The sequence below is a fragment of the Pseudomonas sp. A125 genome (genome assembly GCF_055409485.1).
This window is the reverse complement of record NZ_JBUZVP010000031.1, coordinates 1-57,671: the sequence shown is the minus strand read 5'-3', so window position 1 is coordinate 57,671 and position 57,671 is coordinate 1. Positions and strand designations below refer to the sequence as shown.

45 protein-coding genes, 1 tRNA gene and 1 pseudogene (1 of these 47 running past the window's edge) are annotated in these 57,671 nt (G+C 60.4%); 24 read left to right on the top strand and 23 right to left on the bottom strand.

Annotated elements, in window-relative coordinates:
- Both ACZRN6_RS30090 and ACZRN6_RS30085 read right to left on the bottom strand, forming a co-directional pair.
- Positions 1 to 502, bottom strand: the 5' portion of a protein-coding gene (locus tag ACZRN6_RS30090; protein ID WP_464009545.1) for a prepilin peptidase. The gene continues 377 nt to the left of window position 1, outside the view; the window shows 502 of its 879 coding nt (coding positions 1–502); the start codon lies at positions 500 to 502; its stop codon lies off the left edge, out of view.
- Positions 499 to 1,707: a type II secretion system F family protein gene (locus ACZRN6_RS30085; protein ID WP_464009544.1), complete on the bottom strand. Its 1,209-nt coding sequence runs from the start codon at positions 1,705 to 1,707 to the stop codon at positions 499 to 501. The genes ACZRN6_RS30090 and ACZRN6_RS30085 overlap by 4 nt, the downstream gene beginning before the upstream one ends.
- A gap of 197 nt (positions 1,708 to 1,904) precedes the next feature.
- Between ACZRN6_RS30085 and ACZRN6_RS30080 the strand changes: the two genes are divergently transcribed.
- From ACZRN6_RS30080 to ACZRN6_RS30065, 4 genes are all read left to right on the top strand, one after another.
- The gene (locus ACZRN6_RS30080) at positions 1,905 to 2,318 is read left to right on the top strand and encodes a pilin (protein ID WP_322148755.1); all 414 of its coding nucleotides are present in this window, start codon (positions 1,905 to 1,907) and stop codon (positions 2,316 to 2,318) included.
- An 86-nt stretch (positions 2,319 to 2,404) separates the two neighbouring features.
- Entirely contained in the window at positions 2,405 to 3,814 is a 1,410-nt protein-coding gene (locus ACZRN6_RS30075) for an O-antigen ligase family protein (RefSeq protein WP_464009543.1), read from the top strand.
- Positions 3,815 to 3,853: 39 nt separating this feature from the next.
- A tRNA-Thr gene (locus tag ACZRN6_RS30070) sits at positions 3,854 to 3,926 on the top strand.
- Positions 3,927 to 4,064: 138 nt separating this feature from the next.
- Positions 4,065 to 4,370, top strand: a complete 306-nt coding sequence (locus ACZRN6_RS30065) for a DUF6388 family protein (RefSeq protein WP_177084328.1) — start codon at positions 4,065 to 4,067, stop codon at positions 4,368 to 4,370.
- Between the two features lie 134 nt (positions 4,371 to 4,504).
- On the opposite strand, the gene nadC is transcribed toward ACZRN6_RS30065, so the two are convergent.
- Positions 4,505 to 5,353, bottom strand: coding sequence for a carboxylating nicotinate-nucleotide diphosphorylase (gene nadC, locus ACZRN6_RS30060; protein WP_322147564.1), 849 nt, complete (start codon positions 5,351 to 5,353; stop codon positions 4,505 to 4,507).
- Between the two features lie 281 nt (positions 5,354 to 5,634).
- Here nadC and ACZRN6_RS30055 point away from each other — a divergent pair, with 281 nt between their 5' ends.
- The 6 genes and pseudogenes from ACZRN6_RS30055 to ACZRN6_RS30030 all read left to right on the top strand — a co-directional run bounded on the left by ACZRN6_RS30055 (position 5,635) and on the right by ACZRN6_RS30030 (position 11,926).
- Complete coding sequence (locus ACZRN6_RS30055) at positions 5,635 to 7,794, top strand: DUF1631 domain-containing protein (RefSeq protein ID WP_464009542.1); 2,160 nt, start codon at positions 5,635 to 5,637, stop codon at positions 7,792 to 7,794.
- 61 nt (positions 7,795 to 7,855) lie between these two features.
- Positions 7,856 to 8,419 carry a 1,6-anhydro-N-acetylmuramyl-L-alanine amidase AmpD gene (gene ampD / locus ACZRN6_RS30050; protein ID WP_322147562.1) on the top strand — a complete coding sequence of 188 codons (564 nt, stop codon included), beginning with the start codon at positions 7,856 to 7,858 and terminating at the stop codon, positions 8,417 to 8,419.
- Positions 8,416 to 9,252 carry a regulatory signaling modulator protein AmpE gene (ampE, locus tag ACZRN6_RS30045; protein WP_464009541.1) on the top strand — a complete coding sequence of 279 codons (837 nt, stop codon included), beginning with the start codon at positions 8,416 to 8,418 and terminating at the stop codon, positions 9,250 to 9,252. The genes ampD and ampE overlap by 4 nt, the downstream gene beginning before the upstream one ends.
- 187 nt (positions 9,253 to 9,439) lie before the next feature.
- Positions 9,440 to 10,531 (top strand): annotated as a pseudogene (locus ACZRN6_RS30040) (methyl-accepting chemotaxis protein); the annotation flags it as partial.
- Complete coding sequence (locus tag ACZRN6_RS30035) at positions 10,508 to 11,437, top strand: methyl-accepting chemotaxis protein (RefSeq protein WP_464009559.1); 930 nt, start codon at positions 10,508 to 10,510, stop codon at positions 11,435 to 11,437. The pseudogene ACZRN6_RS30040 and the gene ACZRN6_RS30035, both read left to right, overlap by 24 nt.
- A 120-nt stretch (positions 11,438 to 11,557) precedes the next feature.
- On the top strand, positions 11,558 to 11,926 hold the full coding sequence (locus ACZRN6_RS30030) for a hypothetical protein (RefSeq protein WP_416152093.1): 369 nt from the start codon (positions 11,558 to 11,560) through the stop codon (positions 11,924 to 11,926).
- Between the two features lie 7 nt (positions 11,927 to 11,933).
- On the opposite strand, the gene ACZRN6_RS30025 is transcribed toward ACZRN6_RS30030, so the two are convergent.
- Positions 11,934 to 12,710 (bottom strand): TatD family hydrolase, encoded by a 777-nt coding sequence (locus ACZRN6_RS30025; protein ID WP_322147557.1) that lies wholly within the window; start codon positions 12,708 to 12,710, stop codon positions 11,934 to 11,936.
- 5 nt (positions 12,711 to 12,715) lie between these two features.
- Positions 12,716 to 13,711, bottom strand: coding sequence for a catabolite repressor/activator (cra, locus tag ACZRN6_RS30020; protein WP_464009540.1), 996 nt, complete (start codon positions 13,709 to 13,711; stop codon positions 12,716 to 12,718).
- Between the two features lie 293 nt (positions 13,712 to 14,004).
- On the opposite strand from cra, the gene ptsP reads away from it, so the two are divergent.
- From ptsP to ACZRN6_RS30000, 4 genes are all read left to right on the top strand, one after another.
- Entirely contained in the window at positions 14,005 to 16,863 is a 2,859-nt protein-coding gene (ptsP, locus tag ACZRN6_RS30015) for a phosphoenolpyruvate--protein phosphotransferase (RefSeq protein WP_322147554.1), read from the top strand.
- Positions 16,864 to 17,805 carry a 1-phosphofructokinase gene (gene pfkB, locus ACZRN6_RS30010; protein ID WP_322147552.1) on the top strand — a complete coding sequence of 314 codons (942 nt, stop codon included), beginning with the start codon at positions 16,864 to 16,866 and terminating at the stop codon, positions 17,803 to 17,805.
- An 11-nt stretch (positions 17,806 to 17,816) separates the two neighbouring features.
- A complete protein-coding gene (locus ACZRN6_RS30005) occupies positions 17,817 to 19,529 on the top strand; it encodes a PTS fructose-like transporter subunit IIB (protein WP_322147551.1) in 1,713 nt (570 codons plus the stop codon).
- Positions 19,530 to 19,715: 186 nt separating this feature from the next.
- Entirely contained in the window at positions 19,716 to 21,257 is a 1,542-nt protein-coding gene (locus ACZRN6_RS30000; protein WP_464009539.1) for an alkaline phosphatase D family protein, read from the top strand.
- A 133-nt stretch (positions 21,258 to 21,390) separates the two neighbouring features.
- Here the strand turns inward: ACZRN6_RS30000 and ACZRN6_RS29995 are convergent, their stop codons facing one another.
- Entirely contained in the window at positions 21,391 to 23,916 is a 2,526-nt protein-coding gene (locus ACZRN6_RS29995; protein ID WP_464009538.1) for a PepSY domain-containing protein, read from the bottom strand.
- 135 nt (positions 23,917 to 24,051) lie between these two features.
- The gene (locus ACZRN6_RS29990) at positions 24,052 to 26,346 is read right to left on the bottom strand and encodes a TonB-dependent receptor (protein WP_464009537.1); all 2,295 of its coding nucleotides are present in this window, start codon (positions 26,344 to 26,346) and stop codon (positions 24,052 to 24,054) included.
- Positions 26,347 to 26,565: 219 nt separating this feature from the next.
- Between ACZRN6_RS29990 and ACZRN6_RS29985 the strand changes: the two genes are divergently transcribed.
- From ACZRN6_RS29985 to ACZRN6_RS29970, 4 genes are all read left to right on the top strand, one after another.
- Entirely contained in the window at positions 26,566 to 27,246 is a 681-nt protein-coding gene (locus ACZRN6_RS29985; RefSeq protein ID WP_464009536.1) for a Fe2+-dependent dioxygenase, read from the top strand.
- A 2-nt stretch (positions 27,247 to 27,248) separates the two neighbouring features.
- Positions 27,249 to 28,034 (top strand): tetratricopeptide repeat protein, encoded by a 786-nt coding sequence (locus ACZRN6_RS29980; protein ID WP_322147545.1) that lies wholly within the window; start codon positions 27,249 to 27,251, stop codon positions 28,032 to 28,034.
- 65 nt (positions 28,035 to 28,099) lie between these two features.
- Positions 28,100 to 28,366: a CopG family ribbon-helix-helix protein gene (locus tag ACZRN6_RS29975; protein ID WP_088422685.1), complete on the top strand. Its 267-nt coding sequence runs from the start codon at positions 28,100 to 28,102 to the stop codon at positions 28,364 to 28,366.
- A complete protein-coding gene (locus tag ACZRN6_RS29970) occupies positions 28,366 to 28,641 on the top strand; it encodes a type II toxin-antitoxin system RelE/ParE family toxin (RefSeq protein ID WP_322147544.1) in 276 nt (91 codons plus the stop codon). The genes ACZRN6_RS29975 and ACZRN6_RS29970 overlap by 1 nt, the downstream gene beginning before the upstream one ends.
- Before the next feature lie 58 nt (positions 28,642 to 28,699).
- On the opposite strand, the gene ACZRN6_RS29965 is transcribed toward ACZRN6_RS29970, so the two are convergent.
- The 5 genes from ACZRN6_RS29965 to ACZRN6_RS29945 all read right to left on the bottom strand — a co-directional run bounded on the left by ACZRN6_RS29965 (position 28,700) and on the right by ACZRN6_RS29945 (position 33,813).
- The gene (locus ACZRN6_RS29965) at positions 28,700 to 29,863 is read right to left on the bottom strand and encodes a type III PLP-dependent enzyme (RefSeq protein ID WP_464009535.1); all 1,164 of its coding nucleotides are present in this window, start codon (positions 29,861 to 29,863) and stop codon (positions 28,700 to 28,702) included.
- A gap of 447 nt (positions 29,864 to 30,310) precedes the next feature.
- The gene (locus ACZRN6_RS29960; protein ID WP_177068778.1) at positions 30,311 to 31,468 is read right to left on the bottom strand and encodes an osmoprotectant ABC transporter ATP-binding protein OsmV; all 1,158 of its coding nucleotides are present in this window, start codon (positions 31,466 to 31,468) and stop codon (positions 30,311 to 30,313) included.
- Positions 31,465 to 32,118 carry an ABC transporter permease gene (locus ACZRN6_RS29955; RefSeq protein ID WP_464009534.1) on the bottom strand — a complete coding sequence of 218 codons (654 nt, stop codon included), beginning with the start codon at positions 32,116 to 32,118 and terminating at the stop codon, positions 31,465 to 31,467. Before ACZRN6_RS29955 ends, ACZRN6_RS29960 begins: the two co-directional genes overlap by 4 nt.
- Positions 32,119 to 32,129: 11 nt before the next feature.
- On the bottom strand, positions 32,130 to 33,023 hold the full coding sequence (locus tag ACZRN6_RS29950) for a glycine betaine ABC transporter substrate-binding protein (protein WP_322147541.1): 894 nt from the start codon (positions 33,021 to 33,023) through the stop codon (positions 32,130 to 32,132).
- Between the two features lie 37 nt (positions 33,024 to 33,060).
- Positions 33,061 to 33,813 (bottom strand): ABC transporter permease, encoded by a 753-nt coding sequence (locus tag ACZRN6_RS29945; RefSeq protein WP_464009533.1) that lies wholly within the window; start codon positions 33,811 to 33,813, stop codon positions 33,061 to 33,063.
- Positions 33,814 to 34,108: 295 nt separating this feature from the next.
- Between ACZRN6_RS29945 and ACZRN6_RS29940 the strand changes: the two genes are divergently transcribed.
- The 3 genes from ACZRN6_RS29940 to ACZRN6_RS29930 all read left to right on the top strand — a co-directional run bounded on the left by ACZRN6_RS29940 (position 34,109) and on the right by ACZRN6_RS29930 (position 36,584).
- Complete coding sequence (locus ACZRN6_RS29940) at positions 34,109 to 35,692, top strand: peptide chain release factor 3 (protein WP_088422690.1); 1,584 nt, start codon at positions 34,109 to 34,111, stop codon at positions 35,690 to 35,692.
- Between the two features lie 234 nt (positions 35,693 to 35,926).
- A complete protein-coding gene (locus ACZRN6_RS29935; protein WP_322147540.1) occupies positions 35,927 to 36,202 on the top strand; it encodes a hypothetical protein in 276 nt (91 codons plus the stop codon).
- A gap of 112 nt (positions 36,203 to 36,314) precedes the next feature.
- Entirely contained in the window at positions 36,315 to 36,584 is a 270-nt protein-coding gene (locus ACZRN6_RS29930; RefSeq protein WP_322147539.1) for a hypothetical protein, read from the top strand.
- A gap of 109 nt (positions 36,585 to 36,693) precedes the next feature.
- Here ACZRN6_RS29930 and ACZRN6_RS29925 read toward each other — a convergent pair whose 3' ends face one another.
- From ACZRN6_RS29925 to ACZRN6_RS29875, 11 genes are all read right to left on the bottom strand, one after another.
- Positions 36,694 to 37,665 (bottom strand): peptide ABC transporter ATP-binding protein, encoded by a 972-nt coding sequence (locus tag ACZRN6_RS29925; RefSeq protein WP_322147538.1) that lies wholly within the window; start codon positions 37,663 to 37,665, stop codon positions 36,694 to 36,696.
- Positions 37,665 to 38,633: an ABC transporter ATP-binding protein gene (locus ACZRN6_RS29920; RefSeq protein WP_322147537.1), complete on the bottom strand. Its 969-nt coding sequence runs from the start codon at positions 38,631 to 38,633 to the stop codon at positions 37,665 to 37,667. Before ACZRN6_RS29920 ends, ACZRN6_RS29925 begins: the two co-directional genes overlap by 1 nt.
- Before the next feature lie 10 nt (positions 38,634 to 38,643).
- Complete coding sequence (locus ACZRN6_RS29915; protein ID WP_076016508.1) at positions 38,644 to 39,555, bottom strand: ABC transporter permease subunit; 912 nt, start codon at positions 39,553 to 39,555, stop codon at positions 38,644 to 38,646.
- Between the two features lie 10 nt (positions 39,556 to 39,565).
- The gene (locus ACZRN6_RS29910) at positions 39,566 to 40,576 is read right to left on the bottom strand and encodes an ABC transporter permease subunit (protein WP_056859204.1); all 1,011 of its coding nucleotides are present in this window, start codon (positions 40,574 to 40,576) and stop codon (positions 39,566 to 39,568) included.
- A gap of 76 nt (positions 40,577 to 40,652) precedes the next feature.
- Positions 40,653 to 42,251 (bottom strand): ABC transporter substrate-binding protein, encoded by a 1,599-nt coding sequence (locus ACZRN6_RS29905; protein ID WP_322147535.1) that lies wholly within the window; start codon positions 42,249 to 42,251, stop codon positions 40,653 to 40,655.
- 81 nt (positions 42,252 to 42,332) lie between these two features.
- A complete protein-coding gene (locus tag ACZRN6_RS29900) occupies positions 42,333 to 43,730 on the bottom strand; it encodes an OprD family porin (RefSeq protein ID WP_322147534.1) in 1,398 nt (465 codons plus the stop codon).
- A gap of 171 nt (positions 43,731 to 43,901) precedes the next feature.
- A complete protein-coding gene (locus ACZRN6_RS29895; protein ID WP_416152141.1) occupies positions 43,902 to 45,446 on the bottom strand; it encodes an ABC transporter substrate-binding protein in 1,545 nt (514 codons plus the stop codon).
- Positions 45,447 to 45,806: 360 nt separating this feature from the next.
- Positions 45,807 to 47,435 carry an ABC transporter substrate-binding protein gene (locus tag ACZRN6_RS29890; RefSeq protein WP_464009532.1) on the bottom strand — a complete coding sequence of 543 codons (1,629 nt, stop codon included), beginning with the start codon at positions 47,433 to 47,435 and terminating at the stop codon, positions 45,807 to 45,809.
- A 258-nt stretch (positions 47,436 to 47,693) separates the two neighbouring features.
- Complete coding sequence (locus ACZRN6_RS29885) at positions 47,694 to 49,295, bottom strand: ABC transporter substrate-binding protein (protein WP_464009531.1); 1,602 nt, start codon at positions 49,293 to 49,295, stop codon at positions 47,694 to 47,696.
- A gap of 138 nt (positions 49,296 to 49,433) precedes the next feature.
- On the bottom strand, positions 49,434 to 52,688 hold the full coding sequence (locus ACZRN6_RS29880) for a dermonecrotic toxin domain-containing protein (RefSeq protein WP_464009530.1): 3,255 nt from the start codon (positions 52,686 to 52,688) through the stop codon (positions 49,434 to 49,436).
- A gap of 314 nt (positions 52,689 to 53,002) precedes the next feature.
- Positions 53,003 to 53,716 carry an SIMPL domain-containing protein gene (locus tag ACZRN6_RS29875; protein WP_322147529.1) on the bottom strand — a complete coding sequence of 238 codons (714 nt, stop codon included), beginning with the start codon at positions 53,714 to 53,716 and terminating at the stop codon, positions 53,003 to 53,005.
- A 206-nt stretch (positions 53,717 to 53,922) separates the two neighbouring features.
- Between ACZRN6_RS29875 and ACZRN6_RS29870 the strand changes: the two genes are divergently transcribed.
- The 3 genes from ACZRN6_RS29870 (at position 53,923) to ACZRN6_RS29860 (ending at position 57,562) form a co-directional block, all read left to right on the top strand.
- Complete coding sequence (locus ACZRN6_RS29870) at positions 53,923 to 55,185, top strand: ATP-binding protein (protein ID WP_322147528.1); 1,263 nt, start codon at positions 53,923 to 53,925, stop codon at positions 55,183 to 55,185.
- Entirely contained in the window at positions 55,178 to 55,738 is a 561-nt protein-coding gene (locus ACZRN6_RS29865) for a response regulator transcription factor (protein WP_003216016.1), read from the top strand. The genes ACZRN6_RS29870 and ACZRN6_RS29865 overlap by 8 nt, the downstream gene beginning before the upstream one ends.
- A 99-nt stretch (positions 55,739 to 55,837) precedes the next feature.
- Complete coding sequence (locus ACZRN6_RS29860; protein ID WP_464009529.1) at positions 55,838 to 57,562, top strand: ABC transporter ATP-binding protein/permease; 1,725 nt, start codon at positions 55,838 to 55,840, stop codon at positions 57,560 to 57,562.
- Positions 57,563 to 57,671: the final 109 nt, after the last annotated feature.

Here is a 57,671-nt window from a genome sequence, read left to right as displayed (position 1 = left end):
GCCACAGTAACGGCAGCACCAGCGCGTCCGGCAGCAGTTGGTGATCGATATCGATCAGGCTCATCGCCAGCAAGCCCCAGCTCAACAGCATCGCTGCGCCGGCTGCCCAGCCGAAGCCGAAGTGCCAGGCGACATACGCCGAGATCAGCCCGCATGCCAGCTCAGTGGCGGGATAGCGCACGCCGATCGGTTGGTGGCAACTGGAGCAGCGGCCGTTGAGCAGCCAGTAGCTGAACAGCGGGATGTTCTCCCAGGTGCGAATCGGATGGTTGCAGTGCGGGCAGCAGGAGTTGGGCCGTATCAGGTTATAGGCTGCGGCCACGGGCTCGGCCGGAAGGCCAAGCACTTCGTGGGCCTGGGCTCGCCATTCGCGCTCCAGCATCTTCGGCAGGCGCCATGCCAGTACATTGAGAAAGCTGCCGACAATCAGGCCCAATACCAGCGAGACGGATACAAACCCCCAGGGCTGATGAACAAAGAGTTCAATCAAGGGCGTGCTCAAAAGGCTGTACCAAGCTGGAAAATCGGCAGGTACATGGCGAGCACCAATGCCCCGACGATGCCCCCAAGTACCACCATGATCAGAGGCTCCATCAGGCTGGTGAGGTTGTCTACCAGGTTATCGACGTCCGCCTCGTAGTGGCTGGCGACTTTTTCCAGCATGTTGTCGAGGGTGCCCGATTCCTCGCCGATAGCGGTCATCTGGACCGCCATACCGGGAAACAGACCGCTCACGGCCATGGATTCATTCAGTTGGATTCCGGTGGATACGTCATGCCGCATACGATTGATTGCCTGTTTGAACAGCCCGTTGCCGGTGGCGCCTGCTACTGAGTCCAATGCTTGCACCAACGGTACGCCCGCCGCAAAGGTGGTCGAAAGCGTACGGGCATAGCGGGCGACCGCCGACTTTTTCAGCAGTGTGCCTGCCACCGGGGTTTTCAACAAACTGGCATCGAGCCAGTGGCGAAAGCCTGTGGATGAGCGATAGGCTTTGCGCAGTCCTGCAAAACCGGCCCCTGCGGCCAGCACCAGTACCCACCAATTTTGCTGCATGAACCCCGACAGGCTGATGACCCCCAGGGTAAAGCCCGGCAACTGCGCATCGACACCGGCAAACAGGCCCTGGAACTGCGGCACCACGTGAATCAGCAAGATCGCGCTGACGACGGTGGCGACTGCCAGCACCGTCAGGGGATAGGTCATGGCTTTCCTGATTCGGGCTTTGAGCTGTTCGCTTTTTTCGAGGTGCGTGGCGACCCGTTCCAGTAACGCTTCAAGTGCACCTGCCTGTTCTCCCGCAGCAATCAGGTTGCAGTACAGCTCATCGAAATAGCGTGGCTGTTTCTGCAGCGCGCCGGACAGGCTGCTGCCGGCGGTGATTTCCTGTTTAACGCCTTGTACCAGCGCACGCATAGGCCGGTTGTCGAAGCCTTCGGCGATGATATCGAGCGCCTGTAAAAGCGCGATGCCGGCCTTTGATAACGTCGCCAGTTGGCGGGTAAAAAGGGCGATTTGCGCCGGTTTGACTGGTTGGGCGAAGCTCGGCCAACCGGTGAGTTTTTTCCTTACGCGCCCGGGGCTGATCCCTTGCTGGCGCAACAGTGCCTTGATCAGGGCGCGATTGTGACCGCTGGTTTCTCCCGATACTTTGCGCCCTTTGCGGTTGACGCCTTCCCAGGCATAGATCGCTGAAACCTCATTCATTTCGTAGTTCCGCACACAGTCGAAGATTTATAGCGTAGTCAGGCGACGGCTTCAGGCCGGGGGAGCTTGAACGAAAAAATGTCAGTTTGTGCGTCTTGTACAGGATTGGCTGCGTGGGGATGAGTACACTGGCGCGGTTACCGAGACGGGGTGCAGGATGCGCCTTGCGACAGGTTTTATTCTGGAGAGTGAATGTGATGCGTCAAAAAGGTTTTACCTTGATCGAATTGCTGATCGTCGTGGCGATCATCGGCATTTTGGCCACCATCGGCCTGCCCATGTACACCAAGCACCAGGCCAAGGCCAAGTTCACCGCCGGGCTGGCTGAAGTTTCCGCGTTGAAGGCCGGCTTTGAAGACACGCTTAACCAGGGTACGCCGCCGACCCTGGCGTTGATTGGCGGAACCAGCCCGACGGCCAACTGCAAGATTGACGTGACCGGTGATGTCGCCACGGGCGCGGGCACGATTGCCTGCGAGATTCTTGATGCGCCCGCGCCCGTCCTTGGCAAGATCATCACCTTGACCCGTGGGGCCACGACCGGCTGGAAATGCAGCACCACCGCAGAAGACCAATACGCCGCCAAAGGTTGTGCCTCCGGCGGCGCTTGAGCCTAGGGTCGTCTACTGTCTATGCAACAGTGGAGAGCGTCTGCATCAATGGCGCCATACCCGTCACAAGGAAGTAGAGGTTGCCGATGACGTTGTCCGTTCAGCAGCGGGGGAGCACCTTCCTCATCGTGGCTATGTGTTTGTTGACGCTGGCTATCTGTGCGCCATTCAGTAGCCACGACTGGCAGCGCGTGGTGCAGATATCGGTGGCGGTGTGTGCAGTGGTATATGGGCTGTGCCTGCCTCAGGCAGGCCAATGTGTCGACCGGCCGACCGCGCTCGGTGTGGCGCTGATCGGCGGGGCAGGCCTGGTTTCTGCCGTGTTGGCGCATCAGCCACTCTGGGCCTTGGCCGAGTTGGCGCTGGCTATCAGTTGCGCCGCCATTGCCGTTACTTTCAGCCGAGTCAGGCGCGAGGGTGGTGAGCCCCTGGATCGCGTGTTGATCCTGTTCGTAGTGCTGTTGTGCCTGATTAAAAGTGTTCAATACCTGTACGCCGGCATCCTCGCGCTGACCAGCGGCAACCCGGTATTGAATACCGACTTGTTGCTGTCCGGGTTCTCCAACAAGCGCTTCTATGGTCAGTTCCAAACCTTCACCCTGCCGCTGCTGGCGCTTCCCCTCCTGCTTGCAAATGTCTCGCGAACCGCGCGGGCATTGCTGTTTGCGCTGCTGTGTGTCTGGTGGCTGATCGCAATCAGTGGCGGCACTCGCGGCACCTGGCTGGGCATGGGCGTCACCGGTTTGGCTCTGGTGTTCATGGGGGCTACAGGTCGGCGCTGGCTGGGTTGGCAGTTGGCAGCGCTGGCCTGCGGGTTGCTGCTGTATTGGTTGGTGTTCACCGTGCTGGCAGGGAACTTGGGCATTAGTATCTCCAACGGTGCGGCAGACCGCCTGACGACCAACCTGTCGGCGCGCGGCCCTATCTGGTGGCAGGCCTGGGGCATGATTGTCGAGCGGCCTTGGCTGGGCTTCGGGCCGATGCATTTCGCCGACATCCCCAACCACATTGCCGCTCACCCTCACCAGGCGATTCTGCAGTGGGCCAGCGAGTGGGGCGTGCCGTCGACGTTGTGTGTGATCGCGCTGGCTACGCGGGCGGGTTGGGCAACCGTGGGTGTGCTGCGTGAGCGTGCAGTGTCGTTGGCGCCCGTGGACGTGCTGCGCCTGTGCCTGTTTGCCTCGCTGGTCGGCGCAATGACCCAGGCCATGGTGGATGGCGTGATCGTAATGCCGGTTTCGCAACTCTGGTTGGCGCTGGTGGTCGGGTGGCTGATGGCGTTGCATGTGTGGCGAACGCCATCGAGCAGTCCGGTGCCAGCGTTGTACACAGTGCGGATGATGGCGAGTGTCGTGGCCGTCGCCTTGTTGGTGTTCGTCGCGGTTCGTGATGTACCGGGCCTCACGGAACGTATCCAGCACTATATGGACTCCGGCAACGATCACCTGCAGCCGCGGTTCTGGGCGCAGGGTGTGATTGCCCTCCCAAAGCAGTGAGTTGCCGGACGCCCAAGGCAGTGCTAGCTTTAGCCCACCGCCCGTGTAGCTCAGTCGGTAGAGCAGCGCACTCGTAACGCGAAGGTCGCAGGTTCGATTCCTGTCTCGGGCACAAAGGCAACACAGTTTTCAGATGATCCCAGAATGGTTCTGAAGGCCAGACGAACCGGTATTCATGCCTGTTCTTTTGTATCTGCGCGACCTTGATGACCCAGATGCATCCCCATTCCTCGATCTAAGAGAACGACAAATGACCACACAAGAAATGACCCAGGAAGCGCGGCACGAAGCAGCCCTCAAAAAGTACGTCGCGGAGTCGCCGGAACTGCTGGATGAGATCAAGGACCTGAGCGCCGATGATCAAAGGGACCAGATCCAATGGTCATTTGAGGATGAGGCCGAGGCCCAGGGCCTGCAGCCATGGGAACTGACCCTCAAGTACACCTCCACCCCCGAAGCGTTCGAAGCGGCGCGCTTGGCTTTGCACAAGGAGGCCGCCGAGGTGCTGGGTGTGGACTGGAACGAGTATTGCGGGATGAATAATCTCGCGATCTGACACAAGTTTAATGTGGCGAGGGAGCTTGCTCCCGCTGGGTTGCGAAGCGACCCCAAAAACCTTGGGAGCGCTGCGCACTCCAGCGGGAGCAAGCTCCCTCGCCACAAAAGCAGGCGCTTACATTCAAGGGTGTTTCAGAGACTAAGCCGCATCGACAAATCCACCGCCTTCACATCCTTGGTCATCGCCCCAATGGAGATGTAGTCCACGCCGGTTTCAGCGATGGGCAGCAAGGTGCTTTCGTTGATCCCGCCACTGGCTTCCAGCTTGGCTTTGCCGCCGTTCAGGCGCACCGCTTCGCGCATGTCATCCAGGCTCAACTCATCCAGCATGATGATGTCGGCGCCCGCCGCCAGTGCTTCGCGCAGTTCATCCAGGCTTTCCACTTCGATTTCCACCGGCTTGCCCGGGGCTATCTTGTGGGCAGCACTGATGGCCTGGGCAATGCCGCCGCAGGCCGCGATATGGTTTTCCTTGATCAGAAACGCGTCATACAGGCCGATGCGATGGTTGTGGCAGCCGCCGCAGGTCACGGCATATTTTTGCGCCAGCCGCAGGCCGGGCAGGGTCTTGCGGGTATCCAGCAGCTTGACCTGGGTGGCCGCCACAAAGTCCGCCAAATATTGCGCACGGGTGGCTACGCCTGACAGCAGTTGCAGAAAATTCAGCGCGCAGCGCTCGCCACTGAGCAGCGAACGGGCCGGACCTTCGAGATGAAACAATGCCTGGTTCGGGCTGACACGTTCGCCGTCGCGCACCTGCCAATGCACCGCGACACGTGGGTCCAACTGGCGAAACACCGCCTCCACCCAGGCCGTACCGCTGATCACGGCGGCATCCCGAGTGATGATCGTAGCCTTGGCCAGGCGCTCGGCCGGGATCAACTGCGCGGTGATGTCACCGCTGCCGATGTCTTCCAGTAGTGCGCGACGCACATTGGCTTCGATTTCGGCGGTCAGGTCGGCTAGACGAAGATTGGGCATAACAGGCTCCACAAACAAAGTGCCTCGATTATAGGGGCAGGTCGGGCTTGAACCCAAGGCAACCGGTGCCACCGGCACGGCTCGCGGCGCTCATTTACACAGCAATCTCAGAGTTTGCTGGCGCAACAACCCCCGTTTGCAAGATAATCTCGCGCCTTGCAATTGGCGTCATAGCTTTGACGTCGCAGTGATAGCCCGATTTAGCAGTGCCCTGGGGTACGTTTCCCTGTTGCTGCACCGATCTTTCACACAATCGAATACCGCCGTTTCAGGAGGCCAGGATGCACAATGACGGGAAGGTGGTGCCGATCAATACGGCACGGGCGATGCCATCGCCGCTCGCCCGCCTGCCGGTGGTGTTGCTTCAGGTCCGTGACAAGGCGGCGCAGCAACTCAGGCAAGGACTGCAGGAGTTGTTTGATAACGCCGACGACACCCTGTTCGAAATGGCCGACAAGTCCCGCAGCAACGTCGACCACGGTATTTTCTTTGAAGCCATGCGCGACTTGCGCCTCAAGCGCAAGAATTTCGAGCGCGGCTTCATGGAACAACTCTTTGAGGCGTTTGCCAATCTTGGCAACGTGGAGCACGGTGAGCTGCAACTGATTCCGGTGGTGTCCTACGCGGCGGTGCCCGGTGCCTCCAGTGACGAGCTCGAAAAAGCCGTCGCCCTTGAAGCCATGCTGGGCAAGGTGCTGCGCCGTGATGGCCTGGCCCTCGGGCAGTTGACGGCCCGCCTGAACGCGTTGCTCGACAAGCGCCTGGATGATCGCGACAACCCTTTGGGGCCGGCGATGCTGTGCGCGTTCTTTCTGCAGGCGGGGCGTAGCCTGGGCGTGGAAATACGAGTCAAGCTGATCGTTCTGAAGCTGTTTGAGAAATACGTCCTCAGTGACGCCGACCTGTTATACGGCGAAGCCAATCAATTGCTGATTGCCACCGGTGTGTTGCCCGAACTCAAGGCCGTTCCTTCCCGTCGTGCTGTCGCTGCTGCCGATTTGCCCGAAGACATCCCGCCCATCGCCGGCCATCCCGCGGATGACAGTGGCCAGGAAGTTTTCGCGGCCCTGCAGGAATTGCTGTCTGCGGTGCGCGGCAGTGTTGCGCCAACCCTTGAGGCCAGTGCCGAGACCCAACCCATCTCCACCCGCGACCTGCTGCGCCTGCTCTCTCATTTGCAGCAATACGTGCCTGCACCCGAGGTCGAAGATGATTTTGACCTGCGCAGCCAGCTGGAACAACTGCTGACCCGGGTCAGCGTCAAGAGCGGCAAGTCGCGGGTGGTGGAGGATGCAGACGAGGATGTGATCAACCTGATTGCCATGCTCTTTGAATTCATCCTCGATGACAGCACGGTGCCAGAGTCGCTCAAGGCATTGATCGCGGGCTTGCAGATCCCGATGCTGAAAGTGGCGGTGCTGGACAAGAGCTTTTTCAGCCGCGGCAACCACCCGGCGCGACGCCTGCTCAATGAAATCGCCGCGGCGTCCATGGGCTGGGGCCGGCGCGACGATTATCAGCGTGACAGCCTGTACCTGCACATCGAGCAGGTGGTGCAGCGATTGCTGAATGACTTCGTCGATGACCCGGCGATTTTTTCCCAGTTGCTGACGGAATTTACCGCGTTTACCCATGACGAACGGCGTCGCAGCGAATTGCTGGAACAGCGCACCCGTGATGCGGAAGAAGGCCGTGCCCGCACTGAAATTGCCCGTCAGCGGGTGGCCGAGGCGCTCAATTCGCGGCTGCTGGGCAAAGTGCTGCCCGAGGTCGTGGTGCAGTTCCTGCAACAGGCCTGGAGCCAGGTGCTGTTGCTGGCTTGCCTCAAGCATGGCGAGCGCTCGCTGCAATGGGCGGCAGGGTTGCGCACCATGGACGAATTGATCTGGAGTGTCGGCCTGAGCGAAGACACCGAGGCAGGCCGGCACCTGCTGGAGCAGTTGCCCGACCTGCTCAAGGCCCTGCGCGACGGGTTGAGCGGTGCCGCGTTTGACCCATTCCTCACTCGGGAATTTTTCAGCCAACTGCAAACCCTGCATGTCCTGTCTTTGCGGGGCAACGCTGATGGACCGGCTTCGCTGTCCCGGGTCGAGGTCTGCGAAGCTTTCGTCCTCAGCCACACCGCACCGGCCATTTCGGTGAGCCTGCCGGAAGATGACGCCGACCTGCTCAAGGTCCGCCAACTGCGGATCGGTTGCTGGGTCGAGTTCCAGGAAGACACCGAAAATACCCTGCGCTGCAAGCTGACAGCGATTGTGGCGCCGGGCAATACCTGTATTTTTGTCAATCGAACCGGCCTCAAGGTCCTGGAAAAAAGCCCGGTTGAACTGGCGCTGCAGTTCAAGCGTGGCGCGGTGCGAACCCTCGATGACGCGCTGTTGTTCGACCGTGCCCTGGCCTCGGTGATTGGCAACCTGCGCCAACTTCATCGCGCCAAGTGATCGCAACCAGACAGCGGAACGCGGCATACTGAGCCACCCCAGCCTCGTTCAAGGAACCTGTATGCAGTTGGACCCCGCCAGCGGTTGGTGCCAAGGCATTCGCCATTGCCCCTCGCCCAACTTCAACGAGCGCCCCGGTGGCGAGATATCCCTGTTGGTGGTGCATAACATCAGCCTGCCACCGGCGCAATTCGCCACCGGCAAGGTGCATGAGTTTTTCCAGAATCGCCTGGATGTCACGGAACACCCCTACTTTGAAGGTATCGCCGACCTACGGGTCTCTGCGCATTTTCTGATTGAGCGTGACGGCGCGGTGACGCAGTTTGTCTCCTGCCAGGACCGGGCGTGGCATGCCGGGGTATCGAGCTTTGAGGGCCGTGAGACGTGCAACGACTTTTCCCTGGGGATCGAGCTGGAAGGTACCGACGACTTGCCTTTCACCGATGCCCAGTATCAATCCCTGATCGCCCTGACGCGCCAGTTGCTGGCGGCGTACACGGGCATTACTCGCCAGCGCATTTGTGGCCATAGTGATATCGCCCCGGGACGCAAGACCGATCCCGGACCCGCTTTTGATTGGGCGCGCTTTCGCAGCGCCTTGCAGGATGGAGGACACGCACGATGAGTTTCCTGGTGTTGGTGTTGGCAGTATGGATCGAGAAGTTCTCGGCCCTGCGCCACCGTATACAACGTGATGGCGGTTGGTTGCGGGAGCTGGCCAAGCTGGAATCGAGCGCCAGTATGGACAAGCAGCCGTGGCTGATCCTCGCACTGCTGGTGCTGCTGCCGGTGGCCTTGCTTGCGCTGTTGCTGCTGGTGCTGGAGCCAGTGGCTTATGGCCTGTTGGCGCTGCCGGTGCATTTACTGGTGGTGATCTACAGCCTGGGCCGTGGCGATCTATTGGCCGGACTGGGACCGTTTCGTGATGCCTGGCGCCGGGGTGACCTGCAAGCCGCCGAGCATGTGGCCGAACGCGACCTGGGCCTCAGCGCCGACAGTGGTGAACAGTTGCTGGAGCGGGTCCAGGGCCATCTGCTGTGGCAGGCCTACCAAAGTTTCTTTGCGGTGATTTTCTGGTACTTCCTCCTCGGACCAGTGGCTGCCCTGGCCTACCGCCTGCTGGCGCTGGCGACCGAGAACAGCAAGAACCCGCTGGTGGCCGAGCGTGCCGGGCAGTTGCGCCATGCCTTCGACTGGTTGCCGGTGCGCTTGCTGGCGGCCAGTTTTGCCTTGGTGGGCAACTTTGTGGCGGTCGGCCGTGTGATGCTTCACGAACTGTTGAGCTGGGATATCAGCGCGGCGCAGTTGGTGGACAAGGTTGGCCTGGTGGCTGCTGAAATCCCGCCCCCGGTGGTGGGCGCCGAGGGTATCAACAGCCTGGATCGAATCTGGGAATTGCTACTGCGCGCCGCCGTGCTGTGGTATGCCGGCTTCGCTATCTGGACCGTGCTGCCCTGATCTGCACCGGCAGGCGCGAGCAACTCGCGCCTGCCGTTAACCTTAAGTTACAAACCTCCTTTTCGAATTGAGCTATACAGACAGAGCGCCAAATAGTGGCTATCTGCCGCCGCCCTGCGCCCTCAATAAAAATAAAAGAAAAGGGAGTTCACCTGTGAAGCGCTTGCTCTATCCCGCCGTCGCGTTCATGAACCGCCTGACCTTCGGCATGAAGTTCAGCCTCATCAGCGTGCTGTTCCTGCTGCCCATGCTGGCCACCAACTACTACCTGGTGCGCGACTCCTGGCGCGAATTCCAGGGCACCCGCATCGAGCTGCAAAGCCTCGACCTGCTGGGCGCAAGCCTGGCCCTGCGCCGCGACCTGGAAACCCTCAACAACCAGGTGCAGATCAACGCCACCCTTGGCCAATCCGGCAAGGCCGGTGATATCGAAAGCCAGATCACCGCCCTCGAACAAAGCCTGCTACAGCGCCTGCAGAGCTTTCAGGCCCTCACCACCGACCCCGAACAAACCGCCGCATTCGAAGCCAAGCGCGACGAGATGATCGCTGCCTTCAAGGCCCAACAGCAGGAAACCTCGCTGTTGAGCAAAAGCGCACTGATCGGAAAACTGTTGAACAAGGCACACATCCTCAGCCAGATCATCGCCAGCCAATCAGGCTTGAGCCGCGACCCCCAAGGCGACCTGCGCCAACTCAGCGAACTGATCACCAGCGTCACCCCGCAAGTCACCCAGACCTTGGGCGAAGGCCGTGCAATGGGCGCGTATTCGTTGGGCCAGGGCTTCCTCAATTCCTCTTCCAGCACCCGCTTTGATGAGTTGCTGCAGCAACTGGAAAAGCTCCAGGCCGAATATGGCCTGAAACTGCAAGACGCCCTCGGCTCCAGTAAACCTGCCCACGCAGCGCTGGCGAGCCTTGCCGACGCGAGTAAGGCCAGCCTCAAGCAAGGCAGTGAGTTGTTCGAAGAGCAGGTGGTAATGGCCCAAACCCTCGACGCCCCGTGGCAAGTTTTCTACGACGAAGTCAGCACATTGATGGCCAGGACCTACCAGCTCAACGAAGCCACCCTGACCTTTCTCGAACAGCAGTTGGAGCAGCGCCTGTCGGAGAACCGCACGCACATGATCGGACTGGTGGCGGCCCTGGTGTCGGTGTTTTTGCTGATCTTCTATCTGTACGCCGGTTTCTACGCCTCCACCCGCACCACCTTGCGCCGCCTCGGGGCAATGATGGACAAGGTGGCTGCGGGCGACATGACCGTCACCTTCGTCGCGCACAGCCGCGATGAGTTGGGGGATTTGGGCCAGGTGTTCAACGGTACCGTGGCAAAAATCCATGACCTGATCGAGCGGGTAGGGCACACGGTCAACCAGGTCGAACGCCAGGCCGGGCAAGTGGAGTCGGTCTCGGCCAGCAGCAACCAGGCCGTATCCGGCCAGCGCAGCCAGATCGAGCAAGTGGCGACCGCCATGAACCAGATGTCATCCACCGCCCAGGAAGTGGCGCGCAGTGCGGCGGCGGCGGTCAGCAGTGCCCACAGTGTCAACGATGAAACCGTCAGCGGTCGTGGCCTGGTGCAGTCCCAGCAAGGCAGCATCGCGGCATTGGCCTTGGAGATCGATCAGTCGGTGCGGGTGATCAACCAGTTGGCCATCGACAGCCAATCCATCAGCCGCGTGCTGGAAGTGATCAAGAGCATCGCCGAACAAACCAATCTGCTGGCGCTGAACGCCGCCATCGAGGCTGCGCGAGCCGGTGAGCAAGGACGCGGTTTCGCCGTGGTGGCGGATGAGGTTCGCACCCTGGCCCGGCGTACCCAACACTCCACCGAGGAAATCGAGCAGATGATCGCCAAGCTTCACAGCGGTGTCGGCGCGGCGGTGAAGGCCATGGGCACCAGCCACGAGATGGCTAATGGTACGGTGGGGCAGTCGGAAAAGGTCCAGCAGGCCCTGGAAAATATTCTTGGCGCCGTAGGCATGATCGTCGACCAGAACCAGCAGATTGCCGCCGCCGTCGAGCAGCAGACCGCCGTGGCCCATGACATCGACCAGAACATCGTGGAAATCAACCGGGCCGGTGAGCACGCGGCGCAGGGTGCGCACCAGACCGAGGAAGCCAGCCGGCAGTTGTCGTTGCAAGTGGTCGAGCTGAAGCAGTTGATCGGAGCCTTTCGTGTGTGAGTTTGGGTTGTAGGATTATTTCGCGCGGTACGTAGTGTGTGTCCTGTTTTTGGCGCTGATCTTTTTCTGATGCCAAAATGGGTGAGAATTTGTTTCATCCATTTTCGCGCAGGTTCTGTCATGACCGCTGCAATTGTTGGCGTACGAGGCCATTGTGCCCATTGCGCCATTTCATTTGAGCTCAAGCCTTGGCAGCTCAACGCTATTTCCATTGGCGTACCGTTCGATTGCCCGTATTGCCATAAGGGCGTGCGGCCGACTTGTGCCAAACAGTTAAAGCAGTTCAAGTCCCTGGACAATCTGGGCTTGCTGCGACCGAGCATGATCTTGCTCACCAGCGCGGCGTTGCTGGTGGCGTTGGTAGCGGAGTGGATAGGGCTGATCAGTGTGGCTGGGCAGCTCAATGTTTCGCTGATGGCGGTACTGATTTACTTCGCGACCTTGCGCTACGCCCGCCACCGGCAGCGGATGACGCTGACATTGCGTTAGGTAAAAACTACCAGTTGAACAGCTCGCAGGTATTGCGAGTGCTCGCCTCGGCCAACGCTGAAGGGCTGATACCCATGCGCTCGGCCAGGGCTGCACAGATGTCTGGCAGGTGTTCGGGGCTGTTGCGCTGGCCGGGGAACATCACCGGTGCCATGTCTGGCGAATCGGTTTCCAGGACCACGGATTCCAGCGGCAGCCGGGCAATTACCTTGTGCATGCGCAAGGCTTGCGGCCACGTGGCCGCGCCGCCCAGGCCCAGTTTGAACCCAAGCTTGATGTACTCGCGGGCTTCTTCCTGGCTGCCGGCGAACGCGTGAATGATGCCGCCCCGTGGCAGGCGGATACGCTTGAGGGTGGCGATCACGGCGGCATGGCTGCGTCGCACATGCAGCAGCGCTGGCAGCTGGAAATCCACCGCCAGTTTCAGTTGGGCTTCAAACAGGCTTTGCTGGCGCTCGCGGTCCAGCTGTTCGAGGAAGTAATCCAGGCCGATTTCGCCCACTGCACACAGTTGCCGGTGGCCGTTCAGGCGGGTCAGCCAGTCAGCCAGTTCCGTGAGGTCGGCGGGGCGGTGCTCATCGAGGTACACCGGGTGCAAGCCGAAGGCCGCGAATAAACCTGCGTCCTTTTGCACCAGGTCCCACAGCCGTTGCCAATTTTGCTGATAGACGCCCAGCAGCACCATCCTGCGCACGCCCAAATGGCGGCTGCGGTCCAGGACTTCTGCGCGGTCGGCATCGAAGTCCGGAAAATCCAGATGGGTGTGGCTGTCGATCAGCTCCACACCGCTTACTCCGAATGAATCCGCTGCTTGAACGTGCGGCCGATGGCATGCACGCCGGGCGCGTAATGCTGGTCTTCAATCGCCGCCAGCGCCAAACGCAGCGCGGTGTCGGCGATCAATTGATGCTGTTGGGCCATGGCATTCACCGGCAGCGGCAGGAAATCCAGCAACTGCGTGTCACCAAAAGTCCCCAGGCGCAGCGGGCGGGATTTGAGCGGGAAGTCATGCAGCGCATCAAACACCCCTTGCAGCAGGACGTAGGACGTCGTCACCAGCGCGTCAGGCAAATGCCCCAGGCTTTGCAGCAACTGCTCCATCAGTTGTCGGCCACAGTCGCGGCTGAACGACTCGCCCTGTTCGATCAGCACTTCGCCGTTGAACTCTTTCAGCGCTTCCCTGAAACCCGCAGTACGTTCCTGGCTGATGCTCAACTCGGGCCGTGCGCCGATCAACACGATCTGCTTGGGCAGCGGTTGCAACAGGCTGCTGGTTAATTGCTGGCAGGCCTGGCGATCATCACTGACCACCGAGCAAAACTGCGTAGACTCCATCACCCGGTCGATGGCAATCACCGGCAGGCCCTTGGCTTGCAGTTCGCGGTAGCTGTCGTCGCTGGCCGGCAGGCAACTGGCAACAAACAGTGCATCGCAACGGCGGGCGCGGAACAGTTGCAGCAATTGCCGCTCGCTGTTGGCGTCGTCGTCGGAGCTGGCGATCAGCAGTTGATAGCCACGGGCCCGTGCACCTTGTTCCAGCAGCTTGGCGATGCGGGCGTAACTGGGGTTTTCCAGGTCCGGCAGGATAAAACCCAGGGTACGGGTATGCCGGCTGCGCAGCCCGGCGGCCTGAGGGTTTGGTGTAAAGCCATGTTCTTCAACCACGGCGCGCACCCGTTCGACGGTTGCGCTACTGATCCGTTGCTGTTCGGCCTTGCCATTGATGACGTAGCTGGCGGTGGTCACAGACACACCGGCAATGCGCGCAATATCACTGAGTTTCAAACCGGGATTTCCTTGTTTTTTAGAGCTTGCCCCGACACTTTGTCCAATCGTAACCGATTACTGCAGGCGACCAGCGTCGCAACTCAACAGCCGAGTGGCGCTTCAATCATGCTTAATTAACGCGTAATCTGCCATAAATTCTAGATTAAACGTTTCAGCAAGCGTATTTTTACGATTATCGCGACGAACGTGGTCCTGCCAACTGACCACTCAGTCAATTTTTTCGAACGCCTTTGCATTGATTTATTCAAAATAATACCTAGTGCGCCTGCCGCACTAACTAGGAGAACGGCATGCTTGAGCTCACCCACGAGCAGATATCCATGGGCCAGACGGCGGTGGATAAGTCTGCTGCCTTGCAACTGCTGGCTGAAAAACTGGTGGCCGATGGCCTGGTCGCCGAGGGTTACCTCAGTGGCTTGCAAGCGCGTGAAGCCCAAGGCTCGACCTTTCTCGGCCAGGGCATAGCAATTCCCCACGGCACGCCCGAAACCCGCGACCAGGTGTTTGCCACCGGCGTGCGCCTGCTGCAATTCCCCGAAGGGGTGGATTGGGGCGATGGCCAGATCGTCTACCTGGCGATTGGTATTGCCGCCAAATCCGACGAACACCTTCGCCTGTTGCAACTGCTGACCCGCGCCCTCGGCGAAACCGACCTGGGCCAGGCCCTGCGCCGCGCCAGCTCCGCCGATGCCTTGTTGAAACTGCTGCAAGGCGCGCCGCAGGAGCTGGCGCTGGACGCACAGATGATCGGCCTGGGCGTGTCCGCTGACGATTTCGAAGAGTTGGTGTGGCGCGGCGCCCGCCTGCTGCGCCAGGCCGATTGCGTAAGCAATGGCTTTGCTGCGGTGCTGCAACAAGTCGATGCGCTGCCCCTGGGCGACGGCCTGTGGTGGCTGCACAGCGAGCAGACGGTGAAGCGTCCCGGCCTGGCCTTTGTCACGCCGGACAAACCGATGCGTTACCTGGGCCAGCCATTGAGCGGCCTGTTCTGCCTGGCCAGCCTCGGCGAGGCGCACCAAACCTTGCTTGAGCGCCTGTGTGCCTTGCTGATCGAAGGTCGCGGCCAGGAACTTGGCCGCGCCACCAGCAGCCGTGCGGTACTGGAAGTACTCGGCGGTGAACTGCCGGCCGATTGGCCCAGCGTACGCATCGCCCTGGCCAACGCCCACGGCCTGCACGCCCGCCCGGCGAAGATCCTCGCGCAACTGGCCAAAAGTTTTGACGGTGAAATACGGGTGCGTATCGTGGACGGCGACGTCAGCGCGGTATCGGCAAAAAGCCTGAGCAAATTGCTGGGCCTGGGTGCGCGTCGTGGCCAGGTGCTGGAGTTTGTCGCTGAACCTGGCATTGCCGGTGACGCCTTGCCCGCCATGTTGGCGGCGGTGGAGGCAGGCCTTGGCGAAGAAATCGAGCCGTTGCCGGCGGTAAGCACCCAACAGCCGGTGGTCGATATCGAGCCGGTGTTCAGCGCACCGGCATCCGGCAGCCTGATCCAGGCCATCGCCGCCGCCCCCGGCATCGCGATTGGCCCGGCGCATATCCAGGTGCTGCAACCTTTCGACTACCCGCTGCGCGGCGAATCGCCGGTGATTGAGCGCCAGCGCCTGCACACGGCATTGACCGACGTGCGCCAGGATATTCAGGGCCTGATCGAGCGCAGCAAGTCCAAGGCCATCCGCGAGATCTTCATCACCCACCAGGAGATGCTCGACGACCCGGAACTGACCGACGAAGTAGAAACGCGCCTCAAGCAAGGCGAAAGCGCGCAAGCGGCCTGGATGAGCGTGATCGAAGCCGCCGCCAAACAGCAGGAATCGCTGCAGGACGCTTTGCTTGCCGAACGCGCCGCCGACCTGCGTGACATCGGCCGCCGCGTGCTGGCCCAACTGTGCGGCGTCGAAACCGCCCAGGAGCCCGACGAACCCTACATCCTGGTGATGGACGAAGTCGGCCCTTCGGACGTTGCGCGCCTGGACCCGGTGCGCGTCGCCGGCATCCTTACCGCCCGTGGTGGCGCCACCGCCCACAGCGCCATCGTCGCCCGCGCCCTGGGCATTCCCGCCCTGGTGGGCGCAGGCCCAGCGGTGTTGCTGCTGGCTTCGGGCACGCCGTTATTGCTCGATGGCCAGCGCGGCCGCCTGCACGTAAATGCCGACGCCGCGACCTTGCAGCGCGCCACCGTCGAGCGCGACACTCGCGAACAACGCCTGCAAGCCGCTGCCGCGCAACGCCATCAACCGGCCCTGACCCGCGATGGCCATGGCGTCGAAGTGTTCGCCAATATCGGCGAGAGCGCCGGTGTTGCCAGCGCAGTAGAGCAGGGCGCCGAAGGCATCGGCCTGCTGCGCACCGAATTGATTTTCATGGCCCATAAACAGGCGCCCGATGAGGCCACCCAGGAAGCCGAATACCGCCGCGTGCTTGACGGCCTCGGCGGTCGGCCACTGGTGGTGCGTACCCTTGATGTGGGCGGCGACAAACCGCTGCCTTACTGGCCGATCGCCAAGGAAGAAAACCCCTTCCTCGGCGTGCGCGGTATTCGCCTGACCCTGCAACGCCCGCAGATCATGGAAGCGCAATTGCGCGCACTGCTGCGCTCGGCAGACAACCGCCCGCTGCGCATCATGTTCCCCATGGTCGGCAGCGTGGACGAGTGGCGCCAGGCCCGGGACATGACCGAGCGCCTGCGCCTGGAAATCCCGGTGGCCGACCTGCAACTGGGGATCATGATCGAAGTGCCATCGGCCGCCTTGCTGGCGCCGGTGCTGGCCAAGGAAGTCGACTTCTTCAGCGTCGGTACCAACGACCTGACCCAATACACCCTGGCCATCGACCGTGGCCACCCGACGCTGTCGGCCCAGGCTGACGGCCTGCACCCCGCGGTGTTGCAACTGATCGACATCACCGTGCGCGCGGCCCATGCCCATGGCAAATGGGTCGGCGTGTGTGGCGAGTTGGCGGCCGACCCGTTGGCCGTTCCGGTGCTGATCGGCCTGGGTGTGGATGAGTTGAGCGTGTCGGCGCGCAGCATCCCCGAGGTCAAGGCGCGGGTGCGTGAATTCAGTCTGGCCGAGGCTCAAGGCCTGGCCCAAAAAGCCCTGGCGGTGGGTTCTCCCGCCGAAGTGCGTGCACTTGTGGAGGCCGTGTAAATGGCAAGGATTTTAAGCCTGACGCTGAACCCGGCGTTGGACCTCACGGTGCGTCTGGCGCGCCTGGAACCGGGTGAGGTCAACCGCAGCGAAGCGATGATCACCCATGCTGCCGGCAAGGGCGTGAACGTTGCCCAGGTGCTGGCAGACCTTGGCCATCAGGTGACCGTGGGCGGCTTTCTTGGCGAGGACAATCCCCAGGCATTCGAGATGCTGATTGCCCGTCGTGGTTTTACCGATGCGTTTATTCGCGTGCCGGGAGAAACCCGCAGCAATATCAAGATCGCCGAGCAGGGCGGGCGGGTGACGGACGTCAACGCACCGGGCCCGGTGGTCAGCGAGCAGGCGCAACAAGCCTTGCTTGAGCAACTGGCAAGGATTGCTCCGGGATATGACGCCGTGGTCGTGGCCGGCAGCCTGCCACGTGGCATCACCCCGCAGTGGTTCCAGGGATTGCTGCAGCAACTGAAAAACCTCGGCTTGAAAGTCGCCCTCGACACCAGCGGCGAAGCCTTGCGCGCCGGGCTGAACGCCGGCCCGTGGCTGATCAAGCCCAACACCGAAGAGCTGGCTGATGCCTTGGACTGCCCGACAGACTCTGTCGCCCAGCAGGCACAAGCGGCGGCCCGTTTGCACCACCAGGGCGTCGAACACGTGGTGATTTCCCACGGCGCCGATGGCGTCAACTGGTTCAGCCCCGGCACTGCGCTGCACGCCACGCCGCCCAAGGTCAGCGTCGCCAGCACCGTGGGTGCCGGGGATTCGCTATTGGCCGGGATGCTCCACGGTTTGCTGACTTTCGATGTGCCCGAAACCACCTTGCGCCGAGCCACCGCGATTGCCGCGATGGCGGTTACGCAGATCGGCTTTGGCATCACCGACAACGCACAGCTTGAGTCTTTGCAGAGCGGCGTCCACGTGCGCCCGCTGACAGAACAATAAGAGGGTTGGTCATGAAGTTAGCCATTGTTACTGCCTGCCCGAATGGCATGGTCACCAGCGTACTGTGCGCCCGTTTGCTGGATGCCGCCGCGCAGCGCCAGGGCTGGAGCACCAGCGTCGAAGTGGTCGATGTGCAACACCCGGAGCGCCAGTTGTCGGCGGCCACCCTTGAAGCCGCCGAGTGGGTGTTGCTGGTCAGCAGCACCCCGGTGGACATGCAGCGGTTTGTCGGCAAGCGCGTGTTCCGCAGCACACCGGCCCAGGCGTTGCAGGATGTTGACGCGGTGTTGCGTCGCGGCACCGAAGAGGCGCAGGTGCAATTGGCTGATACCGGGCCGGCGAAAAGCACGCCGCGCATCGTTGCGATCACCGCATGCCCCACCGGTGTTGCTCATACCTTCATGGCCGCCGAAGCGTTGCAGCAAACCGCCAAGCGCCTGGGGTATGACCTGCAGGTGGAAACCCAGGGTTCGGTGGGCGCTCGCACGCCGTTGAGCCCGGAGGCGATTCGTGACGCCGACGTGGTGCTGCTGGCGGCAGATATCGAAGTCGCCACCGAGCGGTTCGCCGGCAAGAAGATCTACCGTTGTGGCACCGGCATCGCGCTCAAGCAATCGGAGGCGACCCTCAATAAAGCCCTGGCCGAAGGCAAGCAGGAATCCGCCGCCAGCGGTGCCGCTGCCAAGTCGGAAAAAACCGGTGTCTACAAACACCTGCTTACCGGCGTGTCGTTCATGCTGCCGATGGTGGTGGCGGGCGGCCTGCTGATCGCCCTGTCGTTCGTGTTCGGCATTCATGCCTTTGAAGAAAAAGGCACCCTGGCCGCCGCGCTGAAAACTGTCGGCGACCAGGCCTTTATGCTGATGGTGCCGCTGTTGGCCGGCTACATTGCCTACTCGATTGCCGACCGCCCGGGCCTGGCTCCCGGCATGATCGGCGGCCTGCTGGCCAGTACCCTGGGCGCGGGTTTTATCGGCGGGATCTTCGCCGGTTTCCTGGCGGGCTACTGCGTCAAGTTCATCAGCCGCGCGATCCGTTTGCCACAGAGCCTGGAAGCCCTCAAGCCGATCCTGATCATCCCGTTGCTGGCGAGCCTGTTCACCGGCCTTGCGATGATTTACCTGGTGGGGCCGCCGGTGGCGAAGATGCTCACCGGCCTCACGGATTTCCTCAGCACCATGGGCACCACCAACGCCGTGCTGCTGGGCATCTTGCTGGGCGGCATGATGTGCGTCGACTTGGGCGGGCCGATCAACAAGGCGGCCTACGCGTTTTCCGTCGGCCTGCTGGCGGCGCAAAGTGGCGCACCGATGGCCGCGACCATGGCCGCCGGGATGGTGCCGCCGATTGGCATGGGCATCGCCACTTTCCTGGCGCGGCGCAAGTTCGCCCAGACCGAGCGCGAAGCCGGCAAGGCGGCGCTTATCCTCGGTATGTGCTTTATCTCCGAAGGCGCGATTCCGTTTGCCGCCAAGGACCCGCTGCGGGTGATCCCGGCAAGCATCGCCGGCGGCGCGTTGACCGGCGCGCTGTCGATGTATTTCGGCTGCAAACTGATGGCGCCCCATGGCGGGTTGTTTGTGATGCTGATCCCGAATGCGATCAACCATGCGCTGTTGTATCTGTTTGCGATTGTGGCGGGGAGTTTGTTGACCGCTGTGGTGTATGCATTCCTCAAGCGGCCGGAGGCGGTGGAACTCTCTGTCGCACCCGCCCAGGCCTGACGCGGTTCATGTAGGAGCTGGCTTGCCTGCGATGCAGGCACCTCGGTGTATCAGCGCAACCGAGTTGAGGCTATCGCAGGCAAGCCAGCTCCCACATTTGACCTCCGTGAGCGATAAGGCCGGTGTCATAACCCGTTCATCCCGGCGTGTTTAAGTTTCCCTTTTGCTGCTCAAGAGGGAATCTGCATGAGCCATTTCAACCTCGGCCGCCGCCGCGTGATGCAAGCCGTCGGCGCCGGCCTGTTGCTGCCGGGCCTCGCGCCGGCGGTGATCGCCTCGGTTAAAGACCGCCCGCAACTCACCGACGGCGTGCAGTCCGGCGACCTGCTGGGCGACCGCGCGATGATCTGGAGCCGCAGCGATCGCCCGGCGCGGATGGTGGTGGAGTGGGACACCCGCAGCGTGTTCAGCAACCCGCGCAAATTCGTCTCGCCCCTGGCCGACAGCCGCACCGACTTCACCGCCCGTGTAGAACTCACCGGCCTGCCTGCCGACCAGGCGATTTTCTATCGTGTGCACTTCGAAGACGCCCAGACCGGCGTGGCCAGCGAACCCTGGTTCGGCCACCTGCGCAGCGCGCCGCAACAACGTCGCGATATTCGCTTCGTGTGGAGCGGCGACACCGTCGGCCAGGGCTTTGGCATCAACCCCGACATCGGCGGCATGCGCATCTACGAAGCGATGCGCCTGCGCCTGCCGGACTTCTTTATCCACAGCGGCGACACCATCTACGCCGACGGCCCGGTGCCCGCGCAATTGCCCACCGAAGACGGGCGCATCTGGCGCAATGTCACCACCGAAGCCAAAAGCAAAGTCGCCGAAACCCTGAATGAATATCGCGGCAACTACCGCTACAACCTGATGGACGAAAACGTGCGCCGCTTCAACGCCGAAGTGCCGCAGATCTGGCAGTGGGACGACCACGAGGTGATCAACAACTGGTCGCCGAGCAAGCAACTGGATGAGCGCTACACGACCCGCGACATCAACACCCTGGTAGGCCGTGCGCGCCAGGCCTGGCTGGAGTACTCGCCGATGCGCCGGCAAAGCGCCGACCAGGGCGGGCGCATCTACCGCAAGCTTAACTACGGCCCGCTGCTGGATGTGTTTGTGCTGGACATGCGCAGTTATCGCGGGCCGAACGATGACAACCTTGGCGGCGAAAAACCGTTTCTTGGGCGTGAGCAACTGGACTGGCTCAAGCGCGAACTGAAGGCTTCCCCGGCGCAGTGGAAAGTCATCGCCGCCGACATGCCCATTGGCCTCGGCGTGCCCGACGGTGAAGTCAGCCCCGGCGTGCCGCGCTGGGAAGCGATCGCCAACGGAGACCCGGGCCCGGCCCAGGGACGCGAGTTGGAAATCGCCGAATTGCTCGCGTTTCTGCGGGCACAGCAGGTGCGTAATCACGTGTGGCTGACAGCGGATGTGCATTACTGCGCGGCCCATCACTATCATCCGGACCGGGCGGCGTTCCAGGATTTTGAGCCGTTCTGGGAGTTTGTTGCCGGGCCGCTGAATGCCGGGAGTTTCGGGCCTAACCCGCTGGATAAGACCTTTGGTCCCCAGGTGGTGTTCGAAAAGGCACCGACGGTGCAGAACAGCTCACCGTTTGCCGGGTTCCAGTTTTTTGGCGAGGTACAGATTGACGGGCAGACGGCGGAGTTGACCGTGATTTTGCGGGACCTGGACGGGGTTTCAGTGTTCGAACAAAAACTGCAGCCCAGTTGACTCAGGCGGTGATCAAAACCTGTAGGAGCTGGCTTGCCGGCGATAGCGCGGTATCAGTCAATGATTTATCAACTGATCCACCGCTATCGCCGGCAAGCCGGCTCCTACAGTTGTTTTTTATAGCCTGGGGGCATCAGTAAACGTCCCGGCGATAGCGGCCCTGCTCAATCAACCGCTCGACCGCCGCGCTGCCCAACACATCGTGCAGCACCTGATCCACGCCCGTCGCCATCCCCTGCAAACTGCCGCAGACATAAATCGCCGCCCCATCCGCCACCCACTTACGCAGCACATCAGCTGACTCGCGCAGGCGATCCTGAACGTAGATTTTCTCGGCCTGGTCCCGCGAAAACGCCAGGTCCAACAGCGCAAGATCACCGCTGGCCAACCAGCCATGCAGCTCGTCCTGGCAGTGATAGTCGTGGGCGATATTGCGCTCACCGAACAGCAGCCAGTTACGCTGTTGGCCGTCGGCGATGCGCGCCTTGAGCAAGCTGCGCAACCCGGCAAGACCAGTGCCGTTGCCCAGCAGAATCATCGGCACCGGTTCGCTCGGCAGATGGAAACCACTGTTGCGCCGCAGGCGCAGGCTGACGGTCGAACCCAACGGGGCATGCTCGGTCAGCCAGCCGGAACCTACGCCTACGCTGCCATCCGGGTGACGTTCCTGGCGCACGATCAGCTCCAGCACACCATCGCTGGCAATCGAGGCGATGGAGTATTCGCGCATGCTCAACGGCACCAGCGCATTGACCAAAGCCTGGGCATGCAGGCCCACCAGGTGCGCGCGATTGTCCGGCAGTTGGCGACTGGCCAAGGCTTGATCGAGGGTGTGCGCCAGGCCATCGATGACGACGGCTTCGCTGCCAGCCAGTCCCAGGCCTTCAAGGAAATGTTCGATGGCCCACGGGCAATGGCGCGGCAGCACTTCCACCAGGTCGCCGGCCAGCCAATCCGTGGGCGCAGGCGGGGTGAGCCCGAGCAAATAGACGCCGGAGCCACTGCTGTCCGGGTTGAGCAGGGCGCGTTGCTTCAGGGTCCAGTTTTCATAGGCTGCGCTGGCCCATGCGGCAGCGGGTGCATGGCCGGTCAGTTGGCCCAGTTGCTGTTGCCAGTGCAGCAAGGCGTCGGTGTCGCCGCTGTCGACTTCCACCGGGGCGAACAGCGGGTTGCCGCCCTGGTGGGTCAGCCAGAAATGCAAACGCCGGGCGAAGCCGCAGAAATGTTGGTACTGGCGATCACCCAGGGCCAACACCGAGTAGTTCAGGCCCTTGAGGGACAGGTCCTGGCCGAGCACGCTGCGCTCGAAACCCCGGGCGCTGTCCGGCGCTTCGCCATCGCCGAAGGTGCTGACCACGAACAGCGCATGGCTTGATTGGCGCAAATCCTCTTGGCTGACGCTGGCTAGCGACCGCACGTTTACCGGCAGGCCGGCGGCCTGCAATTGCCCGGCGGTCTGCCAGGCCAGTTGCTCGGCAAAGCCGCTTTGGCTGGCAAAACCGATCAGCCAGGCCGACGCGTCGTCGGGGTTGTCGGCCAGGCCTTTGCGCGCGTCGCGTACCTGGCGTTTTTTACGCCGACGGTCCAGGTACAGCAGCCAGCCGGTGATAAAGAACAGCGGCATAAGCAACGCGCTGAAGGTCAGGATGACCCGGCCCGCCAGGCCGAAGTAGCTGCCGGTGTGCAACGCGTAGATGCTGGTCAGGATCTGCGCCTTGAAGCTCTTGCCGGCGTAGGTGTCGTGGGACTTGACCTCGCCGGTGGCCGGGTCGAGGTTGATCTGATTCAGCGCGCGGTTATGCGGCGATGTTTTCAGCAAGTAGTAGACAGTCGCGGGTTGCCCGGCGACCGCCGGCATACGGATGTTGTAGCCGCTCAAACCGGGCCCGGCGTTGCTGTAGATGCTGCTCCAGATCGCGTCGTAGTTGGCCACCGGCACAGGACCTTCCGGCGCCGGGCCGCGCTTGCGCACGCGTTCGTTTTGCGGGGCGTCGGACAGCAGTTTGGTCATGCCGTCGCTGTACCATTCGTAGGACCAGAACAGCCCGGTCAGCGCCGACAATAGATAGAACAGCAGGCACCAGGTGCCGAACACCGAGTGCAGGTCCCAGTTGAAACTGCGGCCTTTTTTGCGCCAGTCCACGGCCAACCACGCGCGCCAGCTTGCCACCTGGCGCGGCCAGCGCAGGTACAGGCCCGAGAGGCAGAAGAACACCAGGATCAAGGTGCAGGCGCCGGTGATTTGCCGGCCGGTGTCACCGATGGCCAGGAAGCGGTGCAGTTGCAGCACGAAGCCGAAGACGTCCTGGCCGACGGCGTCGCCCAGGTAATCGCCGGTGTAGGGGTCGAAGTAACGCATCTGGCCGCGACGTTCACCGGGCGGCGGGGTGAACCAGACCTTGGCGGCGTCGGTGCTGTCGGGTTGCACCGTGAGCATCGACACGACTTTGCCTTCCCGGGCTTCCAACAGGCGCACCAGTTCAGCGGGCGGCAGGACACCGGCCGGGCGCTTTTCTACCGTCAACACCGTTGGGTTCAGTGCCTCGATGATTTCATCCTGGAACGACACCGTCGCGCCGGTGATCCCCATCAAGGCCAACACCAGCCCGGCGGTAATGCCGAAGAACCAATGCAACTGGAACAGGGTTTTCTTCAACACGTCGTGCGGCCTCGTCATCAGGTTAGGTATTTCACGGCGCGCATTATGCCGCGAGTTGTCGAGAAAGATTCTTTTTTACACGCAAAAACCCCACGCATCCGATGCGTGGGGTTTTGGGCGGGACTTTGTATCGGTTTAGAAATGGAAGCTGGTGGTCAACATGGCTGTGCGACCTGCCGCCTGGTTGGCGAAGTGGGCCGCGTAGGCCTTGTCGTAGTAGGTCTTGTCGGTGAGGTTTTGCACGTTCAACTGCAGGTCGACGTTCTTGGTCAGCTTGTAGCTGGCCATGGCGTCGTAGCGGGTGTAGGACGGCACGTAAACGGTGTTGCCCGCATCGCCGTAGACCTCGTCGACATAGAACGCGCCGCCGCCGATGGTGAGCTTCGGTGTCACGTCATAGGTTGTCCACAGGCTGAAGGTGTTCTTCGGCGTGTTGGGCATCTGGTTGCCTTTGTTGGAGCCGGCACTGACGACGCCGTTACGGCCGTTCAAGCCTGGGTCCACCAGTTCGCTTTTCAGGTAGCTGTAGCCGGCGAACACTTGCCATTGATCGGTGAGCTTGCCGCTGGCGGACAACTCCAGACCATCAACGCGGGATTCGCCGCCGTTTTCATAGGTCAGCGCGTCCACCAGGATGCGTGTGTTTTTCTTCTCGGTGCGGAACACCGCGGCGGTCAGGGACAGGCGATCGTGGAACATGTCCCACTTGGTGCCCAGCTCGTAGTTGACGGTTTCTTCGGGTTTCAGGTCGCTGGTTGCGGCACCGGCAGACAGCGGGTTGCCGTCGGCGCCTTCACCCACCAGGCCGCCGGCAGGCGAGGCCGAAGTGGCGTAGGAGGCATAGATGCTGCCGTTTTCAACGGGCTTCCAGACCAGGCCGGCTTGCCAGTTGAAGAACTGGCTGTCGTTCTTGATTTTGCTGCGGGCCGGGACGGTAGCGGTCGGCACCGCGTTGGTATTGGCCACGGTGTCGAAGGTGTCGTAGCGCAGGCCAACGTTCAGCAACCATTTCGGGTCCAGCTCGATGGTGTCGAACACGTAGGCGGCGCGGCTGGTGGCCTTGGTATTGGTGCCGTTGTAGTTGCGCGCAATGCTGCCGGTCCAGGCATCGTCCGGGTTCGGGTTGCCCAGTGAGGTGCACTGGCCGCCTTTGCCGGGCACCGGGCAACCGGGGTTGCTGTTCGGGCTGACGGTGTAGCCGCTGTAGCGGGTTTCTTCGCCGGTGAACTCAAGCCCGGTGGAGTAAGTGTTCTTGAAGCCCAGCGCCTGGAAGCTGCCAAACAGATCGGTCTGGTTGGTGGTGGTCTCGGTGGTGGACACGCGAGTGTTCGCGCGGCGCCATACGGTGCCGAACTGGTTGACGTTGTGCTGGCTGTCGTCGGGTTGAGTGACGATGTAGTCCTGGCCGGTGTTGCCATGGCGCAGGGTATTTTTCAGCGTCATGTTGTCGTTCAGATCGTGTTCGATGGAGAACGTACTGATATCGGCGCGGGTCTTGCGGAAGTCGCGATCCTTGAGACCGTAGAAGTTGTTGCTGTCGCCACCGTCGGTAGGCTTGTCGTGCACGTGGGCAGCTTTTGCGCCGCTGTTACTGTACCCATACGGAATGCCCGAATCCGGCAGGTCGTTGCTTTCCATGTGGTAGTAGCTGAGGTTGACCCGGGTCGGGGTGCCCAGGCCGAAGGTCAGCGACGGCGCCACCCCCCAACGGTCGTAGTTGACTGCATCACGCCCGGCGACGTTCTGTTCGTGGCTCATCAGGTTCAGGCGAAACGCCGCGCTGTCGAGGAACTGCCGGTTGACGTCGAGCACATAGCGGCGCGTCTGGTCGGAGCCGTAGGTGAAGCCACCGTTGGTGAAGTCCCGCGCCTGTGGCGTCTTGCTCACCAGGTTGAGGCTGCCGCCGGCCGAGCCACGCCCGCCAAAGGACGAGTTGGGGCCTTTGCTGACTTCGATCGACTCGATGTCGAAGATCTCGCGGCTCTGGCCGCCGGTGTCGCGCACGCCGTCGAGGTAGGTGTCGCCCTGAGCGTCAAAACCGCGAATGAATGGACGGTCGCCCTGTGGGTTGCCGCCTTCACCGGCGCCGAAGGTAATCCCCGGCACGGTGCGCAAGGCATCCTGCAACGAGGTGGCGGCGGTGTCCTTGAGGACTTGCTGTGGCACCACGGTGACCGAGCGCGGGGTGTCTACCAGCGGCGCGGTGTATTTTTGCGAAGAGGCTTTTTCGACCTGGTAGGACGTGCCGTCCTGTTCCTGGCCGGTGATGCTGGTGGCCCCCAGGGAAATGCTGTTGCGCTCGCCTTTCTGCCCGGTTTCTTCGGCTGCTTGCGTCATTTGGGCGGCAGCGCTGGCACTGATGGCAACGCCAATGGCCGAAGCCAGCAAACGCGGTGAACTGGCAGGTGTTTTTATCGAAGTGCGCGACATGGCAGTGTCCTTTCCCCAAGGAGGTGAGGCCGCGGAATATAGGGAGAACAAGACTCCATATCAATTGCGATACATTACTATTCGCACTGAATTTACGTTCTTTACACTTTTGGCTTACGGTTTTTACATTCTCATTCGTCCTTTGGGCGGGAGTAGGGTTGTACACAGTCAATAAGAATCACTACCATTGGCATCTCACTGTCTCCAGGTAACCCTTCCATGTTGCTGCACGTTCCCAGCCTGTTCTCTCGCGAGGAAGTGCTGCGCATCCGCGAAGCCCTGGCGCACACCGATTGGGCCGACGGCAAAATCACCGCCGGGCATCAGTCGGCCAAGGCCAAACACAACCTGCAACTGCCGGAAGGCCACCCGCTGGCAAAGGAAATCGGCGCGGCGATCCTTGATCGCCTGTGGAAAAACCCGCTGTTCATGTCGGCGGCGTTACCGCACAAGGTCTTCCCTCCGTTGCTCAACTGCTACACTGCCGGTGGCAGTTTCGATTTTCATATCGACAACGCCGTGCGCCAGTCCAGGGGCAGCCCCGAGCGGGTACGCACCGACCTCTCCTCCACGGTTTTTTTCAGCGACCCTGAGGATTACGACGGCGGCGAGCTGGAGATCCAGGACACTTTCGGCTTGCAACGGGTCAAGTTGCCGGCGGGCGACATGGTGCTGTACCCCGGCTCCAGCCTGCACAAGGTCAACGCCGTGACCCGTGGCGCGCGGTATGCCTCGTTTTTCTGGACCCAAAGCCTGGTGCGCGAAGACAGCCAGCGCACCTTGCTGTTCGAGATGGACGGCGCGATCCAGCAGTTGAGCTGCGACGTGCCCGACCACCCGGCGCTGATCCAGCTCACCGGCACTTATCACAACCTGCTGCGCCGCTGGGTCGAGGTTTGAGCGTGGGCTTTTTACTGCGTCGTGAAGAAGTCCTCAACGTTGAGCAACTGCAGAGCATGCTCGACGACTCCCCGGTGCGCGCCGCCCAGGCGATTCTGATCGCGGCGAAAGAGGGCGTTGTGGATGCTCAGGCGCTGCTCGGGCAAATCCTGCTGGAAGGGCGCGGCATAGAGCGCGATGAAGCGCTGGCGCTGCGCTGGTTCCGGATCGCCGCCCAGGGCGGTCATCTGATGGCGCGCAATATGCTCGGGCGTTGCCTGGAGCATGGCTGGGGTTGCGAGGCGGATGCCGTGGCGGCGGCGCGGGAATATCGGCTGGCGGCAGAGGGCGGGTTGGATTGGGGGTTGTACAACTACGCCAACCTGCTGGCGACCGGGCGCGGGGTGGCCGAGGATCAACCACAAGCGCTGGCGTGTTATCGACAGGCGGCGCAACTGGGCCATGCCAAATCAATGAACCTGTTGGGGCGCTACCTGGAAGAAGGGCAGTTTTGCCCCCGGAACCTGGAGGCTGCGGTGGAGTGGTATCGCCGGTCGGCGCAAGGCGGGGATTTTCGCGGGCAGTTCAGTTACGCGGCAGTCCTGGCGGACCGGGGCGAGATAGAAACGGCACTGGAGTGGTTGCGCAAGGCACTGGCAGGCGGGAATTTGAAGTTCCTGCGGGTGGCTTACAGCGCGTTGGTAAACGCAGCACAGCCTGAAATCAGGCTTCTGGCTCGGGACTATCAACTGCGTACGATTCAACTAAGCGATGGGCGGCAGGATACTGAGGTTGCTGCACAAGTTTAAATCACTATGATTGGCTCTGATTCACTCTTAATCGGCTGTGTGTTACGCACCTGCGAGGAGATTTTATGGGCGCCGATACTAAAGTCCTGACAGCTCACGTTCCAGCGGCGCTGGCTCAAAAAGTTGATCAGATGGCAGCGCGAATGGACCGCTCACGCGGTTGGATCGTCAAGCAGGCGCTTGCTGACTGGGTTGATCAGGAAGAGGAGCGCAGCCGCCTTACACGAGAGGCAATGGCGGATGTCGATGCCGGTCGCGTAATAGATCAGCATGCGGTGCAGGCTTGGGCTGACAGCCTGAGTACGGATACTCCGCTTCCTGTACCGCGCTGATGGAGTTGAAATGGACGAGTAAGGCCTTATCGGATCTGGCTCGGCTTTTCAATTTTCTCTGCGTTGTAAATCGGCCGGCAGCTGCTCGTACTGTGCAATCACTTTCTCAGGCTCCCATCAGTCTGCTGAGTAATCCGCGAATCGGTGAACGCATTGAAGAGTTCGAACCAAGAGATGTGAGAAGGCTGTTGGTCGGACGTTATGAGATGCGCTACGAGATTCAGCAGTCGACGATTTATATTTTGCGCTTATGGCACGTTCGCGAAGATCGTTGAAAATTGAGACCCACAAAAAAACCCATGACACGTCATGGGTTTTTTGTTTGCAGCCGGCTTACAGGTAGAACGATTTCAGCGGCGGGAAGCCATTGAACTCAATAGCGCTGTAGCTGGTGGTGTACGCACCGGTAGACAACCAGTACATCCGGTCACCAATCGCCAGGTTCAGCGGCAGGCCGTACTTGTAGTTCTCGTACATGATGTCGGCGCTGTCGCAGGTCGGGCCTGCGATGACCACTTCTTCCATCTCGCCTTTCTTCTCGGTCCAGATCGGGAACTTGATGGCTTCGTCCATGGTTTCGATCAGGCCGGAGAATTTGCCCACGTCGGTGTACACCCAACGTTCGACGGCGGTGCGGGATTTACGCGCAACCAGTACCACTTCACTCACCAGGATCCCGGCGTTGGCGATCAACGAGCGGCCTGGCTCCAGGATGATTTCCGGCAGGTCATCACCGAAGTCTTCCTTGAGGAAGCGGATGATTTCCTGGGCGTAGGTTTCCAGGCTGTTGGTGCGGGTGATGTAGTTGGCCGGGAAGCCGCCGCCCATGTTGATCAGCTTGAGGTGGATGCCGTCTTCTTCCTTCAGGCGCTCGAAGATCACTTTGACCTTGGCGATCGCTGCGTCCCACACGCTGATGTCACGCTGCTGCGAGCCGACGTGGAAGGAGATGCCGTAAGGCACCAGGCCCAGGTCGCGGGCGAGGATCAGCAGGTCCATGGCCATGTCGGTCTGGCAGCCGAACTTGCGCGACAGCGGCCAGTCGGCGGTGGTCGAGCCTTCGGTGAGGATGCGTACATACACTTTCGAACCCGGGGCGGCCTTGGCGATGTTGCGCAGGTCGGCTTCGGAGTCGGTGGAGAACAGGCGCACGCCTTTCTCGTAGAAGTAGCGGATGTCCTTGGATTTCTTGATGGTGTTGCCGTAGCTGATACGGTCGGCACTGACGCCGCGGTCCATGACCTTGTCCAGCTCATAGATCGACGCGATGTCGAAGCTCGAACCTTTATCTTTAAGCAGGTCGATGATCTCGACGGCCGGGTTGGCCTTGACGGCGTAATACACCTTGGCGAATTCGAAACCGGCGCGCAGGTCATCGTAGGCCTGCCTGATCATCGCGGTGTCAATCACCACGAACGGGGTTTCCTGGGTATCGGCGAACGCCTTCATTTTGTCAAAAGTGGCGCGCGCGAAATAGTCTTCGACCTGGATCGACATGCTGGGAACTCCTACTGGCAAACTAGATTGATCAATGGGTGCAAATGAACGTCCTCCGTATCCCCACTTTGGTTCGCCTACTTCCCAAGGCATGTCGCCGAAAGCAAAAAGGCCATGGGATCAACCGCTTCCCTTGGCCTTGCTGTCTCGTCGTCAGTACTTGAGCCGGATGGATCGTTTCCAGCATGGACGTTCGGCGCGAACTTTAGGACGTGAGGGGCTATAGATCAACTAAAAATGTCGCGTTTTTGCACGCGTTCGTCGTGAGGCCGTGTGCAGCTACTTATGTAACCGACCGGTATGACGGATTGATGTTCCCCGGATGGGGCCAATCAGATGGATTTGCGGTGTATTCATCGCAGGCAAGCCAGCTCCCACAGGGGAATGCATTCCAACATAAGAATGCAGTTCAAATGTGGGAGCTGGCTTGCCTGCGATAGCGGTCTGTCAGGCCAAAGCAGTTTCGGCAGGCGACACAATACTGGTCTTGCCCCCACGCGACTTACCGGAACTCAGGTACTCGGCAATCGACTCCTGGGTCACTTCCCCGAGGAATACCCGCTCCGCATCCATCACCGGCAACCATGAGCGGTTGAACTCGTACATGCGCGACAACAGGATGCGCAAATGCTCGTCGTACGCCGCCGTGGCGTTGAACTCGCGCAGGTACTGGCCGCAGGTACCGGCCTGACGGTGCAGGTCGCGACGTCGTACATAACCCAGCGCCTTGTTCTCGGCATCGGTGACCACCACGTAGCGACGGTCGAGTTCGTCCATCTGCTCCAGGGCATCCGCCACTGGCGTCTCCGGGCTGACCGACGGTGCGTTGTCTGCCGCATCTTCGGCCTTTACCAGCAGCAGGCGCTTGAGGGTGCTGTCCTGGCCCACGAAGTTGCTGACGAACTCGTCGGCAGGGTGCGCCAGCAGGGTGTCCGGGTGGTCGATCTGCAGCAGCTTGCCGGCGCGGAAGATCGCGATCTTGTCACCCAGCTTGATGGCTTCGTCAATGTCGTGGCTGACCATGATCACGGTCTTGTTCAGCGCGCGCTGCATCTCGAAGAACTCGTTCTGGATCATCTCGCGGTTGATCGGGTCGACCGCGCCGAACGGTTCATCCATCAGCAGCAGCGGCGCATCGGCCGCCAGCGCACGGATCACGCCGATCCGTTGCTGTTGGCCACCCGACAGTTCACGCGGGTAGCGGTGCAGGTACTGCTTGGGCTCCAGCTTGATCATGCTCATCAGTTCGCGGGCACGGTCGTGGCATTTCTGCTTGTCCCAGCCCAGCAACTTGGGCACCACCACGATGTTCTCTTCGATGGTCATGTTCGGGAACAGGCCGATCTGCTGGATCACATAGCCGATGTTGCGACGCAGGGTCACTTCGTCCAGGTCGGTGGTGTCTTCGCCGTTGATCAGGATCTTGCCCGACGTGGGCTTGATCAGGCGGTTGATCATCTTCAGCGTGGTGCTCTTGCCGCAGCCCGAGGGGCCGAGGAATACGCAAATTTCGCCTTCGTTGACGGTCAGGCTTACGGAATCAACGGCGGTGATGGTCTTGCCGTTGCTTTGGAAGGTCTTGGTCAGGTTTTGAAGTTCGATCATTTGAGCAGTCCTTTTGGAGTCAGCGTGCGTTTCAGCCATTGCAGAAGCAGGTCGGCGAAGATGGCCAGGAGACTGACCAGTACGGCGCCAACGATCAGCATCGACATGTCGCTGCGGCTGATGGAAGCCAGAATAAGTACACCCAGGCCACCGGCGCCGATGGTGGCGGCGATGGTCATCACGCCAATGTTCATGACGACGGCGGTGCGCACACCGGCGAGGATCACCGGCACGGCAATCGGCAGTTCGACCATGCGCAGGCGCTGGCCGAAGGTCATGCCGATGCCTTTGGCGGCTTCGCGGATGCCCGGTTCCACGCCGGTCAGGGCGAGGTAGGTGTTACGCATGATCGGCAGCAGGGAGTAGAGGAATACGGCGGTGATCGCCGGCATCGGCCCCAGGCCCTGGCCAAATTTGGAGTAGAACGGCAGCAACAGGCCGAACAGCGCGATGGACGGCACGGTCAGCAGCACCGTGGCGCTGGCCTGCAAAGGGCCGGCGAGGGTCGGGAAGCGGGTCATCAGCACGCCCAGCGGCACGCCCACGACGATTGCCAGGATCACTGCGATACCGACCAGGGTGATGTGCTGCCAGGTCAGTTGCAGGACGAGAGCCCAATCAAGATGGGAAAAGGCGTTCAGGAATTCCATGTCTTCTCCTCTTAGTTGATCGGATGTTGGCGCAGGAAATCTGCGGCCACAGCGGACGGGCTTTCATGGTCGACATCGACCCGCGCATTCAGCTGGCGCATGGTTTCGTCATCGAACAGTGCGGCCAGCGGCGCAAGGTCGGCTGCCAGTTGCGGGTGGGCGTCGAGGTAAACCTGACGCACCACGGGGGCTGCGGTGTAGTCCGGGAAGTAGTGCTTGTCGTCATCCAGCAGCTTCAATTTGAAGGCATTCAGGCGACCGTCGGTGGTGTAGACCAAGCCGGCAAACACCTGGCCGTTACGCAGCGCGGTGTACACCAGGCCGGCGTCCATCTGCCGGGTGTTTTTGCGGGTCAGGTTCATGTCGTACAGCTTGACCATGCCGGCCATGCCGTCGGAACGGTTGGCGAACTCGGTATCGAGGGCTACCAGGCGGTTTTCCTTGGTTTTCTCGGCCAGGGCCGCGGTCAGGTCGCTGATGCTGTTGATCTGCGGGAATTCCTTGGCCACGTTCTCTGGCAGCGCCAGCGCGTAGGTGTTGCTGAACTTCGACGGAGAGAGCCAGACCAGGCCTTTTTTCGCATCGAGCTCTTTCACCCGGGCGTAGGACTGTTCACTGTCGAGCTTCTCGTCAACGTGGTTATAAGCCACCAGCGACACGCCGGTGTATTCCCAGATCAGGTCCAGTTGCCCGCTTTCCTGGGCACTGCGCGCCAGGTTGCTGCCCAGGCCGCCGGTCACACGGGTGTCGTAACCCTTGGTGCGCAGGTACTGGGAGGTGATTTCGGCGAGCAGGGTCTGTTCGGTGAACACCCGGGCGCCGATACGGATGACCGGTTTTTCGGCGGCTTGCGCAAACCCTGCGAACAGCAGGACGCAGCTCAATATCAATGTCAGTTTTTTCATGTGAATTCCTGTTTCAGGCCTAAGACGGGGCCGACCCTTAAGACGGACGCAACCCGCGTTCCAGCCAGAGGCGGCTGGCCATGGTCAACAGGCCGTCGAGCAGCAAGGCCAGCAGCGCGGTGCACGCGGCGCCGAGCAACAGTTGCGGCTGATTGTTCAGGGCGATGCCGGGGAAGATCAGGCTGCCCAGGCTGTTGGCGCCGATCAGGAAGGCCAGTGGCGCGGTGCCGACGTTGATCGCCAGGGCCACGCGCACACCGCCGATGATGATCGGCACGGCGTTGGGCAATTCCACGCGAAACAGCACCTGGCGCGGCGTCATGCCAATGCCCACGGCGGCTTCTTTCAGCGAGCCTTGTACGTTTTTCAGGCCTTCATAGGTGTTGCGCACAATGGGCAGCAACGAGGCGAGGAACAGCGCGAAGATTGCGGGGCCGCTGCCGATGCCAAGGACACCGAGGGCGATGGCCAGTACGGCCAGGGGAGGGACGGTATTGCCGATGTTGAAGATCTGCATGAAGCGTTCTGCGCGCCCGACCATCGTCGGTCGGCTGAGCAGGATACCGGCGGGAATCCCTACGATCAGGGCGGCCAGCATCGAAACAAGGACGAGGATCAAGTGAGCTTGCAGGTAAAACAACAAATCGTCGCGGTACAGTTCGATCGTGTTGATGCCGATCCAGTGGACCAGCAGGGCCAGGAGAGCGACGACAACCGCTCCTCCTATCAGCCCTTTGCCATAGCGAATAGCCACAGGCGGACTCCTTTTTTCTTCTGTCGGCGAACACATTTCCGAGCGGCAGTGCCATTCCTGGCTGTCGGCAAATATGGTCGCGAAATGCAGCTCGCCAATACCGGCAAAACGGTATGAGGTCGAGCCATGAGCGCAGCCTCGTCAGGCTAACTTGCTGATTTTTCAGCCCCTGTTACGAGTGCGATAGCAGGGGAGTGGACGTCTCTACCTTTTAAAAGGTTCCATACTTGGCAGCATTTAGCCACCCCCAATGGGGTGAACGGTGGTCCGTCACCCCGGGTTTGCGCTATACTCGCCGCCCTTTTTTGACTCACCTGCCAGGCGATTTCCCATGACCCACCAGGCCGCCGAAGTCGCGAAACGCCGCACTTTCGCCATTATTTCCCACCCCGATGCCGGTAAAACCACCATCACCGAAAAGCTGTTGCTGATGGGCAAGGCGATCGCGGTGGCCGGCACGGTGAAATCCCGTAAATCCGACCGCCATGCCACCTCCGACTGGATGGAAATGGAAAAACAACGGGGTATTTCCATTACCACGTCGGTCATGCAGTTCCCGTATCGCGACCACATGATCAACCTGCTCGACACCCCGGGCCACGAAGACTTCTCCGAAGACACCTACCGCACCCTGACCGCGGTGGACTCGGCACTGATGGTCCTCGACGGCGGTAAGGGCGTTGAGCCACGGACCATCGCGCTGATGGACGTCTGCCGCCTGCGGGACACGCCGATTGTCAGCTTCATCAACAAACTCGACCGTGACATCCGCGACCCGATCGAACTGCTGGATGAAATTGAAGCCGTCCTGAAGATCAAAGCCGCGCCGATCACCTGGCCGATTGGTTGCTACCGCGACTTCAAGGGCGTGTACCACCTGGCTGATGACTACATCATCGTGTACACCGCCGGCCACGGCCATGAACGTACCGATGTGAAAATCATCGAGAAGCTCGACTCCGACGAAGCCCGCGACCACCTGGGTGATGAGTACGACCGGTTTGTCGACCAGCTGGAACTGGTGCAGGGCGCCTGCCATGAGTTCAACCAGCAGGAATTCCTCGACGGCCAGCTGACGCCAGTATTCTTCGGTACCGCTTTGGGCAACTTCGGTGTCGATCACGTGCTCGACGCCGTGGTCAATTGGGCACCCAAGCCGCTGGCCCGGGTTGCCAACGAGCGTACCGTGGAGCCTGTGGAAGAGAAATTCGCCGGCTTCGTGTTCAAGATCCAGGCGAACATGGACCCCAAACACCGCGACCGCATCGCCTTCATGCGTATCTGCTCCGGCAAATACGAAAAAGGCATGAAGATGCGCCACGTGCGTACCGGCAAGGACGTGCGCATCGGCGACGCCCTGACCTTCTTCTCCTCCGAGCGTGAGCAGCTGGAAGAAGCGTTTGCCGGCGACATCATCGGCTTGCACAACCACGGCACCATCCAGATCGGTGACACCTTCACCGAAGGCGAAGTGCTGGGCTTTACCGGTATCCCGCACTTTGCGCCGGAACTGTTCCGTCGCGTACGCCTGCGCGACCCGCTCAAATCCAAGCAACTGCGTCAGGGTTTGCAGCAGTTGGCGGAAGAGGGCGCCACCCAGGTGTTCTTCCCGGAGCGCAGCAACGACATCATTCTCGGCGCCGTCGGTGTGCTGCAGTTTGATGTGGTGGCCAGCCGCCTTAAAGAAGAATACAAAGTTGAATGCTCTTACGAGCCGATCACCGTCTATTCGGCGCGCTGGATCGATTGCAGCGATAAGAAGAAGCTGGAAGAGTTCAAGGTCAAGGCGGTGGAAAACCTTGCGATTGATGGTGGTGGTCACCTGACCTACCTGGCCCCGACCCGGGTCAACCTGGCGCTGATGGAAGAGCGCTGGCCGGATGTGAAATTCCGAGCGACCCGCGAGCATCATTAACGGTTGGCGGTACACAAAAGGGCGGAGCTGTCATGGCTTCGCCCTTTTTTGTGGGCTGTTGGCATGGTACCTACACATAGTGAGGGGGGCGCTGGGGTTTATATCCGTTATTCAGATAACGGATATACACACAACCCAAAAGACCCCCGCCGCCCAAGGCCTATTGGCGAAACACGCGCATTAAGGCTAGCTTCTTGGGTACCGTATCCAATCGCCGGCAGAAGGAAAATGAGCATGCGTGTTTTGCCGAAAGTCATGTTGTTGTTAAAAGTGATGGTACTGGCGTCCCTGGGCGTATCGTCCGCCTGGGCGCATCAACCGATGCAGGGCGAGGTGCTGTTGGCCGCTACAGGAGACCAAACCTGGAAGGACACAGGCAAGGCCAGCGGCACCAAAGAGAGCAATTCCGGAAGCTGGAAGCCGCAAAGCAACACCACCAGCGGTGATGACGCCGAAAACCCCGACAACGACGGTGAAGACAGCCAAACCTACGATGATGGTGATAGTTGAGCCCGTCGCCTGACTTCGCTGGCGAAAACCCTTCATTGGGGCTAGCTTCAAGGCTAGCGGCGGTAAAAGGCTGTCGTGCGGGATTTACTTACTGACTGGACGGAAATCGACCATGAGTATCTTTCAACGTGTGGTGCTGTTGCTCAAAGTGCTGGTGATGTTGTCGCTGGGCATGTCCTCCGCGTGGGCCACGACGGCCGTACAAGGCCATGCCACGGGGTTTGTGGCGGCGAAGACGGTACAGGCGGGTGGTTTGCAACTGGCCAAGAGTGAAGCCGAACCTGGTGACGAGGACCAGGGCGGTTCCAAGGATGATGATGATCAGCAAGCGCCCCCGGATGACGATGACAGTGATGCGGGTGACGGTGACAGCGATACGTAAAGTGGGCTGAAAAAAAGCCCCTCCTGCCGGACAGATGCGCTATCCGGCAAGAGGAGCTGTAGAACACAGTCGATGCCCTGGCTTTAACCCCGGGGCATTTTTTTGCGTGTCAGACCACGAACTGTTCCGCGTAGTGGCAGGCCACCTGACGGTTGTCGAGTGGCCGCAATAGCGGCTCGTCGGTGCTGCACAGTTGGGTCGCGTACGGGCAGCGCTTGTGGAACGCGCAGCCAGACGGCGGGTTCAGCGGGTTGGGCAGTTCACCGACGATCTTGATTTTCGGCTTGTTCGGGTCCGGATGAATGGTCGGGGTCGCCGACAGCAACGCCTGTGTGTACGGGTGCAGCGGGCGTGCGTAGATGTCTTCCTTTGGACCGACTTCAACCGGGCGGCCGAGGTACATCACCATCACGTCGTCGGCAACGTGTTGCACCACCGCGAGGTTGTGGGAGATGAACACGTAGGCGGTGTTGAATTCCTGCTGCAGGTCCATGAACAGGTTCAGCACCTGGGCCTGGATCGACACGTCCAGCGCCGAGGTCGGTTCATCCGCCACCAGCACCTTGGGTTGCAGCATCATCGCCCGGGCCAGTGCGATCCGTTGGCGCTGGCCACCAGAGAACATGTGCGGGTAGCGCTGATAATGCTCGGGGCGCAGGCCCACTTGCTTCATCATCGCCTGGACCTTTTCGCGGCGCTCGGCGGCGGACAGGTTGGTGTTGATCAGCAGCGGCTCGCCCAGTTGGTCACCGACCTTCTGGCGCGGGTTCAACGAGGCGTACGGGCTCTGAAACACCATCTGCACGTCTTTGCGCAGTTGTTTGCGCTGGGCCTTGTCGGCGCCGGCAACTTCCTGGCCGGCGATTTTCAACGAACCCGAAGACGGCTCTTCAATCAAGGTCAGGGCGCGGGCCAGGGTGGATTTGCCGCAACCGGATTCGCCCACGACCGCGAGGGTCTTGCCGGCTTCCAGTTCGAACGACACACCATTGAGCGCGCGCACCAGGGCGTGGCCCTTGAACAGGCCACGGGACACTTCATAGTGACGGGTCAGGTCGCGGGCGGTAAGTACGACGGCCATTACGCCACCTCCTGATTCAGCGGGTAGAAGCAGCGGGCGAGGCTGTTGCTTTTCGGGTCAAGGCCCGGGCGTTGGGCGCGGCAGGATTCCTGCACGTACGGGCAGCGTGGCGACAGCAGGCAACCCTGCGGGCGGTCATAACGGCCCGGCACGATGCCCGGCAGCGTGGCCAGGCGCGTGGCGCCCAGGCTGTGCTCGGGAATCGCCTTGAGCAGCGCTTCGCTGTACGGGTGCGCCGGGATGTCGAACAACTGCGGCACCTGGCCGACTTCAACGGCTTGGCCGGCGTACATCACGCATACGCGCTGGGCGGTTTCCGCCACCACCGCGAGGTCGTGCGTGATCAGCACCAGGCCCATGTTCTGCTCTTTCTGCAAGGCCAGCAGCAGTTCCATGATCTGGGCCTGGATGGTCACGTCGAGTGCCGTGGTCGGTTCATCGGCGATCAGCAGCTTGGGCTCGCCGGCGATGGCCATGGCGATAGCCACACGCTGGCTCATACCACCGGACAACTGGTGCGGGTAGGCATCCATACGGCTGGCTGCGCCTGGGATTTCCACCTTTTCGAGCAGTTCGATGGCGCGCTTGCGTGCTTGCTTGCCAGACATTTTCAAATGCAGGCGCAGCACTTCTTCGATCTGGAAACCCACGGTGTAGCTGGGGTTCAGCGCGGTCATCGGGTCCTGGAACACCATCGCCAGGTCTTTGCCGACGATCTGCCGACGCTGGCGGTTGCTCAACTTGAGCATGTCCTTACCGTCGAAGTTCAGGGCGTCGGCGGTGACGATGCCGGGATGCTCGATCAGGCCCATCAGCGCCATCATGGTCACGGATTTACCCGAACCCGACTCGCCAACGATCGCCAGTACTTCGCCTTTGTCGACACAGATGTCGAGGCCATCAACCACCGGCACGGCGGTCTTGTCGCCGAAGCGCACATTGAGATTCTTGATTTCTAACAATGACATGGGAATCTCCTCAGGCGGCGTTCTTGAGTTTCGGGTCCAGCGCATCGCGCAGGCCGTCGCCCATCAGGTTGATTGCCAGCACGCTGAGCAAAATGGTCAAGCCAGGCAGGCTCACGACCCACCATGCACGTTCGATGTAGTCGCGGGCCGAAGCCAGCATGGTGCCCCACTCAGGGGTTGGCGGTTGTACGCCAAGGCCCAGGAAGCCAAGGGCGGCGGCATCGAGAATCGCCGAAGAGAAACTCAAGGTGGCCTGAACGATCAACGGTGCCATGCAGTTGGGCAACACGGTGACGAACATCAGGCGCGGCAGGCCGGCGCCAGCGAGGCGGGCGGCTGTTACGTAGTCACGGTTCAGTTCGCCCATCACCGCAGCGCGGGTGAGGCGCACATAGGACGGCAGTGACACGATCGCAATCGCAATCACGGTGTTGATCAGGCCAGGGCCGAGGATCGCCACAATGGCCACAGCCAGCAGCAGCGACGGCAGGGCCAGCATGATGTCCATCAAACGCATGATGGTTGGGCCGAGCATGCGCGGGAAGAAGCCGGCGAACAGACCCAGCAGGATCCCCGGGATCAACGACATCACCACCGACGACAAGCCGATCAGCAAGGACAGGCGCGAACCCTGGATGAGGCGCGAGAGCAAGTCACGGCCCAGTTCATCGGTGCCCAGCAGGAACTGAATCTGCCCACCTTCCAGCCAGGCTGGCGGGGTCAGCAGGAAGTCTCGGTATTGCTCGCTCGGGTTATGCGGGGCTACCCAGGGGGCGAACAGCGCGCAAAACACCACCAGCAACATGAACAACAGGCCGGCGACGGCGCCCTTGTTCTTGGAAAACGCTTGCCAGAATTCTTTGTACGGGGACGGGTACAGCAGGCTTTGATCGACTGCTACCGCGGGAGTAGGTGTGGTCATGGTCATGATCTCAGCGCTGGTGACGGATGCGTGGGTTGGCGAAGCCGTAGAGGATGTCCACTACGAAGTTCACCAGGATCACCAGGCAGGCGATTAACAGGATGCCGTTTTGCACCACGGGATAATCCCGTGCGCCAATGGCTTCGATCAGCCATTTGCCGATGCCGGGCCACGAGAAGATAGTTTCGGTCAACACAGCACCGGCCAGCAACGTGCCGACTTGCAGGCCGACTACAGTGAGAACCGGGATCAATGCGTTACGCAGGCCGTGAACGAATACCACGCGCGCCGGCGACAGGCCTTTGGCCTTGGCGGTGCGGATGTAGTCTTCGCGCAGTACTTCGAGCATCGACGAACGGGTCATCCGCGCGATAACGGCCAGCGGGATGGTGCCAAGCACGATGGCCGGCAGGATCAGGTGGTGCAACGCATCCCAGAACGCGTCCGGCTCGTCTGCCAGCAGGGTGTCGATCAGCATGAAGCCGGTGCGCGGCTCGATGTCGTAGAGCAGGTCGATACGCCCGGAAACCGGGGTCCAGCCCAGGCTTACCGAGAAGAACATGATCAGGATCAGGCCCCACCAGAAGATCGGCATCGAATATCCCGCGAGGGAGATGCCCATCACCCCATGGTCGAACAGGGATCCTCGCTTCAAGGCCGCGATCACCCCGGCTAACAGCCCCAGGATGCCGGCGAACAACAGGGCGGCCATGGACAGTTCCAGGGTCGCAGGGAAGAGGGCGGTGAATTCGGTCCACACGCTGGTGCGTGTGCGCAGCGATTCGCCGAGGTCGCCATGGGCGAGCTTGCCTACATAGTCAAAGTATTGCGCGTACAGCGGCTTGTTAAGGCCAAGGCGTTCCATTGCCTGTGCGTGCATCTCGGGGTCGACTCGTCGTTCGCCCATCATGACTTCGACGGGGTCGCCGGGGATCATGCGAATCAACGCAAACGTCAGCAACGTGATGCCGAAAAACGTGGGGATCAATAACCCCAGTCGGCGGGCAATAAAACTAAACATCTTGTTGTGTACCTCAATCAGCCGGTTAGGCAGGTTCGGCACCGTCAATGTCGACGGTGCCGAGCGTTTCTCTTATTTACTTCACCTGGGTGGTGGCGAAGTTATTTGTAGTCAGAGGGCTTTGGGTAAAGCCTTCGACGTTCTTGCGCATGGCGGTGAACATTTTCGGGTAAGCCATGGGAATCCATGGTTGGTCCTTGTCGAAAACGTCCATGGCTTGTTCATAGAGTGCAGCGCGCTGGGTGGGTTCAGCGATAGCGCGCGCCTTGTCGATCAAGTCTTGAAACTCTTTGTTACACCAGCGGGCGTAGTTTTCGCCGTTTTTCGCTGCATCGCAACTCAAGTTCGGGGTAAGGAAGTTATCCGGGTCCCCGTTATCCCCCGCCCAGCCGGCAGAGACCATGTCATGTTCGCCATTCTTGGCGCGTTTGAGCATTTCGCCCCATTCCATGACCTTGATGTTCACTTTCAGGCCGATTTGCGCCAAATCCGCCTGCATTCGCTGGGCGCCGAGCATTGGGTTGGGGTTGGTCGGGCCGCCGCCGTTACGGGTGAACAGGGTGATCTCGGTGCCTTCCGGTACGCCGGCTTCCTTGAGCAGGGCGCGGGCCTTGTCGAGGTCACGGGGCGGGTTTTTCAGCTTGTCGCTGAAACCCAGCAGCGTGGGCGGGTACGGGCCGGTGGCGTCGATCGCGTTGCCTTTGCCGTACAGGGACTCGTTGTAGCCTTTCTTGTCGAACGCGATGTTGATCGCGTGACGCACCCGCGCGTCGCTCATGTACTTGTGGGTCGTGTTCAAGGCGGTGTAGGCGGTGGTCATCGCGGCCAGTTCCGCCACCTTCAGGTTCGGGTCTGCCTTCATGCTCGGCACGTCATCCGGTTTCGGATACAGCGCGATCTGGCATTCGTTGGCCTTGAGTTTTTGCAGGCGCACGTTGTTGTCAGTGGTGATGGCCAGGATCAACGGATCAGCCGGTGGCTTGCCACGGAAGTAGTCCGGGTTGGCCTTGAAGCGCACTTGGGCGTCTTTGGCGTAGCGAGTGAAGATGAACGGGCCGGTGCCGATAGGCTTGGCGTTCAGGTCATCGGTCTTGCCGGACTTGAGCAACTGGTCGGCGTATTCGGCGGAGTGAATCGAGGAAAACGCCATGGCCAGGTCGGACAGGAACGGTGCTTCAGGACGGGTCAGGGTGAAGACAACAGTATGCTCGTCAGTCTTCTCTACGCTCTTGAGCAGTTCCTTGAAGCCCATGCTTTCAAAGTACGGGTAGCCCACGTTGGACTTGTTGTGCCACGGGTGATTCGGGTCCAGCTGGCGCTGGAAGCTCCAAAGCACGTCGTCGGCGTTCATGTTGCGCGTGGGTTTGAAGTAGTCGGTGGTGTGGAACTTGATGTCGTCACGCAGGTGAAAAGTGTAGGTCAGGCCATCGGCGCTGATTTGCGGCAGGTCCTTGGCGAGCGCCGGGATCACTTCGGTGGTGCCGGGCTTGAAGTCCACCAGGCGGTTGAAGATGGTTTCAGCCGCGGCGTCAGCGGTGACGGCCGTGGTGTACAGGACCGGATCGAAGCCTTCCGGGCTGGCTTCGGTGCAGACGACCAGCGGTTTGGCCGAGATGCCGACGGCGACGCTCAACAGCGCAGCGGCAATGGCAGCTTGTAACGGGAGCATTTTCATCTAAGAGCCCTCTGCAATCGATTGGACCAGACAAGCGTAGGCGGCGGGCTCGTCCTGAGCCCGCCGCCGACCTGGCGCTAATTAAAGGATGTTGAACGGGATGGTGGTGACCAGGCGGAACTCACGCAGGTTGCCGTCAGCCTGGTTTTCGCTGGCGCGGTGAGTCACGTAGGTACCACGGAAGGTAGTGGCCTTGAGCGGGCCGCTTTGGACCGCGTAAGCCGCGCCTACACCGTATTCCTGGTGTTTTTCGCCGTCTTGGGCCTGAATGCCGTTGTAAGCAAAGCCAGCACGGCCGCCGTCGCCGGTGTAGTGAGTGCCGTCGATGCCCCAGCCGCGAGCCGAGTAGATGTTGAACTTCAGGCCCGGCACGCCGTATTCGGCCATGTTGATGCCGTAGGCAATCTGGAAGGACTTCTCGTTCGGACCGTTAAAGTCGGACGTCAGGGAGTTGGCCAGGTAGATGCCGTTGGTTTCGTGCAGGTAGTCGAAGTACTCGTCACCGTTCACAGCTTGGTACGAGAAGGTCAGGCTGTGAGCCTGGTGGGTCAGGCCGAACGACAGCGAGTAGGTGTCGTTGTCGATCTTGCCCATCAACTTTTTGCCTTCGTCGACGGTCTTGTAGTAGTTCAGGCCAGTGGTCAGCGACAGGGTCTGGCTGTCACCCAGCTCGTGGGTAGCGCCGAAGTAGTACTGGTTCCAGAAGTCTTCCACGTTAGCGGCAAACAGGCTGGTCTTCAGGCTCTTGAATGGCTGGTAGTTGACGCCAAAGGTGTTGACCTTGTCGGTTTCCTGGCGGCCATTGCCATATTCACTGCGAAATTTCGACAGGCTCTGCTCGGTCCGTGGCGAAACGCGGTCAAACACGCCGCCCTGGAACGACAGGTTGCTGAACTCTTCGCTGTTGAAGCTCACACCTTCGAAGCTCGAAGGCAGCGCACGGTTACCGATGGTGTCGATGATGCCGCTGCTGAAGTTCTGGCGACCGGCGGTCAAGGTGGTGTTCGAGACACGCAACTTGACGTTGGCCAGGCCCAGTTTGCTCCACTGGTCTACAGCGTCGCCGTCGGAGTCGGCCAGGGTACGGTTGGAACCGCCCTTGATGTCGCGCTTGCTACGGTCCAGGACCACGGCGTTGTAGACCGCCACTTCAGTGCTCACGCCCACGGTGCCTTGGGTGAAGCCCGAGGTAGCGTTGAGGATAGTACCTTGCACCCAGTTGGTACGGTAATTGTCAGTACGGGCTTCGCCGTGCTTCTGGTAGGTGAACTTGCTGCCGCGGAAGCGTTGTTCGTTGGAGAACCAGTTACGGGTTGTACCGCCCAGGCTGAATCCATCGATAAAGCCTTTGGCCTCGCTTTGGGCGCTGGTGCCGGCCAATGTGGTTGGAACGAAGTCCTGGCTTGCAGGTTCAGCGTAGGCCGTGGCCGTGATGCTGCTGATGGCCAGGGCCAGTAGCGCGGTGCTGCTCAGTTTCATGGGTGAAGCTCCTTTGGTTCTCTTTTTAATGCCGGTCTTTTTAGGTGAACCGGCTATTGGGTGTGTAACTCGTTCAAGCCTTTGCAAACGTTTGCCCTTGGCTAAAAGCCGAAATAAGGCTGCACGTTTGCAGCAAGGTGAATTCTCACCCTGCGCAATCCGGTTATTTTTTTATGGGGTAATGCTGACGCCCGAGAACACGTTGCGGCCGAAGGGGCTCACTTTAAAACCTTCGACTTTGGCGCTTAACGGCTGGTTGACCGTCGAGTGGGCGACTGGCGTGATCGGCACCTGTGTTTTAAGCAGTTGCTGCGCCTGTTTGTACAGAACAGTCCTTTGTTCGCGGTCGGTCACGACCTTGGCTTGCTTGATCAGCTTGTCGTACGCCGGGTCACACCACATCGAGTAGTTGTTCCCGCCGATGGCGTCGCAGCTGTAGAGGGTGCCGAGCCAGTTGTCCGGGTCACCGTTGTCGCCGGTCCAGCCGATCAGGCTGATGTCGTGCTCGCCATTCTTGGTGCGCTTGATGTATTCGCCCCATTCATAGCTGACGATCTTGACCTTGAGGCCAATCTTGGCCCAATCGCTTTGCAGCATTTCTGCCATCAGCTTGGCGTTGGGGTTGTACGGCCGTTGCACCGGCATCGCCCACAGGGTGATCTCGGTGCCTTCCTTCACGCCGGCAGCCTTGAGCAATTGCTTGGCTTTTTCCGGGTTGTAGGCGGCGTCCTTGATGGTGTCGTCGTAAGACCATTGGGTCGGCGGCATGGCGTTGACCGCCAGTTGCCCCGCGCCCTGGTACACGGCGTTGAGAATGCTCTGCTTGTTCACCGCCATGTCCAGGGCCTGGCGCACCTCGAGCTGGTCAAATGGCTTGTGCCGCACGTTATAGGCGATGTAGCCGAGGTTGAAGCCTGGCTTGGTCAGCAGTTGCAGCTTCGGGTCGGCTTTCAGGGCTTCGACGTCGGCCGGGCGTGGGTGCAGGGTGATCTGGCATTCGCCGGCCTTGAGCTTTTGCACCCGCACCGAGGCGTCGGTGTTGATCGCAAAAATCAGTTGGTCGAGCTTCACGCGGCTCGGGTCCCAGTACTGTTTGTTGCCGGTGTAGCGAATCTGCGAGTCTTTCTGGTAGCGCTGGAATACGAACGGCCCGGTGCCGATCGGCTTCTGGTTGATGTCGCTGGGCTTGCCCGCCTTGAGCAGGTGGTCGGCGTATTCAGCCGACAGGATCGAGGCGAAGCTCATGGCGATGTTCTGGATAAACGCGGCGTCGACCGTATTGAGGGTCATCACCACGGTGTGCGGGCCGGTTTTCTCGACCTTCGCGATATTCTTGTTCAGGCTCATCCCGTTGAAGTACGGGAACTCGGTGGGGTAGGCCTTGCGGAACGGGTGTTCGGGGTCAAGCATGCGATTGAAGGTGAACAGCACGTCGTCGGCGTCGAAATCACGCGTGGGCTTGAAGTCTTTGTTGCTGTGGAATTTCACCCCTTCACGCAGGTGGAAGGTGTAGGTCAGGCCGTCTTCGGAAATATCCCAACTGGTTGCCAGGCCCGGTACGACATTGGTCGCGCCTTTTTCGAACTCGGCCAGGCGGTTGTAGATAGGCTCGGCAGCGTCGTTGTCGGTGGCCGCCGTGTATTGAGCAGTGTCGAAGCCAGCCGGGCTGCCTTCGGAGCAAAACACCAGGCTCTTTTTATCGGCTGCCTGGCCCATCGAGGCCACAGCCAACAGGCTGGTGCCGAATATCGCGGATAGAACGGTAGTATGGCGCATGACAATCCCAATCCTTGTTTGTTGTTTTCGTCAGTGAGCAATCGCAAGGCCTGGGCCTTGCGACATCACTGATCCCACAACGGCAGTTGCCATACAGAGACGATGCTTCTGCCGTACCACGACGTTATGAGTCGGGAGCCTGGCAGTAAATGCAACGAATCTGACAGACCTTGTAGGCAACGGAGCCGCAATTCGCAGTTAACGGCCGTAGGACGGCAGCTAGTGCGAATGTGGTCTGTTTCCTACGGTCTTGGCGGATGCAATAACGGCGACGTTATGAAACGTCGCCGCCAGAGATCTTTACTTGCCGCTTACGCTCACGCCGTAGAAGGAGTTCAAGCCAAATGGGCTGATCTTGAAGTCCTGCACGTTGTTGCGCATGGGTTGATACACCGTCGAGTGCGCGATAGGTGTCATCGGGACTGCATCTTTGAGGATATGTTGCGCCTGCTTGTACAGCTCGGTGCGTTTGGCTACGTCGGAAGTCGCCTTGGCTTCTTTCACGATGCCGTCGAATTTCTTGTCGCACCACTTGGAGAAGTTGTTGCCGGCCAGGGAATCGCAGCCGAACAGCACGTTCAGCCAGTTGTCCGGGTCACCATTGTCGCCGCTCCAGCCAATGATCATGGCCTGGTTCTCGCCGCCTTTGGAGCGCTTGATGTACTCGCCCCACTCGTAGCTGACGATGTTCACTTTCAGGCCGATCTGTTTCCAGTCGTTCTGCAGCATCTCGGCCATCAGCTTGGCATTCGGGTTGTACGGGCGTTGAACCGGCATGGCCCACAGGGTGATCTCGGTGCCTTCTTTAACGCCGGCTTCCTTGAGCAGTTCCTTGGCCTTGGCCACGTCGTGCGGAGCATCCTTGATGGTGGTGTCGTACGACCACTGGGTTGGCGGCATGGCGTTGACAGCCAGTTGGCCTGCGCCCTGGTAAACCGAGTCGATGATCTGCTGCTTGTTCACCGACATGTCCAGGGCTTCACGCACCCGGATGTCCGACAGCGGGTTAGGCGCGGTCTGGCCCTTGAGCACCGGCATCACGTTGTAGGCGATGTAGCCCAGGTTGAAACCGGCCTGGTGCGGCAGTTTCAGGTCCTTGTCTTCACCCAGCGCCTTGAGGTCGGCTGGACGCGGGAACAGGGTGACCTGGCATTCGTTTTTCTTCAGCTTCTGGATACGCACCGACGGGTCGGTGGTGATGGCGAAGATCAGGTTGTCGATCTTCACATCGGAAGGGTTCCAGTAATCCTTGTTGCCGGTGTAGCGGATGTTGGAGTCTTTCTGGTAGCTCTTGAACACGAACGGACCAGTGCCGATTGGCTTCTGGTTGATGTCCTGGGCCTTGCCTTCCTTCAACAGCTGGGCGGCGTATTCAGCCGACTGGATGGAGGCGAAGCTCATGGCCAGGTTCTGGATAAAGGCGGCGTCCACAGTGCCAAGGGTGAACTTGACGGTGTGGGCATCGACTTTCTCGATGTTCTTGATGTTGGTGTCCATACCCATGTCCGTGAAGTACGGGAACTCGGTTGGGTAGGCTTTACGGAATGGATCGTCTTTATTGATCATCCGGTTGAAAGTGAACAGTACGTCGTCAGCCGTGAATTCACGAGTTGGCTTGAAGTACGGGGTGGTGTGGAACTTGACGCCTTCACGAAGGTGGAAGGTGTACGTCAGGCCATCCGGGGAAACGTCCCAGGTAGTGGCCAGCCCAGGAATCACGGCGGTGCCGCCGCGCTCAAACTGGGTCAGACGGTTGAACATGGTTTCGGCCGAAGCATCGAAGTCTGTTCCGGTGGTGTACTGGCCTGGGTCAAAACCGGCCGGGCTCCCTTCGGAGCAGAACACCAGATTGCTCGCCGCTTGGGCGAAAGGTGCAGCAGCCATTAAACCGGCGCTGACTAATAACGGAATGACTGCGTGTTTAAGCATGTTGGCCTCATGATTTGTTGTCATTTTTGGTAGTGAGGGCGACCTCGTGAGTCGACCTGCGGATACTTATGCAGGGGCCATACCCATTGCAAGATGTTGAGAGCCTACAACGGCTAAACAGTGGTACGAACGTACACGAATGTCGCATATGTGTAAGTTCAGACACATTTACGCACTTTTGAAGGGTTTTTTCGGTGCAGTGAGCGCACCACAAATGCCCAGCCGAGGCGTCTGGCGCACTCGGTTGGGGCGGGGCTGTTACTTATTCAGACTGACGCCATAGAAGGGGGTAAGCCCAAACGGGCTGATCTTGAAATCCTGCACTTCCTTTCGAAGTGGCTGGAAAACCGTCGAGTTCGCGATAGGCGTTATAGGTACCTGTTCCTTAAGGATTTTTTGTGCCTGTTGATACCACTTGATCCGCTGCTCGCGGTCGCTGCTGACCTTCGCTTCCTGCACCAGCTTGTCGTACGCCGGGTTACACCATTTCGCGTAGTTGCTGCCCTTCACCGCAGCACAACTGTAGAGCACGCCGAGCCAGTTATCCGGGTCACCGTTGTCGCCCGTCCAGCCGTAGATCATCACGTCATGCTCGCCGGCCTTGGCGCGTTTGATGTACTCGCCCCACTCATAGCTGACGATATTGGCCTTGATGCCGATCTTGTCCCAATCCTGCTGGATCATCTGGGCCGACATTCGGGCGTTGGGGTTGGACGCGCGTTGAACCGTCATCGCCCACAGGTTGATGGTGGTACCTGGTGCAACCCCTGCTTCTTTTAGTAGCGCCCGAGCCTTGGCCGGATCGTAGGGCGCGTCCTTGATGGTGGGGTCATAAGACCACTGCGCCGGCGGTAATGCGTTCTGCGCCAATTGCCCGGCGCTTTGGTACACCGCTTTGATGATGGCCGGCTTGTCGATGGCCATGTCCAGGGCCTGGCGCACCTTTAGCTGGTCCAGCGGCGGGTGGGTCACGTTGTAGGCGAGAAAGCCCAGGTTGAAACCGGCCTGCTGAAGCACCCGCAGGTTGGGGTCCTGTTTCATCACGTCGATGTCGGAAGGTCGCGGGTAACCGCTCACCTGGCATTCACCGGCCTTGAGCTTTTGCAGGCGCACGGCGGCATCCGGGGTGATCGAGAACACCAGGTTGTCGAGCTTCACATCCTCAGGCTTCCAATACTGGGTGTTGGCGCTGTAGCGAATCTGCGAATCCTTCTGGTAACGCTTGAACACGAACGGCCCGGTGCCCACCGGCTTCTGGTTGATGTCGGCGGCCTTGCCTTCCTTGAGCAACTGCGCGGCGTATTCGGCGGATTGCACCGAGGCGAAGCTCATGGCCAGGTTTTGCACGAAGGAGGCGTCAACGTTATTGAGGTTGAAGCGCACGGTGTGCTCGTCGAGTTTTTCGACGCTTTTTATCGTGGTGTTCAATCCCATGTCGGTGAAGTAGGGCGATTCCGACGGGTAGGCTTTACGAAACGGGTTCTCGGGATCCAGCAGGCGCTGGAAGGTGAACAGCACATCGTCGGCGTTGAAGTCGCGGGTGGGGGTGAAGTAGTCGGTGGTGTGGAACTTGACGCCGTCCCGCAGGTGGAAGGTATACGTCAGCCCGTCTGTGGATACGTCCCAGCGGGTTGCCAGGCCGGGTTCGACTTCTGTGCCGCCGCGCTTGAACTGGGTCAGGCGGTTGAACACGGTTTCGGCGGACGCGTCAAAGTCGGTGCCGCTGGTGTACTGGCTGGGGTCGAAACCGGCGGGGCTGGCTTCGGAGCAATAGACCAAGGTGCTGGCCGCCTGGGCCATCGGCAGAAACGCCAGCAGGCCGGTGGCAAGGAGCAGCGGTTTTAAGGTGATTCTTTCCATGGAGACCCCTGAAATGGCAGGTGAACGCTGCGCAAACGAAAACGGCGGTCACCGAGGTTACCGCCGTTCAGGTTTATCAGGTAGAGGGCAGGGGGCCAGGCGCTGTGCTTGTTAGCCCTCTATTGGCAACTGCGCGTTTTAAACATCGGTTACAACGGACAGTTGAACACTGCTGGGTGCGTGCTTCTCGATAATGTAGGGATTGCTGTCCGTGCCGATTTCATTGCTCTCCCTTATGGTAAATGTGCGTCTGGTCGTGATCTCGACGCCAGGCACCTTCATCAGATCCTGGTCGGGATTCGAAACAGGGTTTTTGGAAACAACGCTGACCCGCGCGCTGTTATCAATGGGGTCGTATTCGATAGTGAACCTGGTCTCTCCTCCGCTGAGGTAATACCCGTCCTTGAGCCCGGAATCCAGCCCGTTTATGTACTGGGTGGCGGGTGCCAGAGAGCCTTGGTGGGCGACTTCAGAGATACGCGCGCGCATCAATGGGTTGGGAACTATCTCTTCGAATTGCTGCAGCCTTCCCGCTTTAAGCCCATCCTCGGTAGTGGCAGCGCTACTGAGCATTTTGCCGAGCCCGGGTTTTGCTTTGTTGATCACCAAGTAGTCGAAACGGTGAATGTCTTTTACAAAGCTGTCCGAGTAGTCGCCTGTGCCTAATGGGCTGGGCCTGGCTTTTTCGGCGTCCAGGACCGTGAAGTTTTCTTCTTCCAGCGCCCAGGAAACCTGGAATTTTTTTTCGGTGACCACCCCGTTCACTTGTTGGGTGTTTTGAACGGAATGCTCATATTTGACGTTTTCATCAAACCGCAAATATTCATCAATCTTTTCGGCTCCCTTGGTTTCCAGCCCGTTCACCTCGAAATTTTTCGCGATGGGTGAAGGAGGCCTCTGTTCGATGGAGGACGACGAAGACGAACTGCGGTTCCACGGCCATCCGCCCTTGCCAGTTGACCGCACCCATTCACCGTCGCGGGCATGGTTCACCGTCATCACGGGTTTGCGGGTAATGGGGTCAATAATCTGCACGTAGTTGTCACTGAGTTTGAAATCCCCCCTGATCTCGTACACCTTGCTGACGCCTGTGTCGTCGGTGTGCCGGATTAACCACTGGTCGGCGCCGTTACCGTCCTTGACCTGATAAATGCCCTTGGCGTTGGGTGTGCCAGTGGCAATTAAATGATCACCGTCTGCTACCGCATGGCCACTGATAGTGCCGGCCTGCGAAGGCTGTAGCCGATCAGGCAAGCCACGGCCGGTACGGCCCTCTTGCAGCGTGTTGATGGGGGTTGCCTGGCTGGGTAACGTCGCTGCGTTCTCGCCCGGTGCTGCAAACGGGTCTTCGACCTTCCCGCTGGCGCCGCCGGCCGAGAACAGCGTGTTAAGCGCGCCATCGAAGGCTTTCCAAGCGCCGTCGCTGCGTTCTGCCTGGTTGTCGCCCGAGGCGGCTTTTTCCGCACCCAATGCCAGTTCCGTGACACCGAGCACAGCGGCTATGGCGGCGACGGGCGCAGCGATTGGCGCCATGGGCGCGACCAACTTCGCAGCGGCGCATATGTTATTGAGCCAGGTGTCTCGGGTTACCTCGCTGTTGGATTTAATCGCGATGTCCGCATCGCTGATCATCCGTTCCTTCGTCTGGTCACGCATTTGGCTGAAAACATCACCTTCGATGCGCACATAGTTGCGATCAATGGTTTCGCCTTCCATCTGTGACCAATCACCATTGCCCAAGTGATCGAGCGAGGAGTCGACACCGAATTTTCCGAACACGCCGCCATCCTGGCGGTTGTACAGGGAGAAGTGCGAAGCGAGCGCCTCGCGTTTTTTCGGGTCCTTGGCTTGCTCAACCACCCATTCGTCCATCTTGTCCAGGGACGCAAACTTCAGGAATGCCGGCGTGGCACCTGGGATGTAGAGAATTTGCGTACCGTCACGCCGGTTGTTTTGATAGTTGTACTGCCCATCATCCAGGGCCGCGAACCGGATAATGTCGCTGGAGCCCCAGCCATTGATGTCAAACGAATAGGCCCGCAACTGGTGTTTGGCCGGTGCGTCTGCCTGCAGCTGGGCGACGGTCAGCGGTGCGTTTTCATCCTCGGGAACATTGGAGGCTGCCTTCATCACCAGTCGATAGTCATCCCGGGTGAACTGGTGTTCGGCCGGCATCAGCTTCTTTTCGAGGGCGGGCCTGGTGTCATTCGCGCTCAGTTGCTCGCGTGCCTGTTGAATAAACTGCCCTTTCAAGGCCGTGCGGTAATCTGCGCCCTTGGCGCTCCAGAAATCGTCTATTTTTGCACTCATGCGCGCCTGGAAGTCAGTTTTCCAACTGCCGTGCATCAGCGTCGAAGGGGCCAGGGGAAACTGATTGTGGGCACCGTAACCGCCCTTGGTGCTGTCTCCGCGTCCGACCTTGTAGATCCCGGCTTCGGCGTCAAGTTGGCCGGGGATTTGGTCATGTTCCGAGAAATTATCCAGTAACGCGTCCGGAAGGCGTTTGGAATAAAACGGTTCTTCATCCATGTGCATCGCGCCGGTCGCCGTGCCGGGCGAGGCATTTTGGGTGTGACGGAAGCGATTGAAATACAGGCTGTCGGGGTCTACGTGTTTCTGGCCGGTCTCTTTTTCGATCAACTCCCCAGCCCATTTTTTGGCTTCGTTGTGCACATTCGGGTAAGCCGTTGCCACCTCGCTCGTCAGGCGGGCAAAGGCCAACTTTTGCGGTGCGGCTAGATAAGATTGCCCGGCATCAGCCTTCTGTATTTCCAGGGCCTGCGCCGAGCGCAGGTTGGCAGGCCGCAGGGGGTCGTTTGGGGCAATGACATCGAAAGATTTGTTCTGATCGAGTCGACGGATTTGCGCCCTGCCCTCAGCCAGGTTGGCGGGGAGGGGCATGCCATAGAAACCCGCGACCACCTTCACGGAGACGTCCACGGTATTTTCGCCAGAGCGTATGCGTAACTCCTGGGCGGCGCGGGGGGCAATGACTTTGCCGGACGCAAGCAGTGGCCCTGAAACTTGTCCCCAGCCAGTGCCGTCGGTGAGAGAGAAGTCTTTTTTCGTACCGTCGACTTTGGCAGACATGGCACCGGTGGACGGGACAATCGTCAGGCTGGAGGGGTCAATTTTTTGCTCGCGCATCCAACCCTGGATAATCGGGTGCTCAAGTTGCGAGCGATGCAGTTCAAGCCATTGGCCCAACACCGTATCGGCCGCCACCTTGATAAAACCGGGCGGATGACCCTCGACCTTGCGCTGTATTGCCGCGATGTACGCCTGGAGCAGGGCGGAGTCGCCTGGCGCCGGCGCCTCAACGTGTCGCGGTTGCGTCGGTGCAGAGGCCTGCGTGTTGTGGGCGCTGGAAGGTGGATTGGGGAGCGCCGTCATTAAAGCTGCCTGCGGCGAGGAATGGCTATTTACGCTCAGCATGGACGGGGACAAATGATGGGACATGGTTGCGGTACTCGATAGTGGTTAGGACACATACCCGCAGAGCAATCCCTGTCAGCGTGGGGGGTATACATAGGTGTCGGAAAACGGATATCGATTCCGTAGTGCAGTCAGTAGTCAATTGCAGGATGTGTTGTCACTCCTAAAAAACCGTGCCTGCCCGAAGTTTCGTGGGTGGGGCGGTGCGGTTTCATACAGGCAAAAAAAACGCTGCCCGTAGGCAGCGTCATTGCAATCCAGGTACTGCTTGATCAGGGCATCTGGACTTCGATTACACCATCAGCGGTCATATTGACCTGGCTGGTACCTGCCTCGACTTCCGGCGTCGGTGCCGAATCCATCGCCGCGGCTTTCATCATCATCCCGCCGCGGGCATACGGTTGCGGGTAACCGTTGGTATTGAAATTCAAGTTAACGATCTTGTAGCCCTTGCCGCCCAGTGCCTCGGTGGCCAGTTGTGCGCGGGCCTTGAACGCGGTGACGGCTTCCTTGAGCAACGCATCTTCGCTGGCCTTGCGGGTCGGGTTGGCGATGGCGAAGTCCATGCTGTCCATTTTCAGGTTGGTCAGCATGTCGCCGGTGAGTTTGGACAGGGCGGCGAAGTCGGCACTTTCCATGCGCAGTTCAGCGCGTTCACGCCAGCCGGTGATTTTCTGGTTCTTGTTGTCGTAGATCGGGTAGCTGTTGCGGCTGCCCTGGCGCAAGGTCACGCCTTTGACTTCGCGGGCCTGGGCCAGCGCCTTGTTCATGGTGGTGGTAATTTCGGCGGCCAGCTTGGCCGGGTCGGTGTTCTGCGACTCGGTGTACAGGGTGACGATCATCTGGTCGCGCGCCACTTCCTGGCTGACTTCGGCGCGCAGGGCAATCTGGTTGTAATGCAGTTCATCAGCGGCCATGGCAGGCAGGCTGGCGAGGGTGGCGGCGCCGAGGGTGATAACGGCAGCACTGCGAATGAAACGTGACATGGAAGCTCCTTGAGATGTTCGTGTTCGGTAAGACTGTAGACGCAAGGTTTCAGTTCTTCGGGTTTACACAATCGCTACAAGTTGGCAGTTGCCGACGAACGGTCATGTTCCTGACCCCTGCGTCAAAGAGCCACACACGCCGTGCCAGGGCAGTCGCTTCGTTTATACTCCGTGCGATCCGCCTGCAGCGCTCATCGGGAGAGCTCATGCTCGCCGCCGTAAAACTGACTTCCGCCACCCGCCAGAACCTTTGGCGCCTGACGTTTATCCGCACCCTGGTACTGGCCGCACAGGCCGGTTCGGTGGGGCTTGCCTATTGGTTCAAGCTGTTGCCATTGCCTTGGTTGCAGTTGGCCGTGACCCTCGGTTTCTCCACGGTGCTGTGCGTATTTACGGTGATCCGGCTGCGTACCACCTGGCCGGTAACCGAGCTGGAATACGCCCTGCAACTGGCCTGCGACCTGTTTATCCACAGTGTGTTGCTGTACTTTTCGGGCGGTTCCACCAACCCTTTCGTGTCCTATTACCTGGTGCCGCTGACCATTGCCGCAGTTACCTTGCCGTGGCGTTATTCGGTGGTGCTGTCGGGTATCGCCCTGACCCTGTACACCTTGCTGTTGGCGCAGTTCTACCCGTTGCAGACCTTCCCCATCGCCCGCGAAAACCTGCAGATCTACGGCATGTGGTTGAGCTTCGCCCTGTCGGCGGCGGTCATCACCTTCTTTGCCGCGCGGATGGCCGAAGAGCTGCGCCGCCAGGAAGAACTGCGCGCCATTCGCCGTGAAGAGGGGCTGCGCGACCAACAGTTATTGGCCGTCGCCACCCAGGCGGCCGGCGCGGCCCATGAATTGGGTACGCCGCTGGCGACCATGAGCGTATTGCTCAAGGAAATGACCCAGGACCACCACGACCCGGCCCTGCAAGATGACCTGAGTGTGCTGCAGGAACAGGTCAAGCAGTGCAAGCTGACCTTGCAGCAACTGGTGCGCGCCGCCGAGGCTAATCGCCGCCTGGCCGTGGAGATGCAAGACGTGACCCAGTGGCTGGACGAAGCCCTGAACCGCTGGCACCTGATGCGTCCCGAAGCCAGTTACCGTTTCCACCTGCTGGGCCAGGGCGCTGTGCCGCGCATGGCGCCGCCGCCGGACCTGACCCAGGCGCTGCTGAACCTGCTGAACAACGCCGCCGATGCCTGCCCGGAAGGGTTGGAAGTGACCCTGAACTGGGACGCGGAAGACCTCACCATCAGCATTCGCGACCACGGTGCCGGTGTACCGCTGGCGATTGCCGAGCAGATCGGCAAGCCATTCTTTACCACCAAGGGCAAAGGCTTCGGCCTGGGCCTGTTTTTGAGCAAGGCCAGCGTGACCCGCGCGGGTGGCTCAGTGAAACTCTATAGTCATGAGGAAGGCGGCACGCTCACCGAGCTGCGCCTGCCCCGTGTCGCACGAGGAGACATCGATGAGTGACGAGATCCAAGTCGAAGGCGAAGAACTGCCGCACCTGCTGCTGGTAGATGACGACGCCACCTTTACCCGCGTGATGGCCCGCGCCATGAGCCGTCGTGGCTTTCGCGTGAGTACCGCAGGCTCCGCCGAAGAAGGCCTGGCCATCGCCACGGCCGACCTGCCGGAATACGCCGCCCTGGACCTGAAAATGGACGGCGACTCCGGCCTGGTGCTGTTGCCCAAGCTGCTGGAGCTGGACCCGGAAATGCGCGTGGTGATCCTCACCGGCTATTCGAGCATTGCCACCGCTGTCGAGGCGATCAAGCGGGGCGCCTGCAATTACCTGTGCAAACCGGCAGACGCCGACGACGTGCTGGCGGCCCTGCTTTCCGAGCACGCCGACCTCGACACCCTGGTGCCGGAAAACCCGATGTCGGTGGACCGCCTACAGTGGGAACACATCCAGCGCGTGCTGACCGAGCACGAAGGCAACATCTCCGCCACTGCCCGCGCCCTGGGCATGCATCGCCGGACGCTGCAGCGCAAGTTGCAAAAGCGCCCGGTCCGACGTTGAACGGCGACTGAACAACCTGCTTCAGGCTGCACGGAGCCCCGGATCGATCAGCTATGATCGATCCGACGCCTGTTCTTTATTTCCTACCGAGCCTGAACAATGAATCAGAACGCTGAGTATTCCGCGGTCAACGACGCGGTGCGTGGGCAATTTTTAAGGAAAGTATGGGCGCTGATCACCCCTTACTGGCGCAGCGAAGAGAAGGGCCAGGCCTGGCTGTTGCTGCTGGTGGTGCTGGGCTTGTCGCTGTTCAGCGTGGCGGTGTCGGTATGGTTCAACAGCTGGAACCGCGACTTCTACAACGCCCTCGAAAAGAAGGACTACGACGCCTTCACCCACTTGCTGATGTACTTCAGCGTGATTGCCGTGGTGGCGATCGTGACTGGCGTGTTCACCTCCTATTTGCAACAGATGCTCACCATCCGCTGGCGGCGCTGGCTGACCGAAACCTATTTCGCCAAGTGGTTGAGCCAGAAGAACTACTACCACCTGGAATACGGCGGCTACACCGATAACCCCGACCAGCGTATCTCCGAAGACCTCAACGCGTTCACCAGCAGCACCTTGAGCCTGGGGCTGGGCTTTATCAGCAACCTGGTGAGCCTGGTGTCGTTCTCGGTGATTTTGTGGGGCGTGTCCGGCAGCATCGAAGTGTGGGGCATCACCATTCCCGGCTACATGTTCTGGGCGGCGCTGGTGTATGCCGTGCTGGGCAGTTGGTTGACTCACTTGATTGGTCGAAAATTGATCAGCTTGAGTAACCGTCAACAGCGCTTTGAGGCCGACTTGCGTTTCAGCCTGGTGCGGGTGCGGGAGAACGCCGAGAGCATCGCGCTGTTCAATGGCGAGCCTAATGAACACCAGCAACTGAGTACGCGTTTCGGGCGGGTGTGGAGCAACTTCTGGAGCATCATGCAGCTCAAGAAGCGCCTGAATTTTTTCACCAGCGGTTACTCGCAGATCGCGATCATCTTCCCGTTTGTGGTGGCTGCGCCGCGCTATTTTTCCGGGCAGATAGAGCTGGGTGTATTGATGCAGGTCGCCAGTGCGTTTGGCAGTGTGCAGGGCAGCCTGAGCTGGTTTGTGGATGCGTACACCGTGTTGGCCAGTTGGCGTGCTACGTGTGATCGTTTGCTGAGTTTTGGCCAGGCGATGGAAGACAACGAAGGCCGCAACATGGGCATCGAGTTGCAACGCCAAGGCGGTGATTTGCAGGTGAGCAACCTCAATCTGGACCTGGCGGATGGTCGGCACCTGCTTGACGGCGCCAACCTGACCGTCGCCGAAGGTGAGCGCCTGATGGTCAGCGGTCGTTCCGGCAGCGGCAAATCCACCTTGCTGCGGGCCATGGGCAATTTGTGGCCAAACGGGCATGGCAACATTCGTTTGCCGGCCGAGCGTTATCTGTTCCTGCCGCAGAAGCCGTATTTGCCGATTGGCACGTTGCGGGGTGTATTGAGTTATCCACAGGAGGAGGGCGCCTACCCGGCGGAACGTTATGCACAGGTGCTGGAAACCTGCCGCCTGGCGCATCTGATTCCGCGGTTGGACGAAGCTAACCACTGGCAGCGGATGTTGTCGCCGGGTGAGCAGCAGCGTTTGGCGTTTGCCCGGGCGTTGTTGTTTGAACCGCAATGGCTGTACATGGATGAGGCCACGTCGGCGATGGACGAAGAGGACGAGGCGGCGCTGTATCAGGCGTTGATCGATGAGTTGCCGGGCTTGAGCATTGTCAGCGTTGGGCATCGCAGCAGCCTCAAGCGTTTCCATGGGCGGCATGTGCGGATCGAGAACGGCCAGTTGGTGGAGCAGGTGCTGGTTTGAGTCTTTGGGGCATATCCGTTTCTTCGGTAACGGCGGCTTAGGGTTCCGCTCTTACAGCCACCCCTTTCAAGGTCTTGGTTTAAAATCCCCCAACCGATTCAGTCAGGAC

Excerpts from the sequence above, each read along its gene's own strand:
- ACZRN6_RS30075 (WP_464009543.1), top strand. The coding sequence starts at position 2,405 with ATGACGTTGTCCGTTCAGCAGCGGGGGAGCACCTTCCTCATCGTGGCT.
- nadC (WP_322147564.1), bottom strand. The coding sequence starts at position 5,353 with ATGCCCAATCTTCGTCTAGCCGACCTGACCGCCGAAATCGAAGCCAAT.
- ACZRN6_RS30065 (WP_177084328.1), top strand. The coding sequence starts at position 4,065 with ATGACCACACAAGAAATGACCCAGGAAGCGCGGCACGAAGCAGCCCTC.
- ACZRN6_RS29940 (WP_088422690.1), top strand. The coding sequence starts at position 34,109 with ATGACCCACCAGGCCGCCGAAGTCGCGAAACGCCGCACTTTCGCCATT.
- ampD (WP_322147562.1), top strand. The coding sequence starts at position 7,856 with ATGCAGTTGGACCCCGCCAGCGGTTGGTGCCAAGGCATTCGCCATTGC.
- ACZRN6_RS29945 (WP_464009533.1), bottom strand. The coding sequence starts at position 33,813 with ATGTGTTCGCCGACAGAAGAAAAAAGGAGTCCGCCTGTGGCTATTCGC.
- ACZRN6_RS30035 (WP_464009559.1), top strand. The coding sequence starts at position 10,508 with ATGACCGTCACCTTCGTCGCGCACAGCCGCGATGAGTTGGGGGATTTG.
- ACZRN6_RS29860 (WP_464009529.1), top strand. The coding sequence starts at position 55,838 with ATGAATCAGAACGCTGAGTATTCCGCGGTCAACGACGCGGTGCGTGGG.
- ACZRN6_RS29990 (WP_464009537.1), bottom strand. The coding sequence starts at position 26,346 with ATGTCGCGCACTTCGATAAAAACACCTGCCAGTTCACCGCGTTTGCTG.
- ACZRN6_RS29920 (WP_322147537.1), bottom strand. The coding sequence starts at position 38,633 with ATGTCATTGTTAGAAATCAAGAATCTCAATGTGCGCTTCGGCGACAAG.
- ACZRN6_RS29905 (WP_322147535.1), bottom strand. The coding sequence starts at position 42,251 with ATGAAAATGCTCCCGTTACAAGCTGCCATTGCCGCTGCGCTGTTGAGC.
- ACZRN6_RS29870 (WP_322147528.1), top strand. The coding sequence starts at position 53,923 with ATGCTCGCCGCCGTAAAACTGACTTCCGCCACCCGCCAGAACCTTTGG.
- ampE (WP_464009541.1), top strand. The coding sequence starts at position 8,416 with ATGAGTTTCCTGGTGTTGGTGTTGGCAGTATGGATCGAGAAGTTCTCG.
- ptsP (WP_322147554.1), top strand. The coding sequence starts at position 14,005 with ATGCTTGAGCTCACCCACGAGCAGATATCCATGGGCCAGACGGCGGTG.
- ACZRN6_RS30000 (WP_464009539.1), top strand. The coding sequence starts at position 19,716 with ATGAGCCATTTCAACCTCGGCCGCCGCCGCGTGATGCAAGCCGTCGGC.
- ACZRN6_RS29890 (WP_464009532.1), bottom strand. The coding sequence starts at position 47,435 with ATGCTTAAACACGCAGTCATTCCGTTATTAGTCAGCGCCGGTTTAATG.
- ACZRN6_RS29950 (WP_322147541.1), bottom strand. The coding sequence starts at position 33,023 with ATGAAAAAACTGACATTGATATTGAGCTGCGTCCTGCTGTTCGCAGGG.
- ACZRN6_RS29875 (WP_322147529.1), bottom strand. The coding sequence starts at position 53,716 with ATGTCACGTTTCATTCGCAGTGCTGCCGTTATCACCCTCGGCGCCGCC.
- ACZRN6_RS30005 (WP_322147551.1), top strand. The coding sequence starts at position 17,817 with ATGAAGTTAGCCATTGTTACTGCCTGCCCGAATGGCATGGTCACCAGC.
- ACZRN6_RS30030 (WP_416152093.1), top strand. The coding sequence starts at position 11,558 with ATGACCGCTGCAATTGTTGGCGTACGAGGCCATTGTGCCCATTGCGCC.
- ACZRN6_RS30085 (WP_464009544.1), bottom strand. The coding sequence starts at position 1,707 with ATGAATGAGGTTTCAGCGATCTATGCCTGGGAAGGCGTCAACCGCAAA.
- ACZRN6_RS29970 (WP_322147544.1), top strand. The coding sequence starts at position 28,366 with ATGGAGTTGAAATGGACGAGTAAGGCCTTATCGGATCTGGCTCGGCTT.
- ACZRN6_RS29910 (WP_056859204.1), bottom strand. The coding sequence starts at position 40,576 with ATGTTTAGTTTTATTGCCCGCCGACTGGGGTTATTGATCCCCACGTTT.
- ACZRN6_RS29960 (WP_177068778.1), bottom strand. The coding sequence starts at position 31,468 with ATGATCGAACTTCAAAACCTGACCAAGACCTTCCAAAGCAACGGCAAG.
- ACZRN6_RS29885 (WP_464009531.1), bottom strand. The coding sequence starts at position 49,295 with ATGGAAAGAATCACCTTAAAACCGCTGCTCCTTGCCACCGGCCTGCTG.
- ACZRN6_RS29930 (WP_322147539.1), top strand. The coding sequence starts at position 36,315 with ATGAGTATCTTTCAACGTGTGGTGCTGTTGCTCAAAGTGCTGGTGATG.
- ACZRN6_RS29985 (WP_464009536.1), top strand. The coding sequence starts at position 26,566 with ATGTTGCTGCACGTTCCCAGCCTGTTCTCTCGCGAGGAAGTGCTGCGC.
- ACZRN6_RS29955 (WP_464009534.1), bottom strand. The coding sequence starts at position 32,118 with ATGGAATTCCTGAACGCCTTTTCCCATCTTGATTGGGCTCTCGTCCTG.
- ACZRN6_RS29925 (WP_322147538.1), bottom strand. The coding sequence starts at position 37,665 with ATGGCCGTCGTACTTACCGCCCGCGACCTGACCCGTCACTATGAAGTG.
- ACZRN6_RS29880 (WP_464009530.1), bottom strand. The coding sequence starts at position 52,688 with ATGACGGCGCTCCCCAATCCACCTTCCAGCGCCCACAACACGCAGGCC.
- ACZRN6_RS30055 (WP_464009542.1), top strand. The coding sequence starts at position 5,635 with ATGCACAATGACGGGAAGGTGGTGCCGATCAATACGGCACGGGCGATG.
- ACZRN6_RS29965 (WP_464009535.1), bottom strand. The coding sequence starts at position 29,863 with ATGTCGATCCAGGTCGAAGACTATTTCGCGCGCGCCACTTTTGACAAA.
- pfkB (WP_322147552.1), top strand. The coding sequence starts at position 16,864 with ATGGCAAGGATTTTAAGCCTGACGCTGAACCCGGCGTTGGACCTCACG.
- ACZRN6_RS30080 (WP_322148755.1), top strand. The coding sequence starts at position 1,905 with ATGCGTCAAAAAGGTTTTACCTTGATCGAATTGCTGATCGTCGTGGCG.
- ACZRN6_RS29900 (WP_322147534.1), bottom strand. The coding sequence starts at position 43,730 with ATGAAACTGAGCAGCACCGCGCTACTGGCCCTGGCCATCAGCAGCATC.
- ACZRN6_RS29915 (WP_076016508.1), bottom strand. The coding sequence starts at position 39,555 with ATGACCACACCTACTCCCGCGGTAGCAGTCGATCAAAGCCTGCTGTAC.
- ACZRN6_RS29935 (WP_322147540.1), top strand. The coding sequence starts at position 35,927 with ATGCGTGTTTTGCCGAAAGTCATGTTGTTGTTAAAAGTGATGGTACTG.
- ACZRN6_RS29865 (WP_003216016.1), top strand. The coding sequence starts at position 55,178 with ATGAGTGACGAGATCCAAGTCGAAGGCGAAGAACTGCCGCACCTGCTG.
- ACZRN6_RS29895 (WP_416152141.1), bottom strand. The coding sequence starts at position 45,446 with ATGGGCCAGGCAGCCGATAAAAAGAGCCTGGTGTTTTGCTCCGAAGGC.
- ACZRN6_RS29975 (WP_088422685.1), top strand. The coding sequence starts at position 28,100 with ATGGGCGCCGATACTAAAGTCCTGACAGCTCACGTTCCAGCGGCGCTG.